The organism is Desulfosoma sp., assembly GCA_037481875.1.
Lineage (GTDB): Bacteria > Desulfobacterota > Syntrophobacteria > Syntrophobacterales > DSM-9756 > Desulfosoma.
In genome coordinates this window covers 1-55134 of the sequence record JBBFKY010000003.1, presented here as the reverse complement: position 1 = coordinate 55134, position 55134 = coordinate 1, and the positions used below count along the sequence as shown (strand labels likewise).

Annotated in this window: 48 protein-coding genes and 4 tRNA genes; 32 read left to right on the top strand and 20 right to left on the bottom strand. The window is 54.3% G+C overall.

From position 1 onward, the window contains the following. From WHS46_05255 to WHS46_05215, 9 genes are all read left to right on the top strand, one after another. Nucleotides 1–621 (top strand): hypothetical protein (locus WHS46_05255; protein ID MEJ5348075.1); only part of this gene is annotated, 621 nt, incomplete at its 5' end. 189 nt (nt 622–810) lie between these two features. Next, on the top strand, nt 811–1935 hold the full coding sequence (dprA, locus tag WHS46_05250) for a DNA-processing protein DprA (protein MEJ5348074.1): 1125 nt from the start codon (nt 811–813) through the stop codon (nt 1933–1935). Nucleotides 1936–2020: 85 nt separating this feature from the next. Beyond that, complete coding sequence (gene topA, locus WHS46_05245; GenBank protein ID MEJ5348073.1) at nt 2021–4363, top strand: type I DNA topoisomerase; 2343 nt, start codon at nt 2021–2023, stop codon at nt 4361–4363. A gap of 20 nt (nt 4364–4383) precedes the next feature. Further along, the gene (locus WHS46_05240) at nt 4384–5175 is read left to right on the top strand and encodes a prepilin peptidase (protein ID MEJ5348072.1); all 792 of its coding nucleotides are present in this window, start codon (nt 4384–4386) and stop codon (nt 5173–5175) included. A gap of 70 nt (nt 5176–5245) precedes the next feature. Next, nucleotides 5246–6046, top strand: a complete 801-nt coding sequence (locus WHS46_05235; GenBank protein ID MEJ5348071.1) for an RsmE family RNA methyltransferase — start codon at nt 5246–5248, stop codon at nt 6044–6046. Then, nucleotides 6043–7092, top strand: coding sequence for a hypothetical protein (locus tag WHS46_05230; GenBank protein MEJ5348070.1), 1050 nt, complete (start codon nt 6043–6045; stop codon nt 7090–7092). Before WHS46_05235 ends, WHS46_05230 begins: the two co-directional genes overlap by 4 nt. 48 nt (nt 7093–7140) lie before the next feature. Further along, a tRNA-Phe gene (locus tag WHS46_05225) sits at nt 7141–7216 on the top strand. An 88-nt stretch (nt 7217–7304) separates the two neighbouring features. Next, nucleotides 7305–7919: a hypothetical protein gene (locus tag WHS46_05220; GenBank protein ID MEJ5348069.1), complete on the top strand. Its 615-nt coding sequence runs from the start codon at nt 7305–7307 to the stop codon at nt 7917–7919. Nucleotides 7920–7945: 26 nt separating this feature from the next. Continuing rightward, nucleotides 7946–8893, top strand: coding sequence for a hypothetical protein (locus WHS46_05215; GenBank protein MEJ5348068.1), 948 nt, complete (start codon nt 7946–7948; stop codon nt 8891–8893). Here the strand turns inward: WHS46_05215 and WHS46_05210 are convergent. Next, the gene (locus WHS46_05210) at nt 8845–9792 is read right to left on the bottom strand and encodes a D-alanine--D-alanine ligase (protein MEJ5348067.1); all 948 of its coding nucleotides are present in this window, start codon (nt 9790–9792) and stop codon (nt 8845–8847) included. The two genes, WHS46_05215 and WHS46_05210, sit on opposite strands and share 49 nt — an antisense overlap. Nucleotides 9793–9870: 78 nt before the next feature. Next, nucleotides 9871–10452, bottom strand: a complete 582-nt coding sequence (locus tag WHS46_05205; protein ID MEJ5348066.1) for an HD domain-containing protein — start codon at nt 10450–10452, stop codon at nt 9871–9873. Nucleotides 10453–10979: 527 nt separating this feature from the next. Between WHS46_05205 and dnaA the strand changes: the two genes are divergently transcribed. Beyond that, nucleotides 10980–12371: a chromosomal replication initiator protein DnaA gene (gene dnaA / locus WHS46_05200; GenBank protein MEJ5348065.1), complete on the top strand. Its 1392-nt coding sequence runs from the start codon at nt 10980–10982 to the stop codon at nt 12369–12371. Nucleotides 12372–12881: 510 nt separating this feature from the next. Here the strand turns inward: dnaA and WHS46_05195 are convergent. The 6 genes from WHS46_05195 to WHS46_05170 all read right to left on the bottom strand — a co-directional run bounded on the left by WHS46_05195 (nt 12882) and on the right by WHS46_05170 (nt 17032). After that, nucleotides 12882–13511, bottom strand: coding sequence for an ABC-type transport auxiliary lipoprotein family protein (locus WHS46_05195; GenBank protein MEJ5348064.1), 630 nt, complete (start codon nt 13509–13511; stop codon nt 12882–12884). After that, entirely contained in the window at nt 13508–14509 is a 1002-nt protein-coding gene (locus WHS46_05190) for an MlaD family protein (protein ID MEJ5348063.1), read from the bottom strand. The genes WHS46_05195 and WHS46_05190 overlap by 4 nt, the downstream gene beginning before the upstream one ends. 11 nt (nt 14510–14520) lie before the next feature. After that, a complete protein-coding gene (locus tag WHS46_05185) occupies nt 14521–15324 on the bottom strand; it encodes an ATP-binding cassette domain-containing protein (GenBank protein MEJ5348062.1) in 804 nt (267 codons plus the stop codon). A gap of 14 nt (nt 15325–15338) precedes the next feature. Next, nucleotides 15339–16409 (bottom strand): MlaE family lipid ABC transporter permease subunit, encoded by a 1071-nt coding sequence (locus tag WHS46_05180; protein ID MEJ5348061.1) that lies wholly within the window; start codon nt 16407–16409, stop codon nt 15339–15341. Between the two features lie 85 nt (nt 16410–16494). Beyond that, nucleotides 16495–16782: an integration host factor subunit alpha gene (locus tag WHS46_05175; GenBank protein ID MEJ5348060.1), complete on the bottom strand. Its 288-nt coding sequence runs from the start codon at nt 16780–16782 to the stop codon at nt 16495–16497. Between the two features lie 173 nt (nt 16783–16955). After that, nucleotides 16956–17032: transfer RNA gene (locus tag WHS46_05170), tRNA-Met, on the bottom strand. Nucleotides 17033–17252: 220 nt separating this feature from the next. Between WHS46_05170 and queD the strand changes: the two genes are divergently transcribed. Further along, on the top strand, nt 17253–17627 hold the full coding sequence (gene queD / locus WHS46_05165; protein ID MEJ5348059.1) for a 6-carboxytetrahydropterin synthase QueD: 375 nt from the start codon (nt 17253–17255) through the stop codon (nt 17625–17627). A 28-nt stretch (nt 17628–17655) separates the two neighbouring features. After that, on the top strand, nt 17656–18840 hold the full coding sequence (locus tag WHS46_05160; GenBank protein ID MEJ5348058.1) for a DUF2333 family protein: 1185 nt from the start codon (nt 17656–17658) through the stop codon (nt 18838–18840). A gap of 143 nt (nt 18841–18983) precedes the next feature. On the opposite strand, the gene WHS46_05155 is transcribed toward WHS46_05160, so the two are convergent. The 7 genes from WHS46_05155 to kdsB form a co-directional block, all read right to left on the bottom strand. Beyond that, a complete protein-coding gene (locus tag WHS46_05155) occupies nt 18984–20810 on the bottom strand; it encodes a M48 family metalloprotease (protein MEJ5348057.1) in 1827 nt (608 codons plus the stop codon). Continuing rightward, complete coding sequence (locus WHS46_05150) at nt 20810–21715, bottom strand: hypothetical protein (protein MEJ5348056.1); 906 nt, start codon at nt 21713–21715, stop codon at nt 20810–20812. The genes WHS46_05155 and WHS46_05150 overlap by 1 nt, the downstream gene beginning before the upstream one ends. A 9-nt stretch (nt 21716–21724) precedes the next feature. Next, nucleotides 21725–22780, bottom strand: a complete 1056-nt coding sequence (locus WHS46_05145; protein ID MEJ5348055.1) for a KpsF/GutQ family sugar-phosphate isomerase — start codon at nt 22778–22780, stop codon at nt 21725–21727. Further along, nucleotides 22773–24203, bottom strand: a complete 1431-nt coding sequence (gene purF / locus WHS46_05140) for an amidophosphoribosyltransferase (GenBank protein MEJ5348054.1) — start codon at nt 24201–24203, stop codon at nt 22773–22775. The genes WHS46_05145 and purF overlap by 8 nt, the downstream gene beginning before the upstream one ends. 42 nt (nt 24204–24245) lie before the next feature. Then, nucleotides 24246–27476, bottom strand: a complete 3231-nt coding sequence (gene carB / locus WHS46_05135) for a carbamoyl-phosphate synthase large subunit (GenBank protein ID MEJ5348053.1) — start codon at nt 27474–27476, stop codon at nt 24246–24248. A gap of 30 nt (nt 27477–27506) precedes the next feature. Then, entirely contained in the window at nt 27507–28685 is a 1179-nt protein-coding gene (carA, locus tag WHS46_05130; protein ID MEJ5348052.1) for a glutamine-hydrolyzing carbamoyl-phosphate synthase small subunit, read from the bottom strand. Between the two features lie 439 nt (nt 28686–29124). After that, a complete protein-coding gene (kdsB, locus tag WHS46_05125; GenBank protein MEJ5348051.1) occupies nt 29125–29883 on the bottom strand; it encodes a 3-deoxy-manno-octulosonate cytidylyltransferase in 759 nt (252 codons plus the stop codon). 157 nt (nt 29884–30040) lie between these two features. Between kdsB and prmA the strand changes: the two genes are divergently transcribed. The 6 genes from prmA (at nt 30041) to WHS46_05095 (ending at nt 36377) form a co-directional block, all read left to right on the top strand. Beyond that, nucleotides 30041–30928 (top strand): 50S ribosomal protein L11 methyltransferase, encoded by an 888-nt coding sequence (gene prmA / locus WHS46_05120; GenBank protein MEJ5348050.1) that lies wholly within the window; start codon nt 30041–30043, stop codon nt 30926–30928. A gap of 30 nt (nt 30929–30958) precedes the next feature. Then, on the top strand, nt 30959–32200 hold the full coding sequence (icd, locus tag WHS46_05115; GenBank protein ID MEJ5348049.1) for an isocitrate dehydrogenase (NADP(+)): 1242 nt from the start codon (nt 30959–30961) through the stop codon (nt 32198–32200). Between the two features lie 419 nt (nt 32201–32619). Next, nucleotides 32620–33435 (top strand): ComF family protein, encoded by an 816-nt coding sequence (locus WHS46_05110; GenBank protein ID MEJ5348048.1) that lies wholly within the window; start codon nt 32620–32622, stop codon nt 33433–33435. Beyond that, nucleotides 33432–33923, top strand: coding sequence for a putative molybdenum carrier protein (locus WHS46_05105; protein ID MEJ5348047.1), 492 nt, complete (start codon nt 33432–33434; stop codon nt 33921–33923). The genes WHS46_05110 and WHS46_05105 overlap by 4 nt, the downstream gene beginning before the upstream one ends. Before the next feature lie 372 nt (nt 33924–34295). After that, nucleotides 34296–35063 carry an alpha/beta fold hydrolase gene (locus WHS46_05100; protein ID MEJ5348046.1) on the top strand — a complete coding sequence of 256 codons (768 nt, stop codon included), beginning with the start codon at nt 34296–34298 and terminating at the stop codon, nt 35061–35063. 105 nt (nt 35064–35168) lie between these two features. Further along, nucleotides 35169–36377: a citrate synthase gene (locus WHS46_05095; GenBank protein MEJ5348045.1), complete on the top strand. Its 1209-nt coding sequence runs from the start codon at nt 35169–35171 to the stop codon at nt 36375–36377. A 556-nt stretch (nt 36378–36933) separates the two neighbouring features. Here WHS46_05095 and WHS46_05090 read toward each other — a convergent pair. The 4 genes from WHS46_05090 to cysQ all read right to left on the bottom strand — a co-directional run bounded on the left by WHS46_05090 (nt 36934) and on the right by cysQ (nt 40873). Then, complete coding sequence (locus WHS46_05090) at nt 36934–37914, bottom strand: transporter (protein MEJ5348044.1); 981 nt, start codon at nt 37912–37914, stop codon at nt 36934–36936. 31 nt (nt 37915–37945) lie between these two features. Further along, nucleotides 37946–38254 (bottom strand): hypothetical protein, encoded by a 309-nt coding sequence (locus tag WHS46_05085; GenBank protein MEJ5348043.1) that lies wholly within the window; start codon nt 38252–38254, stop codon nt 37946–37948. Nucleotides 38255–38279: 25 nt separating this feature from the next. Beyond that, the gene (locus tag WHS46_05080; protein MEJ5348042.1) at nt 38280–39641 is read right to left on the bottom strand and encodes a TrpB-like pyridoxal phosphate-dependent enzyme; all 1362 of its coding nucleotides are present in this window, start codon (nt 39639–39641) and stop codon (nt 38280–38282) included. A gap of 404 nt (nt 39642–40045) precedes the next feature. Further along, the gene (cysQ, locus tag WHS46_05075; GenBank protein ID MEJ5348041.1) at nt 40046–40873 is read right to left on the bottom strand and encodes a 3'(2'),5'-bisphosphate nucleotidase CysQ; all 828 of its coding nucleotides are present in this window, start codon (nt 40871–40873) and stop codon (nt 40046–40048) included. 178 nt (nt 40874–41051) lie between these two features. Here cysQ and rpsB point away from each other — a divergent pair, with 178 nt between their 5' ends. The 14 genes from rpsB (at nt 41052) to WHS46_05005 (ending at nt 53426) form a co-directional block, all read left to right on the top strand. Continuing rightward, a complete protein-coding gene (rpsB, locus tag WHS46_05070; GenBank protein ID MEJ5348040.1) occupies nt 41052–41885 on the top strand; it encodes a 30S ribosomal protein S2 in 834 nt (277 codons plus the stop codon). A gap of 107 nt (nt 41886–41992) precedes the next feature. Further along, on the top strand, nt 41993–42586 hold the full coding sequence (gene tsf, locus WHS46_05065; GenBank protein MEJ5348039.1) for a translation elongation factor Ts: 594 nt from the start codon (nt 41993–41995) through the stop codon (nt 42584–42586). Between the two features lies 1 nt (nt 42587). Then, nucleotides 42588–43331: a UMP kinase gene (gene pyrH / locus WHS46_05060; GenBank protein ID MEJ5348038.1), complete on the top strand. Its 744-nt coding sequence runs from the start codon at nt 42588–42590 to the stop codon at nt 43329–43331. Further along, the gene (gene frr / locus WHS46_05055; GenBank protein MEJ5348037.1) at nt 43321–43878 is read left to right on the top strand and encodes a ribosome recycling factor; all 558 of its coding nucleotides are present in this window, start codon (nt 43321–43323) and stop codon (nt 43876–43878) included. The genes pyrH and frr overlap by 11 nt, the downstream gene beginning before the upstream one ends. Nucleotides 43879–43887: 9 nt before the next feature. Further along, on the top strand, nt 43888–44670 hold the full coding sequence (locus WHS46_05050; GenBank protein MEJ5348036.1) for an isoprenyl transferase: 783 nt from the start codon (nt 43888–43890) through the stop codon (nt 44668–44670). A gap of 201 nt (nt 44671–44871) precedes the next feature. Next, on the top strand, nt 44872–45699 hold the full coding sequence (locus WHS46_05045) for a phosphatidate cytidylyltransferase (protein MEJ5348035.1): 828 nt from the start codon (nt 44872–44874) through the stop codon (nt 45697–45699). A gap of 8 nt (nt 45700–45707) precedes the next feature. After that, a complete protein-coding gene (locus tag WHS46_05040; protein MEJ5348034.1) occupies nt 45708–46913 on the top strand; it encodes a 1-deoxy-D-xylulose-5-phosphate reductoisomerase in 1206 nt (401 codons plus the stop codon). Between the two features lie 120 nt (nt 46914–47033). Further along, on the top strand, nt 47034–48122 hold the full coding sequence (gene rseP, locus WHS46_05035; protein ID MEJ5348033.1) for an RIP metalloprotease RseP: 1089 nt from the start codon (nt 47034–47036) through the stop codon (nt 48120–48122). Nucleotides 48123–48758: 636 nt separating this feature from the next. Next, nucleotides 48759–49454, top strand: a complete 696-nt coding sequence (gene tsaB, locus WHS46_05030; GenBank protein ID MEJ5348032.1) for a tRNA (adenosine(37)-N6)-threonylcarbamoyltransferase complex dimerization subunit type 1 TsaB — start codon at nt 48759–48761, stop codon at nt 49452–49454. Between the two features lie 37 nt (nt 49455–49491). Next, nucleotides 49492–50190 (top strand): hypothetical protein, encoded by a 699-nt coding sequence (locus WHS46_05025; GenBank protein MEJ5348031.1) that lies wholly within the window; start codon nt 49492–49494, stop codon nt 50188–50190. Nucleotides 50191–50196: 6 nt separating this feature from the next. Beyond that, nucleotides 50197–51531 carry a ribosome biogenesis GTPase Der gene (gene der / locus WHS46_05020; protein MEJ5348030.1) on the top strand — a complete coding sequence of 445 codons (1335 nt, stop codon included), beginning with the start codon at nt 50197–50199 and terminating at the stop codon, nt 51529–51531. Beyond that, nucleotides 51528–52865, top strand: coding sequence for an ABC transporter substrate-binding protein (locus WHS46_05015; GenBank protein ID MEJ5348029.1), 1338 nt, complete (start codon nt 51528–51530; stop codon nt 52863–52865). Before der ends, WHS46_05015 begins: the two co-directional genes overlap by 4 nt. Before the next feature lie 64 nt (nt 52866–52929). After that, nucleotides 52930–53005 (top strand) — tRNA-Lys (locus tag WHS46_05010). Nucleotides 53006–53348: 343 nt separating this feature from the next. Beyond that, nucleotides 53349–53426, top strand: a tRNA-Glu gene (locus WHS46_05005). 100 nt (nt 53427–53526) lie between these two features. Here the strand turns inward: WHS46_05005 and WHS46_05000 are convergent. Continuing rightward, entirely contained in the window at nt 53527–54132 is a 606-nt protein-coding gene (locus tag WHS46_05000) for a transposase (protein MEJ5348028.1), read from the bottom strand. Nucleotides 54133–55134: the final 1002 nt, after the last annotated feature.

The window sequence follows — 55134 nt, the reverse complement described above, 5'->3', positions numbered from 1 at the left end:
AACCGGGTTGACAAGGTTCGTGAAGAGTTGACCTTACGATTGGATGAGACGAATCGGCGGATTGATGAGACCAACAACCGGGTTGACAAGGTTCGTGAAGAGTTGACCTTTCGATTGGACGAAACGAATCGACGGATTGATGAGAGTAACAACCGGGTTGATAAGGTTCGTGAAGATCTGACCTTACGATTGGATGAGACAAATCGGCGGATTGATGAGACCAATAACCGGGTTGACAAGGTTCGTGAAGAGGTCACGGTGCGGCTGGATCAATTGAGTGTTCGCCTGGATGAAACCAACAAGCGTATCGATGATACCGGCCAACGACTGGACGAGACAAACCGGCACATTGATACAGTTCGCCATGATCTCAGTGTTCGTATGGATCATATGAGCATGCGCTTGGATGCTATGAACGACCGAATCGATAAGGTTCGTGAAGAGCTTTCCCGACGCTTTGAAGAATGGATGCTTGGATTGGCCCAAAATCTCAACACCGTTATCAACCGTATCGACCGATTGTCCACCTCCGCTGTAGGTCGTGACGAGTACCGACTTTTGGAAGAGCGTCTCGTTGTTGTGGAACGAGACGTGGAGCTTCTCAAACGCAAGGTAGCCTAAAACATTTAATGCGCATGTTTCAAAGTTCCTCGCTGCAAAAAAAATCGCACTCAGAATTCCTCTACAACTTCTTAGGCGACCGATTCAGGGCGAGACTACAGGGTTCATCAACAAGAATGGGGGGTTTGACAAAAGAGCTGGGGTGCACTATGGAGCAATCCTCACGAAAAGGACTGAGGTACCTCTGCCGTGCGAACCGAGCTGGACAGTAATACACGAGCGTGGCTCTCGCTTAAACTGACCCCGGCATTGGGAAATATTTCCGTCTTAAAGCTTCTGGAGCGCTTTGGATCTCCCGAGGCGGCCTGTGCGGCGGGATGGGAAGATCTGCGTTCCCTGATTGGGCTGCGGGAGGAGGCTAAAGCATCCCTTCTTTCCGGACGCACCATCCGTGCCGTAGAAGAGGAATGGCAAGCTCTGAGAGCCCGTGGCTGGGGCCTCATCTGCCTGGGCGACCCGGATTATCCCGAAAACCTCAAGAACATTCCCGATCCCCCAGCCATCCTTTACGCCACAAGATCTCCGGAACCTCGGGACCTGGTGGCCATCGCCGTTGTCGGATCCCGATCCGCGTCACCCATGGGACTCGTCTTCACAGAAAGGTTATGTGCGGATTTGGCAAGGCGGGGTGTAACGGTGGTCAGCGGTTTTGCTTTAGGAATTGACAGTGCGGCACATCGAGGGGCCATCAAGGGAGGAGGGCGTACGTTGGCCGTCTTGGGTTGTGGATTGGATGTGATTTATCCGAGACCCAATGCAGACCTTCGAGATCAGGTCATGACTCATGGGGCTTTCTTGACGGAGTTTCCTCTTGGCACACCGCCCTTGGCAGGCCATTTTCCCCAAAGGAACCGAATCATTAGTGGGTTGGCTCTCGGGGTCGTGGTTGTGGAGGCGACGGCAAAAAGTGGGTCGCTCATTACGGCACGGTTTGCCTTGGAGCAAGGTCGAGAAGTGTTTGCTGTTCCCGGGATAGCACGAAACCTTCGAAGCCTGGGGCCTCATCTTTTGCTGCGCCAAGGAGCGATCCTCGTGGAAAGCGCTGACGATATATTGGAACAAATCCAACCCATGATTCGACCCAGCACATCTGAGGTCCTGACCGAGGAGGCACCCTTGAGCTCGAGTTCTACAGAATTGTCCGATGCCGAAGCGTCTCTTTTGAAACGCTTGGGGGCTGAACCCAAGCATGTGGACCAGATCTGCCGTGAAAGCGGCCTGAATGCCTCCATCGTCACGGCGACCCTTCTTGCCTTAGAAATCAAAGGGCTTGTGCGCCAGATGCCGGGCAAGTATTTTATGCGGCTTTCTTGAAAAAGGCAGCTCAATGGATGAATTTACTTCAGAACTTCATCGAAAATGCCGAATGAAGAAATGATCGAGAATCAACGAGGGAAGCATGGCTCAATCGCTGCTGATTGTAGAAAGTCCCACGAAAGCTAAAACACTCAACCGGTACCTGGGAAGGGATTTCATCGTGAAAGCCTCGGTGGGCCACGTTAAGGATTTGCCCAAGACCAAACTGGGCATTGACGTGGAAAATCACTTCAAACCCGAGTACCAAGTTCTGCGCACCAAGAAAAAGGTACTCAAGGAACTGAGCGAAGCGGCCGCCAAGGCTCAAGCCGTTTACCTGGGACCGGACCCGGACCGGGAAGGGGAAGCCATCGCCTGGCACATTGCCGAAGAACTCAAGCTCAACGGGAAACCTCTCTATCGAGTGCTCTTCTACGAATTGACCCCAAAGGCCATTCGGGAAGCTTTGCAGAATCCGGGACACCTCAACCAAAACCTCTACGATGCCCAGCAAGCACGCCGTATCCTGGATCGCCTTGTGGGCTATCTCATCTCCCCCCTCCTGTGGGAAAAAGTAAAACGAGGTCTCAGTGCGGGAAGGGTCCAGTCGGTGGCTCTGAGGCTGATCTGCGAACGGGAACGGGAAATTCAGCAGTTTGTTCCCAAGGAATACTGGAGCATAACGGCCCAGCTCTTTTCAAAGCCACAAGGAGATGTGCCGGACAAGACGGATCTTTTTGAAGCCAAGCTTTGGCGTATCGGATCCCAAAAATGTGAGCTGAAAAACCAAGAGCAGACGGAGGCGGTGCTTAAGGCCCTGAAAGGAAAGATCTTTCGGGTGCTCAAGGTTGAAAAGAAACAACGCCGAAAAAACGCCCCCCCTCCATTCATCACCAGCACCTTGCAGCAGGATGCGGCGCGAAAGTTGCGCTTTCCGGCTAAAAAGACCATGCGGGTGGCTCAAAGACTGTACGAAGGCGTAGAAATCGGAGATGAGGGTTCCGTGGGACTCATCACCTATATGCGCACGGATTCCACGCGCCTTTCCGAAGACGCCGTCAAGGCGGCTCGAGACTACATCGCCGATCGTTTCGGATCCGCTTACCTGCCTTCCAAGCCTGTTCTTTATAAGACGAAAGCTGGAGCTCAGGATGCGCATGAAGCTATCCGTCCCACGGATGTGACACGAACCCCGGAATCCCTGGAACGGTTTCTGTCACGAGATGAACTGGCTTTGTACGGATTGATCTGGAAGCGTTTTGTGGCCTGTCAAATGAGCCCGGCGCAGATCGCTCAAACAACTGTGACCATTGAAGCTGTCGCGAAAGATGCGACCTTGAAAGGTTCAGAGGCTTCGGAAGCCCTGGAAAAGAAAACAGGGCCTGTGCACTTGTTCCGTGCTTCCGGATCGGTCGTGGATTTTCCCGGCTTTATGGTGCTCTACACGGAGAGCGAAGAAGAAGAATCCGAAGAGAAAAACGGGACCGGTCAAGGACATCTTCCGGCACTTGTAGAGGGACAACCTTTGGAGCTCCACAAACTTGTGCCTAAGCAGCACTTCACCGAGCCGCCTCCTCGTTATTCTGAAGCGAGCCTCATCAAGGAACTGGAAGAGCGTGGCATCGGTCGCCCCAGCACGTACGCCACCATTGTCAGCACCATCGTGGACCGCGAATACGTTCAGGAAAACCGAAGGCAGCTGGCTCCTACGGAACTGGGTCTGCTCATCAACGATCTTCTCACAGCCCATTTTCCCGAAATCGTGGATGTGGAATTTACGGCCAGAATGGAGCAGAGCCTGGACGAAGTGGAAAAGGGCACATGTCCCTACCTCAAGGTCCTGGAAGAGTTTTATGAACGTTTTCGCACCACACTCACCGAAGCTGAGAAAAACATGCTCAACCTGAAAGTGGCAGGTCTTCCCACGGGAATGACGTGTCCGCAGTGCGGAGGGCCTTTGCATATTCGCTTCAGTCGAAACGGCCCCTTCCTTTCCTGCAGCCGTTACCCTCAATGCCGATTCACGTCCAACTACCGCAGGGACGAGAAGGGTCAGATTCAGCTCCTGGAACGTGAGGAAAGCTCCGGGGAAATCTGTGACAAGTGCGGTAGTCCCATGGTGTTGAAAAAAGGCCGGTTTGGAGAATTTCTTGCCTGCAGTGCTTACCCTCAGTGCAAGTCTACAAGACCGGTGAGTCTGGGAGTCCCATGTCCTCGAGAAGACTGTGATGGACAGATTGTGGAACGTTTCAGTAAGACTGGAAGGAAATTCTACGGATGCACGCGGTATCCGGAATGCCATGTGGTACTGCACTATCGTCCCATAGCCGGCACCTGTCCTCAGTGTGGTTCTCCGGCACTGTTGGAAAAGGTTAGTAAAAAGGGTGATAAATCCATGGTATGCGCTCGCACCGGCTGCACTTACAAAGCCCCTGTGGAAACCTAGGAGACGAAAGGAAGCGGTTTATGGATTCGGCACCTTTGGTTTCCTGGATCGGCCGTGTCGCAGTGTTCTTCATCGGATGCTGCCTGGGAAGTTTCTATAATGTGATCATCTACCGTTGGCCCAAGGGTGAGTCCATCGTGTCCCCGCCGTCTCGATGCCCAGCCTGCGGCACCCTGATCCGCTGGTACGACAATATTCCTGTGGTCAGCTTCGTCCTGCTTCGAGGCCGATGCCGTCAATGTCGCAAAAGCATCTCCTGGCGTTATCCCGCCGTGGAGCTGCTCACGGGTCTCATGGCCGCCGGCCTGTTCCGCATGTTCGGTTGGAGTGCACCGTTTTTCGTGTTTTTCGTTTTTGGAAGTCTTTTAGTGCTCATCGCCTTCATCGACCTGGATACCTTCCTCATACCCGACATGTTGTCTCTTGGAGGTCTAGCCCTCGGGCTGACGGCAGCGGCCGTTTTTCCGCACATGAGCTGGGTCGATGCCTGGATCGGCGCTCTGCTGGGTGGTGGTTTCTTTTTCGCCGTCGCCTGGGGTTATCAACGGCTTCGGAACCAGGACGGTTTGGGAGGCGGAGATATTAAGCTCCTGGCCATGATCGGAGCCTTTATTGGGTGGAAGGGAGTGTTGTTTACGGTGTTTGTATCGTCAGTGATCGGTGCGGCCGTGGGACTTGCGGTTATGGCCCGGTCCCGACAAGGGTTGGTCACACGCCTTCCTTTCGGCCCCTTTCTGTCTCTGGGTGCCATGAGCTATGTGTTCTGGGGAGAACGATTCACGAGATGGTACTTTGAAAGTTTGGCTCTTTAACAATGGAAGGACGACAAGAAGACTTCAGCCTCAAGGATTTCGGATACCTTGAAAGGCATGTGTGGATGTCATGACGCGCCGTCGTTTCTTTTGCGAATCCTTGAATGCTTGCGGGTCAAAAGCCGTCCTGGATTCGGAAGTGTCTCATCACCTGTGGCGGGTGCTTCGGTATCGGCAGAAGGACATGGTGGAACTCTGTGACGGAAAAGGACGAACGGCAAAAGCACGTATTCTCGGGTACCAACAAGGCCGAGTGGAGCTGGACATTCTCCATGTGGCCCAGGAAAGGATGGGTAGGGTCTTCACGGTGCTCCTCATCCCCTGGGTACGATCGGAACGCATGGATCTCGTGGTGCGCCAAGCCGTGGAACTGGATGTCTGCGAACTGTGGTTTTTTGAGGCAGTGCGCAGCCAGTACACCGTCAAGGGGGATCAAAAGGAAAAAAGGCTTTGGCGGTACCAAAAGATTGCTCGAGACGCACTGTGTCAGTGCGGCGGAGCCTGGTTACCCGCCATGCGCTTTGAAGAATCCGTAAAGGATGTCTTGGTTCATCTGAGCGATATGGAATCAGAGGGGAGCAACGAATTGAGGCTACTTGCCTGCGAGACGGAACCTCGAGAAACCCTTTGGGCCCTTCGAGAACAGCACCCGGTGGTTTCACGCATTGTGGCGGCGGTGGGACCTGAAGGAGGCTGGACGGATCAAGAACGTCATGCGTTTCAAACTCATGGTTTTGTGCCCGTAAGTCTGGGCAAGAATGTCTTACGTTTTGAAACCGCCTGTACGGTTCTGCTTGCCGCCGTGGAGGTTCTTTGGAAACAGGCGTTTCATGAACAGACCCAGTGTATGGCAAGGATGGAGACGCCATGAAATGCACAAAATGTGGTTATATCGGGTTTGACCATGTGAGCACCTGCGCCAAATGCGGCAAGGATCTGGATGAGGCGCGCCATGAACTCAATCTATGGGACTTTGCGCCAGCTATCCCTTCTTTCCTTGTGGAAACCATTCTTTCCATGTGCCGAAAGGCAGAGACGTTAAGATCGACGGCCGCCATGGAGGCTTCAGCCCGGGGAGTGGAAGGGAATGTGGATCTTTTGGGTGAGATCGATCTGAAAGTGGATTTGGACGAAAAACCCGAGGAAATCACCTTGGAATTTTTGGACGAGGGCGAAGAACCTCTGGTTGTGCCGGAGCCGCTCTCGGAAAAACCTGCACCGGCTTCCAGCATGCAAGTGACGCCGACAGATGGGATTTCCTTTGAAGAAAAGCCTTTGAGCCTGGAAGAAGAACCGCAGGGGTTGGACCTCAAAATCGAAGGGTTCGATGATCCGGCTCAAGAGCCCGGAATGTTCGATTTGTCTGATGTCGAAGATGTAGCCGAGTACGTAGAGCCTCTGGATGAGGAGGGTCTAAGCGATGAGGCGTTGGAACGGTTACGTCGCGAACTGGAAACGGTCGACGGACTGATCCAGGGCGTGGAATCGGGGTCCGAGGGCGAGGCGGTGCTAGAAGTTGATTTTTCGCAATTGGAAGCCGCGGAGCCTGTGGTGCAGAGGCTGCCTGCGGAGGATGGCACTGCCACCGAAGAGGAGCTTGTGGCCGTCGTGGAATCGGCGGAAGTAGATACCGAAGATGATACGGAAGAAGATGTGTTCATCCTCATGGAAGAGCGCGACGGTGGCCTTGCCGTCCAGGAATTCAGTCTAGAGGAAGGGACGTCCAAAGAAGAAAAATCTGCAGGGAATTTCGAAGAAGACCTTGCTTTGGACCTAGAAGCTTTGGAGAAAGAACTCGAACCGAAAGCGGCTTCTCGAGAGACACCGGAGCCAGGGCAGCCGGCCGAAGACGGTTTGGTTTTGGAGTTGGAAGACGGCTTTTATATCGAGCCGGATGAGGAAGAAGAGGAATCATAAAGTGCTTGACAAGGGTGAGAACGATCCTGTAAGTTCGCGCACGGTTTTGGCGAGGTAGCTCAGTCGGTAGAGCAGTGGACTGAAAATCCTCGTGTCCCCAGTTCGATTCTGGGCCTCGCCACCACAAGCCCTCATTCATTCCGGGGTTACCGCCCCAACCATAAAAAAGCCCGCCACCAGCGGGCTTTCCTCTTTTAAGCAGGGACTTGCCTATGGAAATATATGTTGAAAGAGTCGAATATCGAAGTCAGGAAGAGTTACTGGAGCGATTACGGCGTGTGACTTTGCTCAAACGGCCTGATGTGTATGTGTATCGGGACGCAGCCATCAGTCTGGAGGAGATTCCCACAGAAAAGCTTTACCCGGCCCAGCGCTATGTTCTTGTGCAGGAATTGCAAAAGGTCCGTCACCTGAAATGGGAACTGGAAAAATTCGGTTTCGACCTGTTTCATCTTAACGGCTATCTGAAAATATGGCTGAAAGGTGAAGAAGAGGCCATTGATTTATTGCCGCCAGTGGTGGAAGAATCGGTGGAACGCAACGGCCGAACCGTGAACCTTATCAATGACGGCATGCACCGCCTCTATTTGGCCTATATGGAATGGGTTGTCCCTCAGGTGGTTATGGTGCGGGGTGTGCCCGGGGATCTTCCCTACTATGCCTTTCCTCTGCCGGAGAAATGGCACGGTGTGCAGATGGTCAAAGATCTTCCTCCAGGATTCATCAAGAAATGGCACCGCATTCGGGACCACCATTCCCTGTACCGCAATTTCAATTCAGCCTTTGACAATGTGGGAGCCCCTCGAGGCTATTTCACCCACACCTAGATCCAACCCCAAAGGAATAGGCAGACATGAAGACCATGCGGGAAGTTTTGAAGCAGGGTATTCGAAAGGGCCTCTCGGGATTTCTATGGATGGCCAAAATCGTTGTGCCCGTTTCCTACGGCACGGCGCTTCTGGCCTGGACCGGCGTCCTGGACACCATCACCGTGTTGCTTAAGCCCCTCATGCATCATTTGGGCCTTCCGGCCATCGGGGCCGTGCCTTTGATTGTCGGCGGGCTGACCAGTGTCTACGGCGGCATTGCTTCCATGTCGGTTCTGCCTTTCACCACGGGGGAAATGATCCTTTTGGCCAATTTCATTCTCATATGCCACAACATGATTCAAGAAACCATTATTCAGGCGCAATCGGGGATTCGAGCCTGGAAAGCCGTCCTGGTAAGGGTTTCGGCGGCTGTGGCTACGGTCTATGTTCTCCAATTTTTTATCGGCACCAACCCTCAGGATGTGCCCGGAGTGGCATTCCCCAGTTCGGTTTCTCAGACCTTTGTCGACATGAACCTGGCTTGGGCCTTGGCGACGGCAAAGCTGTGCTTGAAGATTTTCGGCATCATCATGGGAATCATGATTGTGCTGGAAGTGGCCAAGGCACGTCATTGGATTCATTGGATCGTCAAGGCGCTCAGCCCTTTGCTGAGGGTGATGGGCCTTTCTCAGCGTGTTGGGGTCTTATGGATGACTGCAGTGGTTTTCGGGTTGGCCTACGGAGGTGCAGTCATCGTGGAAGAAGCCAAGAATGCCTCACTGACCCCTAGAGATTTGGAAATGCTTCATTTGTCCGTGGGTGTCAATCACTCCATGGTGGAAGATCCCATGCTGTTTTTACCTTTGGGGTTGCCCGCTTTTTGGTTGTGGGTGCCTCGACTTGTCACGGCCATCTGTATCACCTGGTGCTTGTCTTTGGGCGCTTATCTTTTGTCTTCCAGAGCCAGGGCTATGAGTCGGTCCAACAGTTGAGAAAAGGAGAGACCGGCAACGGCGGCGGCTTGAGGGAAGAGGCTTGTTTGTGTCATGCCCGGAATCGTGTTGGTTTCCAAAACGTAGATTTGGCTTGATTGGGTGTCCACAATCATGTCGGTTCGGCTGTAGCCTCGGCAGCACAAAGCGCGATGGGCCGCGAGGGCGAGTTCCTGCCCTTTTTGCGTGAGTTCGGGGGAAAGGCGTGCCGGACAGATTTCCTTGGTGGCTCCAGGAGTGTACTTGGCTTCATAGTCGAAAAATTCATAAGCATCGCTCGGTATGATTTCCACAAGGGGAAGCGCCTGGAGATCGTCATTCCCCAAAACCCCGCCTGTCACTTCGATTCCGGCGATATACTTTTCCACCAGGCACCGTCGATCATAAGCCCAGGCTTTTTCCAAGGCTTGAGGCAAATCCTTTTCCCGGCGCACAATGCTCAGCCCGATGCTTGAGCCCTCATGTTCCGGCTTGATCACCATGGGCAGGCCTAATTGTTCGACAATTTTTTGAAACGGCGTAGGGTTGGTTCGATCGACGACGAGATAGGGGGCAACCGGAATACCGGCCTGTTGGTATAGCTGTTTGCTCACGATCTTGTTCATGGCCACGGCACTTCCTAAAACACCGCTTCCCTGGTAGGGAATACCCAGCGATTCCAAAAACCCCTGAATGGTGCCGTCTTCGCCGAGACGACCGTGCAGGATGATTAAAGCCACATCGATTTGAGAGGCGTCCTGAACCAGGCGGGGAAGATCATCGCGCGGATCGTAGCGAAAGATTTCGTACTTGTCCTTATCCAAAGCGTTAAACACCTGCTGCGCACTTTTGAGGGACACTTCCCTTTCCGCCGATACCCCCCCGGCTAACAGCGCAACCCTCAGCTTGGTCCCTGCCATTTTTCGCCTCCTTCCTGCTGCCGTTGCATTCTAAGCGGCTTTCTCTTTGGATCGCCGAAAAGCGGTTCCGCCCGTGACTCACCCGGACGAAAGGGAGCAGCTTTGAAGCCAGGGAATCTTCAAAGCTTCACCGGCCAAATGTTCGGGTTCAAGTGAGGTGTGAGCAAAAAGCCGTCGTTCCAGAATCTTGTAGAGTCGGTGGCGGTGTTCCAGCAGAGCTTTTCTTTCCGGAGTTTTGCCGTAGCGGGTCACAAGATCGGAAAATCTTTCGTCAAGAGCCACGATGTTCAGATGCTTGACGCGCTTGTCGGCATAATTCACCAGGAGGGATTCGGAAAAAGGAGCCTCAAGCATGCCTTCGTCCAAATAAACATGGTCGCGCACAATGGGAGCCACCAGACTCAGGCCCATTTCTTCCAGCATGGAGGCACCCAATTGGGCGTGATTTTCGCCGGTTTTTAATGAAATGTCCTTGGCGATGTCATGGAGCAGTCCGCCGGCGCAGACCAAATCCAGATTGAGCCGATGACCGTCGGCGTTAAGGTGCTGAGCCAAAGCTACGGCACATCGAGCCACTTGAAGGCTGTGACCCACAATGTGATCGGGCAGATTCACCCTTCGCAAAAGCTCCAAGCATTCAATCATTGTTGGAATTTTCAACGAGACCCCCTTTCCATGGACCGAATCGAACGCAGCCTACCATAACCTCCAAAAGATTCAAGACGTGCGGGCACCAACATCGTCAGAAGGTGAAAATCTAAGAAATTGTGCGAAAAGAGAAGAACGGTAAAGTTCCCTCAAAGGGGTGGGTGACACCTTCCAAAGGGTTCGTTTCCAAGAAAATGATATCGCAATGGAAAAGCGTGCATGAGTAAAGAATCGGCGAATCGCAAAGTTGCGTGAAGTGTCTCCGTAACATCTGTGCATTGCAAAAAGTTTTTGATTGAAACGGACACCCGGGGCCGAGGCCAAGTTCGTGAAGACGGACTTTGACCGGCATCCTGAAAAACGATAAACACGACCCGCGGCAAAGCACAAAGCTTAATGGGCTGATCGCGAGGTTTCTGCAACGATCCCGGATAGTTCCATTCGCGAAGAATCCTTCCTCGTTCCCCCTCTGAGTGCGCGGGATTTCCCCCCTTGGTTTTGTTGGCGAGGAAGTGTGCCTTTGTGGAGGAGCGTGGGAGATGAGTCGTTTCAGGGAGGCTGAAGTCATGCAGCATGAATGGAATGCCGTCTGTGAAAAGCTTCAGCAGGGCCTTTCCAGGGGACAGTACGACTTCTATGTGGCCACCCTTTCCTTTATCAGCTTTGACGGACACCGCCTTACCCTTGGATGTCAAAACAAGTTCCATGCCGATTGGGTGCGCGGCCATTTGGCTCGTCGCATTTTAGAAGCGGCCCGAGAGCGTTTTCCTCAATTGAAGGAATGCCGGTTTGAAATCCTTACGCAGAGGGCTCAGGAGGAAGCCAAAGACGAGGAGGAATTCATTCGGGAACGTCCTTCGGGACAGCTTACCTTTTTAGATATTGGACAGCCGACACGGTCCCCGTTCAATCCCAGGTTCACCTTTGATCAATTTGTGGTCGGTCAATCCAATCACTTTGCTTATGCCACCTGCATGGCCATGACGGCGCAAAGAGGCTTTCATCACCAGTCCGTGTATCTCATGGCTGATCCAGGTTTGGGAAAAAGCCATCTTACCCATGCCGTCGGGAACTTCCTGGCCCACCAAGCCCCCAATGTGCGTGTGCGGTATGTGACGGCGGAACAGTTCACCAACGAGATGGTAGCCGCCCTCAAAAGGGATCGAATTGAAGAATTCAAGAGAATCTACCGGGATGAATGCGACATTCTTCTCTTGGAAAAGGTGGAATTTTTTAGCGGCAAGCGCAAGATACAGGACGAACTGATCTACACGCTGGATGAAATCTTGGACCGAGGACGCCGAATCATCTGCACAGGAAAAACCTCTCCAAAGGACATCCCTAAGCTCAATCGTGAACTGCGATCCCGCCTGGGAGGGCTTCTGGTGGCACCCATTGATCGGCCGGACTTTCACACCCGGAAGGAAATCATTCTTCGCAAAGCGGCCTGCGACAATGTGCAGCTTCCCATGGAGGTGGTGGAATTCCTGGCGGATCGAGTGACCTCCGACGTGCGTCAGCTGGAAAGTTGTCTTGTGGGCCTGATAGCCAAGAGCAGTATTCTTGGCATTCCCATCTCCTTGAATTTGGCTCGAGACGTGACGCAAACCATTCTGGAATATCTACCCACCTTGGATGTGTCCCATGTGACCAGTGCCGTGTGCAAAAGCTTCGGTCTTCAGGAACAAGACCTTCGGGCCAAGGGGCGCAGCCGGCGCATCTCGGAAGCCCGTCAGCTGGCCATGTACTTGTGCCGCCAGTACACGAAGGAATCCCTGAACACCATTGCGCAGGCCTTTGGTCGCAGCCACAGCACGGTGATCTACGCCATCAAAAAAGTGGAGCAAGAACTGAATCGCAAGAACAGCGCGTTGAGAAAGCACCTGGAACATGTTTCTCGAAGAATTGAAACCCGGTGCCTCGACGAGTAAAAAAGCCTGCGCAGGCGGACCGATTGTCCCCCTGTCGCACCACCTTCTGTAGGATCGCACCGGTTCCCCTTGTCCCAGCACATTTTGTGGGGGCGGACACGCAGGTCCGCCTTTACAGGGTTCAATTGATGTGGGCCTGGTCCTTCACTTTAAACGCGAGACCTGGCATTGTTCTGATAATAGTCTGTAGGGGGCGGACCCATGTGACCGCCCCCGGGACCACGCCATGAGTCCAGCCGATGGCCAAAGTCGCGAAAGGTCGAACCGATCGCCACTTTTCGCGGCGAATTCTGTAGGGGTGGACCGATGTGACCGCCCCTACGATCTAGGATCTATGGTCCACAGTCCATTTTCATGAAAATTCCTAGGCCAGACGGATCCGTATGAAACGCAGTTCCTTATGAAAACAGCTTCGCGTTTTCCCAATGGGGGAATATGCAGGCATTCTTGAAAGGCTCATAGGAGCAAAGCCCGCACCCTTATGCTGGGGTGACGCCTCTTCTCGGCGGTTTACGAAACTTTGTTCAGGGAAGCTTGACAAAGATCGTTCATCAGTTCCTGAATCCATCGTGCCACCGCCCGGCTCATGGTTTCGGTGAGTTCTTCCGGTGAGGCGTCTTTGAAGGCGGGTTCGGTGACACGATAGCTTTTTTGAAAGACGATTATTTGGGGTTTTGCTTCCCGCCATAGGATGATTCGCACATCCAGCACCGCTTGCGTCTTTTCTTGATCCACGTGAAAAGCAAATTCACGGATACGGCCTGCCAGCTGCAGTTCCGGCACAGATCCCGGACTTCCAGGCACATTAACCACGGAAAAGATCTGGGCCTGAAGAGCCGCTTCCGTGACCGCCTGAGCGAGCATTTCTCCGGGATTGGTGATCCAACGGTGCCGGGATGAAACCTGCACAGTATGGGAAGAGGTCATGAGCACCAAGGCGTTGCGATCGTAAGGAGCCGGGCCGTCCAAGGGCCATATACGCAGAGGTTCCTTCTTCGGGCTATTGCAGACTTGGAGCGATTTGAGCGGGACCTGGATTTGGTAGTACATAGGAGGAGCCGAAGTGGGAAACAGGGCGGAGCATCCTCCAGCCGTTATAGCCATAAGGCACGCCATAGCGAAGAAAACCTTCATTTTCATCGTTTTTGCCTCTCCAAGGGATCTTGGGATCGTCCAGGAAAGAAGATCTTTTGGGGCTCTTCATGCAAGGCACGCACGGTGGCGGTCAATTGATCCAAAAGGTTTTTGAGGGCATAGAGGTTTTGGTTCAGCAGGACCAGGCTTTCCTGGGTTTGACCTTTCCATCGGGTCATGGTTTCGTGGGTTTCTTGGGACATGGCCGCCAGGGTTTGAGCGGTTTCCTTGGCTGAGGCTAACCCCTCTTCAAGATTCTTAATACTTTTACGAAAATCCTGAGATCCGGTGACCTTTTCCAGGTAGGAGGCTGTCTTGGAAAAGTTTTCCACGCCATGACGCAGATCGTTTTTGAGAGATTCCAAGTCGTTGCGGTTCCAGGTGGTTTCCAGGTTTTCGCCCAAGCGAGCGAGAGCTTCCGTCCCTAGTCGAAGGTTCTTGAGGGTTGCGGAAAGATCTTCTCCTTCGACCACACCGGCGACGGAAGCCCCAAGCTTTTTCCATTGTTCCGTGAGACCTTCTAAGTCTATGGCCGAAATTTTTGCATAAAGGCTTTCCAAGGCCATTTTCAGTTCCTCGATTTCGGAAGGATAGGAACGGATCACGGGGTACGGAGGTTGAAAATCCACCTTGGGCGTAAGATCAGCGGTATTTGGGGGCGCGGTGTCAATTTCCAGAAACCTCAATCCTGTGATGCCTTGTTCACGTAATCGAATGGCTAGAGTGTCGTCGATGGGAAAATCCGAACGAAGATGCATGACCACTTCAATGAGACGCCCATCGGGCCCAAGTCCTATGGACACCACACGACCCACAGCGATTCCTCGGTAATTGACGATGGCATCCTTTTGAAGGCCTTTGACCGACTCGTCAAAATAAGTCACGTAGGCTTGCGTGCTTTCCAAAAGATGGGAAGCGCCAAGCCAGATAACGGCGACGATACCCAAAAGGCCGCAAGAGAGCACAAAAAGGCCGATACGAAAAGGGCTTAAAGGACGACCCACAGCAATCCTCCTCAGCGAGGCACATCCGTATCCAAGCCGGCCGAACGCAGCCAAGCCGGTTCGCGGTGAAAGAAAGCGCGAACTCTTGGATCCGTGTTTTCCTTTTTCAATTGTTCCGGAGTTCCGACGGCGATGACGCCTCGAGCTGATTTGTCCAGCATGATGCACCGAGTGGAAATGGTTTCTATACTGGCAAGTTCGTGGGTAATGACCAGCATGGTTATCCCAAGAGCACGGTTGCATTCCAGAAGCAGTTCGTCCAATTCGGCGGCGGTGATAGGATCCAGGCCTGCGGAAGGTTCGTCACAAAAAAGAATCTCCGGGTCCAACGCCATGGCTCGCGCCAAAGCCGCCCGCTTGCGCATGCCGCCGCTCAGTTCAGACGGCATAAAATGAGCGAAGTCTTCCAGACCCACGAGTTCCAATTTGAACCTCACGATTTCTTCAATAAGTCGTCGGGGCAGTTGAGTGAATTCTTCAAGCGGCATCGCCACGTTGTCCGCAATGGAAAGGGATCCCAGCAGCGCGCCGTATTGAAAAAGAACGCCGATATGGCGACGAACCGTATGCAGCACCGTATCCCGGTCCTCGCCCGTGATACAATGGCCTCGAATCCATGCGGATCCTCGAATCGGACGAAGAAGCCCGATCAGGGCCTTGAGGAGCGTGCTCTTGCCGCAACCGCTGCCGCCCAAAACAGTGACGATTTCGCCGGCATGGACGGAAAAAGTCACATCTTCCAAGATCACACGGTCCCCGTAGCCCAGAGTCAGTCCGTCGGTGCGGATCAAAACATCATCCGTGCCATTCTCCATCGTCGAAGAGCCTTCTAGATGTCAAACACATGAAAAAGCACGGTAAAGACCGCATCGGCCAAAATGATCATGAAAATGGATGTGACCACGGCCGATGTGGTCATACGGCCCACGCTGTCCGCCGATTTTTCGGTCTGCAAACCGCGAAGACATCCCACCAGGGCCACCAAAACCGCAAAGACCAAACTCTTGGCAAGACCCGACAGCACATCGGCCGCTGTGAGAATCTGCCCCACTTCCAACAGGAAACTTGCCGGGGTCAGGTCCAACCCGAGCATTCCCACCACCAGGCCGCCAAAGATTCCTGAGGCGTTGGCAAAGACGGTGAGCAAAGGCCCCGAGACGGCCAAGGCGGTCACCTTGGGCATAATGAGGAACTCTGTGACGTTGAAACCCATGACCGTGAGGGCGTCCACTTCCTCATTGACTTTCATGGTGCCGATTTCCGCCGCGAAAGCTGCGGCGGACCGACCTGCGAGGATAATGGCTGTCATGAGAGGGCCTAGTTCTCGAGTCAGGGCCAAGCTGACCAGGTCCGCCACAAAGATGTTGGCGCCGAATTGCCTGAGTTGCACCGCGGCTTGAAAAGCCATGATAAGGCCCATGAGAAAGCTTACCAGGAACACAATGGGCATGGCTTCCGACCCGGATCGTTGCACATAGTAGAAAACTTCTCGAAGGCGAAAGCGCCTGGGGTCAAAACAACAATGGACAAATGCAACGGTGACGTTTCCCACAAAAGAGACCATGAGGCGCAGCTCGTCCCATGTTTCAAGGACGGTTTCCCCCAGCCGGGTCACGAATCCTTTAGAAATTCTCGGAACAGGTGCCTTTTCAGACTTGGCACGATCCAAGCCGCCAAAGGCAAAAAAAGCCTGAAACGATTCGGGAACAGCTCTCAGTTCAAACCCTATGGAAGCTCGAGCACAGCGGTCCCGTGCAGTCTTTAACAGCACCAAACCGGAACTGTCCACGGCGTTCACCTGGGACAGATCCACCACCAGATGCCTCATGGATGGCTGCGTCAAAAGGTTTTGTAGGGTTATCCAGTGCTCGGTGACGGTCTTCAGGGTGAGGGGACCCACGGGAGCCCATACGCTAGAACCGGGCTCCCCGACGTCCGTCTGTGTTTGAGAGGTCCTCATGGAAGGACGATGCCACTCATGAAATTCACCTACCGTGGTTGATGCGATCCCGCAGCACCCCGGAACATTTGAAAGTCACCACACGGCGCGGAGGCAGCTGAATGGGTTCCCCGGTTTGCGGATTCCGCCCTCGGCGCTGGTTCTTTTGCTTCACACTGAATTTGCCGAATCCACTGATAAGCACATCTTCGCCGTCTTCGAGGGTTTGCTTGATGATTTCAAAGAGGGTTTCCACAATTTGAGCGGATTCCGCTTTGGTGAAAACGTTTTCGGCAAAGAGGTTGTCGACGATCTGTGCTTTGGTCAAGGTCATTTTCTGTCCTTTCCTTCTCCGTGATTCATGAGCGCTCAGGGTTTTCTGAGTGCACGTGGACCAAAGACCCGATCTCTTCTTGCGTTCTCGTTCCTTTATAAGATCATCCATCGGATTTCAATACAAAAAATGGGACCGACTTCATCCAGGCGGTCCCATTTTTTTCCAGGGAATGGTGGCGGTGCAGGGCTTCGAACCCCGGACACTGCGGATATGAGCCGCATGCTCTGACCGACTGAGCTACACCGCCATTTTCCGGCCCTTTCTAAAGAATTCGTCGATGCCTGTCAATAGTCAAAAAGGACGCCGAGACCAACCATCCCACGAAGCCCTTACGCCTGTTCTGGCGATTGACAAACCTTGGGGTCTTGAGTTTAATGGCTAAGATCTTGAAGGGAAATCGAATTTGACAGAGCCGGGCGAAAGGTGTGCGAAGCGGCTTGCAAAGAATCGGGAGGTGCAAAGGGTTCATGTATGAGGTGAAAGTGAGAGCGGATTTTGCCGCAGCGCATAACCTGCGCAATTTTCGAGGGCGTTGCGAGAACCTTCACGGCCACAACTGGAAAGTGGAGGTGACGGTCCGTGGAGACCGCTTGGATGAAAGCGGTGTGCTTATGGATTTCGGCGAGGTGAAAGAAGCACTCAGAAAGGCTTTGGATCAGTTGGACCATCAGTACCTCAATGATCTTCCTTATTTTCAGGACAAGAACCCCTCCTCGGAACTAATCGCCAGGTTTTTGTTCGAGACCCTTTCGCCCGTCGTGGACGGGCCGCACCGGCGAGTGCACAGTGTGTCCGCATGGGAGTCCAAGGATTCATGTGCCACATACTACGGGGAACGCTAATCGCCCTTTGGAAGAAAAGGAGCAGACCATGAGCCGATGCGTGCGCAAGTCTTCTGCCTCCTTGTCCTGTGTCGGGACACGAGGACTCGGATGTCTTTTTTTTGGATTTTTCTTGCTGAGCGCCCTCGTTTTTTTCACCGAAAGTTCTTGGGCCTTGCAAAAACACACCTTGGAAGGGACTGGTTCGACACCGTCGCAAGCCATGACCGATGCCAAGGCTCCAACCAGTCCTTCTCAGGCTCCTATGGCCGAAACACCTGCTTCCCAGGCACCATCTGCGGGTCCTGTCCCGGAAACGAAACCGGCACCGGCTCAACCCGGTGTTCCCCGAGTTCCGACTGTTCAGCCGCAAGCCAAAGAAGCGGCTCACGCCCCAAAAGTGGAGCTTCATGCTCCGGCTTTGCCCGGTCATGCCGAAGAGGAAAAACATGAAGAGCACGGAGTGGTACTTCCCCAAATTTCGCCCACACCCGGCGTGACTTTCGTGGAAACCATGATCAAGCTTATGGAATACGAACTGAAAGGGCGTTTTCTGGGATGGCGCCCCAATGACTTGATCCTGGGACGTTTCACCGACAACATCAACAACTACCAATTGGGTGTCCTGGAAGCCATGCGGTTTACGACACTGCGCCTCAAAGACAGCCTCACCCGCATGGGCGAAGCCGACACCTATGATCGAGACTTGGAAGACGCCCTTAACCTTTTCATGAACAAAGCCACACTCTTTTGGTTTCCTTCAGCGGAAACTTCCTACGGCGAGGCCGTGGACCACCTGAAAAAATTCTTGGAAAAGCTTAAAACCGGTCGACGCAACTTTTATTATCGGACGGATAATTTGCTGTCGCTCCTGAAAACCTATGGGGATCTCTTAGGCAATGTGAACAAAAGCCTCATTATCGACCGGTATCCCGATGGGCGCACTGTGAGCTGGTTTGATGTGGATGACTATTTTTACTATGCCAAAGGGGTTGCCCATGTGATGTACGAAATCCTCAAGGTGTGCCGAGTAGGTTTCTACGAGCAGCTGGTAACCATTGACGCCGTGGATATCATGGATGAAATCCTCCATGAACTTCATCGGGCGGAACAAATGGATCCATGGATAGTCCTGAACGCGGATCTGGACGGTTTTTTCGCCAACCATCGGGCGAATCTTAACGCTCCCTTGTCCGAAGTCGCGCACCTTATTGCGATTGTGAGCCGATTCTAGCAGGGTTCAGGGCCACCCTCATTATTTCTTCGTATCCCAAAGAACCCCATAGAGGCGGACCCACGTGTCCGCCCCTAAACCGATAATCTTTTTCCGTATTCCCTCATGGCCCGCCATCCTCAGCGCCATGAACGCTCAATAGGTCACGGCGAGTTCTTTTCCAAAGCTTCCCGAAACTTTTTTTCCTGGCTCAGAAAATAAGGCAAATTTTCCGGTTTCTGTCTAATGGCTTTTCGAATGGCTGCCAAAGCCTCTTCATAGCGCCCGTTGACGTAATAGGCTTCGGCCAAAGTGTCCAACACCGAAGGGTCCGGATGCTGCGCGGCGGCTTTCAAGGCCAATTCCAGAGCCCTTTGGGGATGGCGCAAGGGTGGAGGGGCTGTGGCGTACAGCCATGCCAAATTGTTTTGAAGGCCGGGGTGAGAAGGAGCCAGCTTGAGACCCTTTTCCAGAATCAGTTGAGCTTCGTGGTACCGCTGACGTTGGATGAGGATGCCGCTGTAAGCCATGTAAAGTTCCGGCTTTTTTTCATCCAGTTGGAGTTGGGATTCTAGAATATGAAGCTGAATTTCCTGACGCCAAGCCTGTGCCTTGTTGGAATCGCGAAACTGCAACGCTCCATGGATCAGGAAGGCCAGAGCTAGAAAGAAAATGGCGGCGGAACGCAGCAGCTTACGGTCATGGGCTGCAATCAGTTCCGGATTCTTGGCGGCTGCCAGCAGCATAAGCATCCGTTGACGAATGCTGTAATGATGCCAGCTGGGAACGTCTTCGATATGGCCGCTGTGGAGGGCGATTTTTTGAAGGGATGAAACCAAAGGATACGGATCCCCAAGGGTTTTCAAGGCAAACAGATCGGCCTGGCGTTCACAGTTGCGCATGAAATAGCCGAACAGATACCGAAAATAGACCACAAGCAGGGCCAAGACCGGAATACTGTAGACCACACTGAAAAGGTTTCGATGAAAAGTCTCGGTGGAAAGCGCCCAGTGAAGAGCCCATTTTTCTCGAAGGATCATGAGAAGCACAATGTCATGAAAGGCGTAGGAGACGACGGCGTAGGCGAGAAACAAGCTCAGATAGAAAAGGGCGTGAAATCTTTTCACATGACCCATTTCATGGGCCACAACGGCTTGAAGTTCCCGTTCGTTGAGCAGGTTCAAAAGGCTTCGCGTCACGAGGATGTATCGAAATCGGGGTAAAATGCCGAGCACCGCCGCGGAAAGATGATCTCCTCCGTACAAAGGCCAGAGAAGAAAATCACCCAGCCGAAAATTCCGGGATCGACAAAAGGCTTCCAGACGATCTCGTAGAGGAGACGCAGGTATGGGTTGGCAGCGCCAAAACTTTACGATGACAGGTGGAGCGAGGCACAGGAACAGCGTAAAAACACTCCCGAAGAGGACGATATGCCCCGGTTCCGAACGAAGAAAGCCCGGAAGGGGCACCCACTGGAGCGTATCCAGCATAAGAGCGATAAAGAACCATGGAAACAAAAGAGCCGTATAGAAGCCGAAGTGACCTCGTATATAAAGCCACCGGCCGGACATGGAACCGGTAAGACGACGATACAGAGGATGCGCCCAAAACCAGATGGCGGCCAAATGCAGGAAATACACGGCCAGGCCTACCAGACCGGAAAGGGTGGAAGAACGGGTGAAGCCTGGAATCCATTGAAAAAAGTCTTTGATGTTGAACACAAAAACATGAACGGCAAGAAACCCCAAAGCCAAAATGGTCAAGTGACTTTGGAGCTTATGAAAGCGAGCCGAAACCCATTCCGGGGATGCCCCTCTCTTTAAGCTCGCATGCAGACGGCTGAAAAGCCATGCGCACAGGAGAAAAAACATGCCAAAGACGGCAAAGATCATAGATAGGGTTTTCACAGGTGGACGAAGGGTTTCGTTGCCCGGTTCGTGAATGGAAAAGAGAGCGAGGGCGACAATGAAGGTAAGAATTTGGCCGTACATCAATCCCCTGCATGCTTAAGAAATCCGGAGAGTCGTCGCTGACGATCTTCGGAAAGGCTCGGACCCTCATGAAGGAACCCCAGGTGATGCAGCGCCCAAGGCACAGTGCGCCGCATGTCCGGTTCCATAACGTCCAATAATTCCAAAAGCCCTTTCATCAGGGCTATGTACCCATGGGTGTCCTGCAGGCGAGGGCTCAGGGTCTTACGGTTCAGAAGGTTTTTCCAGAGCCGCGGTACCACGTTGGCTGTGACGGACACCAGACCTGTGGTACTGGGATATTCTAAAAAGGGACGTTCTTCCCCGTCCATAAGGCCGAAGTCCTGGCGTTTCACCACAGCCCTGGCGTAATTAAACATCCGCTGAAGGGATCCGTGATGAATGAGACCTCGGATTCGAGGGTTTGCGGCCAGAAGTTTCAACACACTGGTGCGCAGGTTCACGTGCCTTCCCCAGGTCTTCAGAGGCCGTACATGATGGGGATCGTTTTCCAAAACAAAGGATCCATGAGAAAGGACGCCCAATTGTTGGTAAAGGGCCGGAAGACCTCGATTGCCGTGGTAGACCAAAGGCGTGTCCAGCCAAAGCAGGCGAGCAAAGCGGGTATCTTTTTCCAGTCTCTGTTCCAACTGATGAACATTGTCGAAAGTTTCCGCTCGGTCTCGACCCGTGATGCGGATTGCAACCGGCTGATAATCGGGAAGTCGAGCGACCACTTCAGGGATAGATTCCAGGTCCTCGGGTTGCAGATGCGCCCTGCCTTCGGGCAAGATCCAAAAAGGAGGATCGATCACCCAGCCGTCCACAAACGGGGCTGTCGCCCCGATGAAACCCCGCCAATCCATAGCATCCAGATCCTCGGGAATATAAAGGCGGCACCAGAGACCCCTTAAAAGACTATTCATCTTCAGTTCCTAAAGCGAAAAGCGGACTTGCCCTTTTCCCAAAAGGTCATGCAGGTGCAAAATACCGACGATTCTGTGGGCGGCATCGATCACGGGAAGAACCGTGACCAAATGTTTCTCCATGATCTCGATGGCTTCTCCCACTTTCCGGTCCGGTTCAACAGTCTTGGGATTGATCGTCATGACCTGATCAACCCGCAAATCCGTAATCAGAGAATAACGTTCCAAGGCTCTACGAAGATCACCGTCTGTGACGATCCCCATGAGTTTCTGGTCCGGGCTTACCACCAGGGTAGCCCCCAGGCCCTTTTGCGACATCACGCGAACGGCTTCCACCAGAGGGCAATCCGGGGAAACCATGGGAATGGCCTCCCCACGGCGCATAACTTCCATCACGTGACTTTGGAGTCGTTGCCCCAACTGCCCTCCAGGATGATAGCGACGAAAATCCACCACCGTAAAATCCCGCTTTTTGATCAAAGCCACCGCCAGAGCGTCCCCCATGGCCAGCATGGCCGTGGAACTGGCCGTGGGAGCCAACCCGAACGGGCAGGCTTCTCGAGGCACTCCCGTAAAGATGGCCAAATCACTGTGACGAGCCAGGGTGGATTGCAGATTTCCCGTAAAAGCCACGATCTTGGTGCCGATGGCCCGCAGACTCGGCAGAATGAAGTTAATTTCGTCGGTCTCGCCGCTGTTGGATAGAGCCAGCACAATGTCTTCGGAACGGACCATGCCCAAATCCCCATGCATGGCCTCTACGGGGTGCAAAAAAAGGGCCGGGGTACCGGTGCTGCTCAAAGTGGCCACGATCTTTCGACCCACGATGCCCGATTTGCCGACGCCGGTCACGATCACACGCCCGGAAGAGTTGTAGATCCATTCCACGGCTTGCGCGAAGGTTTCATCCACATGTTCCATGAGGGTCAAAAGCCCTTGAGCCTCAATGTGCAAAACCTCTTTGGCGATTCGCACCAGATCTCGAGCACTCAAGGCTCTTGGGGCATCCCTCAAGGTCTTGGTTTCAGAAGCCGATAACACTGTGCGGGATGATCTTCTACTCAAAGCAGTCCTTTCGCACCTCTTCCTGAAATGCCACGGGATAATTTCCTGTGAAACACGCCAGACAGTATGGGTGATCGTCTAGGGAGGCTCCTGCCCCTTTGAGAAGCCCTTCGAGGGAAAGGTAGGCCAGGGAATCCAAGCCAATGAAGGTTCGAATATCTTCAAGGCTGTGTTGCGCGGCGATCAGCTCTCCTTTGGTGGAGAAATCAATACCGTACGGGCATGGGTGTCGATGCGGAGGGCAACTGACCACCATGTGCACCTCGCGGGCTCCGGCTTCTCGAAGAGTCTTGATCCGGGTACGCGTGGTGGTGCCTCGAATGATGGAATCTTCAACGATAATGACCCGTTTGCCTTTAAGGATTTCGCGGACCGGGTTGAGTTTGACACGGACGCCGAAATCGCGCATGGTCTGGGAAGGTTGAATAAAGGTGCGGCCCACGTAATGGTTGCGAATGACCCCCATTTCCAAAGGAATTCCGGATTCCTCGGAGTATCCCAAAGCCGCGTAGGTGCCTGAGTCGGGAAACGGCATGACGAAATCCGCTTCGATACGGTTTTCCTGGGCCATGAGATGTCCCAGCCGTTTGCGGCAGGTGTAGACGTTTTGGCCGAAAATGGTGCTGTCGGGTCGTGCGAAATAGATGAATTCAAAGATGCAGTAGGCGCTTCGAGCCGCTGGAAAGGGTTTGAAGGATCGCAGACCGTTTCGATCAATAATAACGATTTCTCCAGGTTCCACATCACGAATGTAGGTGGCTTCAATGAGGTCCAAGGCGCAGGTTTCCGAAGACAACACATAGCTTCCGTTCAACTGTCCCAAACACAAAGGCCGAAACCCTCGAGGATCCCGCGCTCCGATCAGAGTGTTTCGCGTGCACAGCACCAAGGAGTAAGCCCCTAGCACTTTGGCCAATGCCTGGGATAAGGCTTCTTCCAATCCGTCTTGAAGCTTTCGAGCCATCAGATGGACAATCACTTCCGTATCCATGGTGGACTGAAAGATAGTCCCTTCCCGTTCCAATTCACGCCGAAGTTGCGCTGCGTTGACCAGGTTCCCGTTATGCGCGATACCGTAATATTCATTTTTATGCAGGACCACAAAAGGTTGTGCGTTGGCCAGCCGAGAAGATCCCGTGGTGGAATAGCGCACATGGCCGATGGCCAGGTGACCCTTGAGGCTTTTGAGGGTGTCTTCTTTAAAAACTTCGGACACCAAGCCCATATGTTTGGATTCGTAAATGTGACAGCCATCGGATGAGGTGATTCCGGCGCTTTCCTGACCTCGGTGCTGCAAAGCGTACAGGCCGAAGTAGGTCAACTTGGCCGCTTCCTCATGGCCGAACACACCGAAAACGCCGCATTCTTCACGGCGGCTAGGGTCATAGGGCCTTCTGAGTAAATGCATTCTTTCCGCGTTCATGTGTTTTTGTCCTTGGGGTTCCCGTGACGCCCGCATGATCTTTCATGCACCGTTGGCCTTCATGGCTTCCAGGTAATCCTGAAGGGATTGCACGTTCCAGTCACCCTGACGCAATGCGGCAACCGCCTGTGCCATAGCCTTGGCTCCTGCCAGGGTCGTCGCGTAGGGAAGGTTGTAAAAAATAGTGGCACGTCGAATATGGTACGCATCGGAATAAGTTTTGGGGCCGAAACTTGTATTGATCACAAGGTGCACCTCTTTGTTCTTGATATAGTCCAGCACATGAGGACGCCCTTCAGTAAGCTTATGCACTTTCTTGGCGGGGACGCCGTGTGCCGTGAGAAAGGCCTGCGTGCCCGAGGTGGCGATCAGCGAAAAGCCCATGTCGTGAAAGCTGCGAGCGATGGGCAGGAAGGCCTCTTTGTCCTTATCGTGGACACTGACAAAAACGGTTCCGGAAAGAGGAAGGGTGTAGCCGGCCGCCATCTGAGCCTTGGCAAAAGCCAGCCCGAAGTTGCTGTCGATTCCCATGACTTCTCCCGTGGATTTCATCTCGGGGCCTAAAAGGATATCTACCCCGGGAAACCGAGAAAAGGGGAAAACGGATTCTTTTACCGACACATGACGCGGCTCTCTTTCTCGGTCAAAGCCTAAGTCCCGGAGTTTATGCCCTAGCATGACCTTGGTGGCGATCTTGGCCAAAGGCACACCGGTGGCTTTGCTGACAAACGGCACGGTTCGCGAAGCTCGAGGGTTCACTTCCAGCACGTAAACGGTGTCATGCTGTACCGCGAATTGCACATTCATCAGCCCGATCACTCCGAGCCCGTGGGCCAGAAGTCGAGTCTGACGCTTGACTTCTTCCTGAAGTTCTCGAGAGAGGTTCACGGGGGGCAGCACACAGGCGCTGTCTCCCGAGTGAATACCGGCCGCTTCGATATGTTCCATGATCCCGCCGATTAGGGTAATGTCGCCGTCACAGACGGCATCCACATCCAATTCCACAGCATCTTCCAAAAACCTGTCGATCAGTATGGGATGTCCCGGAGACACCGCCGCCGCCACTTCCACAAAACGGCGTAAAGAGGCTTCATTGTAAACGATTTCCATAGCTCGTCCGCCCAGCACATAGGAAGGCCGAACCACCACGGGGTAACCGATGCGCCGAGCCGCCTCCACCGCCTCATGGACCGTGAGCGCCGTCGCATTGTCCGGCTGTTTTAAACCCAGGCTGTGAAGCAGGTGTTGAAAGCGCTTGCGATCTTCCGCAAGATCAATGGCGTTCGGTGATGTTCCAATAATGGGGGCTCCGGCCTTTTCCAAAGGCACCGCCAAGTTGAGAGGGGTTTGACCGCCGAACTGGACGATGAGACCGTGAGGCTTTTCCGTTTCCACAATGTGCAGCACATCTTCTCGAGTCAGAGGTTCAAAATAGAGCTTGTCCGACGTGTCATAGTCCGTGGAAACGGTTTCCGGGTTGGAATTGACCATGATGGATTCCATTCCCAATTCCTTGACCGCAAAGGCGGCATGCACGCAACAGTAGTCGAATTCAATGCCTTGACCGATACGGTTGGGGCCGCCTCCGAGAATCATGACCTTTCGGTGCGGCGAAGGTCGTGATTCGTCTTCTTCCTCGTACGTAGAATAAAAATAGGGCGTGTAGGCTTCAAATTCGGCGGCACAGGTATCCACAAGCTTGTAAACGGGGCGGACCCCAAGGTTATGGCGCTGCTTCCAGACGGTTTCTTCATCCGTTCCCAGCAATTCCGCGATTCGGCAATCGGAAAAGCCCCAGCTCTTGACCAGCCGCAGACCTTCCGCATCGGCCGTGAGGTTTTCCGACCTGAGAACACCTTCCATGTCCACGATCTCTCGAATGTGTTCCAGAAACCAAGGGTCGATGGCCGTCAGTGCGGACACTTCATCCACGGAAAAACCCAGGTGAAAGGCTTCCGCAATTTGAAAAAGCCTCTGGGAATTGGGACGTCTGAGCAACTGACGCAACGCGTCGCCACGTTGCGAATCGTTTTCAGCCGACGGCTTTCCAAAGCCGTATCGGCCGATTTCCAAGGATCGTACGGCCTTTTGCAAAGCTTCCTTGAACGTTCGTCCAATGGCCATGGTTTCTCCCACGGATTTCATGGACGTGGTGAGAATGTCTTCGGTTTCTGGAAATTTTTCAAAGGTGAACCGAGGAATTTTCACCACCACATAGTCGATGGTGGGTTCAAAGGAAGCTCTGGTTTCTCGAGTGATATCGTTGGCCAATTCGTCCAGGGAATAGCCTACGGCAAGTTTGGCGGCGATCTTGGCAATGGGAAACCCCGTGGCTTTGGAAGCCAAAGCGGAAGATCGGGACACTCGAGGGTTCATTTCAATGACCACCATGTCCCCGTCTTTGGGATTGATGGCGAATTGAACATTGGATCCCCCGGTTTCCACACCGATTTCTCGAAGAATGGCAACGGCCGCATCGCGCATCTTTTGGTATTCGCGGTCGGTAAGGGTTTGAGCCGGAGCCACCGTGATGGAATCCCCCGTGTGGACGCCCATGGGGTCCATGTTTTCTATGGAACAGATCACCACCACGTTGTCCATGGGATCGCGCATGACTTCCAGCTCAAATTCCTTCCATCCGAGCACCGATTCTTCCAGCATCACCTGGTGAATGAGGCTGGCATCCAGGCCCGCTCGAGCCAGTTCCATGAGTTCTTCTCGGTTGTATGCGACGCCGCCTCCGGTTCCCCCCAAAGTAAAAGCCGGTCGCACGATGACGGGAAAACCGACCATATCGGCGATTTCCAGCACATCCTTTTCCGAATAAGCAATGCCGCTACGGGGAACACGCAACCCGATGCGGGTCATGGCATCCCGAAAAAGTTGGCGGTCTTCGGCTTTTTTGATCACATCCACACGAGCACCGAGCATTTCCACACCAAAACGTTCCAAAACACCCATTTCCGCCACACGTACCGCGGTGTTGAGTGCCGTCTGACCCCCCAGGGTAGGCAGCAGAGCGTCGGGACGTTCTTTGGCGATGATCTTGGCTACGGCTTCCGGCGTGATGGGTTCAATGTAGGTGCGGTCCGCCATATCGGGATCGGTCATGATGGTGGCGGGATTACTGTTGACCAACACCACCTGGTAGCCCTCTTCACGCAAGGCCTTGCAGGCCTGGGTGCCTGAATAATCGAATTCGCAGGCTTGGCTGATGATGATGGGGCCTGATCCTATGATGAGAACCTTATGAATGTCGGTCCTTTTGGGCATGGCTGAGAAGCTCCGTCACACGGGCTGGGTTTAGGAACGGGAACGTTGAGCATTCTTGGACGAGGGAACCCCTTTGTAGCGGCGCATGAGCTCCACGAAGCGGTCAAAGAGATAGGTGGCGTCATGGGGACCGGGTGCGGCTTCCGGATGATACTGAACGCTGTAAGCGGGGATTTCCAGATGTTCCATGCCTTCCAGAGTGTTGTCGTTCAGATTGATGTGAGTGGGGCGCACAGGCACATGTTTCATGGATTCCAAATCCACACAGAAACCGTGGTTTTGGCTTGTCACTTCCACTCGACCCGTACGCAGGTCTTTGACCGGCTGATTAGCACCGCGATGGCCGAATTTGAGCTTGTAGGTGCGCCCTCCCAGAGCCAACCCCAGAAGCTGATGGCCCAGACAGATACCGAAGATGGGTTTGTGTCCGAGAAGCCTTCGAACGGTTTCGATACCATAAGTCACGGCCGCGGGGTCTCCAGGCCCGTTGGAAAGAAAAATACCGTCAGGATCGATGGCCAGAATTTCCTCGGCAGGGGTTGATGCCGGAAAAACCAGCACCTGGCAACCGCACCGTTCGAGATTTCTCAAGATATTGTATTTGACACCGAAATCCAGCGCCGCCACTCGAAGTCCAGGATGATGGTCATTCCAGGCGGTGTCGGGTTGAGGGCCTTTTTCCCAGCGATAGGGTGCGCAGCAGCTCACCTTGTGCACCATGTCCACGCCTACGAGACCGGGGAACGCCCGCACCTCATCCAGGAGTTCACGAACATTGTCTGTATCTGTGGCGATAATACCGCGCAAGGCTCCCACCACACGAATATGGCGGGTGAGTCGGCGTGTGTCGATACCTTCCAGGCCCAGAACCCCCTGGGATTCCAGGAATTCGGCCAGGGATCGTCGGCTTCGCCAGTTGCTGGGAAAATCTTGGTATTCCTTCACCAGAAAAGCTTCCACCTGAATGCGGGCCGATTCCATGTCCTCGTCATTGATGCCGTACGTGCCGGTCAAGGGGTAGGTCATGGTGACGATCTGGCCCTTGTAAGAAGGATCGGTGAGGACTTCCTGGTAACCGGTCATGGCCGTGTTGAAAACCACCTCGCCGAGGACCCTTTTTTGATGTGCGCAAGCAAACACCCGGCCTCGAAAAACGGTACCGTCTTCCAAAACGAGAAGGGCTGAAGGTCTTCGCCATGGTTTGGTCATGGATTTTTTCTCTTTCTGTTTTGCAAAACTAAGAGGCCGGATAGGTCTCCCCAAGCTGAGCGGCTTTTCGAGCCTGCTGTGAAGCCCGAGACATGGCTGTCACATTTCATAACGCAATAGCGCAAGAAACGGCGCATCTTATCCAAATCGAGTCATTCTATCGAGAAAATTTCCTCTGACAAGGCATACATTCGGGACAAACGGGCGGCTGGACACTCGATGCCGAATCTTCGTCTTCAAAGGGCAACAAAACCCTGCAGAAGCGGACCGATGTGTCCGCCCCACGCCACCGCGGACACGTTTTCGGGGTGCACACGCCGCCGTGTCTTTCCAGGATTCGGCCCCATGCAACAGCACCGCAGGCCATGCTTTCCGGTCCGCTTCCTATGCGGGCGGGATGCCCGTGCTTCCAGGAGACAATCCATTCTCGGACAAGTTCCTATACATGTTGCCGCCACAGGGTTTCGAGCCGAAGCAAATCGTTCGGTGTATCGATGCCGCATGAGTCCTTGGGCGAAAGGCCCACGTGAATGGTATACCCATGTTCCAAAGCCCGCAGTTGTTCCAGCTTTTCTGTCATTTCCAAAGGGGTAGGGGGCAAGGCGGCGAAAATTCGCAGAAAGTCGGCTCGATAGACATAAAAACCCAGGTGCTTGTGAAATCGAACGGGCGCCGCTCCGGCATCGCGTCGATGAGGCAGAGGGGCTCGAGAAAAATAAAGGGCTCGACCGTTTCGATCCATCACCACCTTGACCACATTGGGATCCTGATAGGCTTGCGGGTCTTCACTGGCATAGGCTAACGTGGCCATGGAAGCCTCGGGGTTTTCCAGGGCTGTGCGCACCAGAGTTTCCACCATGGATGCCTCTACTTCAGGTTCGTCCCCTTGCACATTGACGATCCAATCGGTAGGTGGAAGAGCGAGCTTTTGAGACGCCTCGGCCAGCCGATCCGTTCCGCTGGGATGGTCCGATCGCGTCGGTACGGCTTCCACTCCAAGGGAACGCACCAGGCTCAGAATGCGCTCATCGTCTGAAGCTACCGCAATACGGTCCAGAACCGAGCACTGCATGAGCCCTTCCACCACCCACTGAATCATGGGCTTACCCAGGATAAGGGCCAGGGGTTTTCCGGGAAATCGACTGGATGCGTAACGAGCCGGAACGATCGCCGTGACGGCCATGAAACCCTCCCACATTCGTATCTCTTTTGCTATGCTGGCTTTCGAAATTTCTTGACAGCCTCACGGAACCAATAGACGCCGTCTTTGAAACGCCCCGTGTTTTCCATGAGGCCGTGCGGCTTGCACCCTTAACACTGAAGAGCTCTTGAGAAAAGGAGGGAATGTTTTTTTCATGGAGGTCAATGGGCGCAAGGGATGGTGGACGGCGGATGTGCCGTGCCGAGACTCCGCGTGCGACGATCTGGCGGCGGTCTTGGCGGAAACGTTTGGAGTCGGTGTCCAGGTGCATGACAATGCCGTCAGGCTTTATCTTTCCGTTGAAAAAGCGGCTTCAAACTGGAAGGACACTCTTGAAAAAACGGTGAAAAAATTTCATGAATCCTTAGACTTGCCCGCAACCGATTCGATCGTCTATGGATTTTGCGAAGACACGGACTGGAACGCTCGATGGAAGGAAGGCTTTAAACCGCTTCGAGTGGGGAAACGTCTGGTGATCGCTCCCACCTGGGAATGCTACGTAGCGCTACCGAACGACCTGGTGTTGACCTTGGATCCCGGCATGGCTTTCGGCACCGGACATCATGAAACCACGCGCCTTTGTCTGGAATGGTTGGAAGAAGTCATCGCTGCGTGGCGAGGATCAATCCCCCCATCACTTCTGGACGTGGGAACAGGTTCCGGGATTTTGGCTATGGCTGGAGCGCTTCTGGGATTTCAGCCGGTGGTTGGAGTGGACAACGATCCGGAAGCCGTGCAAATCGCCGAGGAAAACCGGGCTTTAAATCCACGAGCCTCTTCAGTGCAATTCATGACCGGGACGGCCGAACAAGTTCCAGGCCGTTTTGCCGTGGTGGTGGCCAACATTCAGGCGGGACCCTTAGCCGACATGGCGGAAACCCTTGCCCGTAGGGTGGCTTCCGGCGGACAGCTCGGCCTTTGTGGTCTTCTGGAAGATCAAGCCCCAGAAGTGACAGCGCGCTACGAGGCTGTGGGTTTTTGCGTGCAAAGGCAATGGCAGGCGGGACCATGGGTTTTGGTGTCCTTGCGATCCGGCTTGTAAGGATTCGGCACGAACAGAGAAAGGATGCAAATGGGACAAACGACGACCAATGGGGGACAATGGATCACTATCGATGACCAAGGGCACCTGATTGTGCCCTCTCGGCCTGTTATCGGATACATTGAAGGAGACGGCACGGGCCCGGAGATTTGGGCGGCAGCGCAGCGCGTGTTGGATGAAGCGGTGAGAGCGGCGTACCGAGGGTCTCGCGAAATCGTCTGGAAAGAGTTATTGGCCGGAGAAAAGGCTTTCGCCCAAACCGGACAATGGCTTCCGGAACAGACCATCGAAGATATTCGTCGGTGTGTCGTGGCCATCAAAGGGCCTCTCACCACACCGGTCGGGGGAGGCCTGCGCAGCCTCAATGTGACCCTTCGGCAGGTTCTGGATCTTTATGCTTGTGTTCGACCCGTGCGATGGGTTCGTGGCGTTCCCTCTCCCGTGAAATACCCGGAACGTGTGCACATGGTGGTTTTTAGAGAAAACACGGAAGATGTTTACGCGGGTATTGAATGGCCGGCCGGAAGTCGGGAAGCGGAAAAACTGCGCGCCTTTTTGTGTGAAGAAATGGGGGTGTGCGTGCGGGAGCAGGCGGGGCTTGGCGTCAAACCCATCTCTCGATTCGGCACGGAACGACTGGTGCGTCGAGCCATCCGTTATGCTTTGCAGCATGGCTTACCCTCGGTGACTTTGGTCCACAAGGGAAACATCATGAAATATACCGAAGGGGCTTTTCGACAGTGGGGCTATGAATTGGCGGCCCGAGAATTTGCCAATGAGACGATCACGGAAGACGAGCTTTTCAATCGATGGGACGGTCGCCGACCTTCGGGAAAAATCGTTATCAAGGACCGTATCGCCGATGCCATGTTCCAGCAGGCTCTGCTTCGCCCCGAAGAGTATCATGTGCTGGCTACGCCCAATCTGAACGGCGACTACCTCTCGGATGCTCTGGCGGCTCAGGTGGGTGGTCTGGGAATGGCTCCTGGAGCCAACATCGGGGATCAGTGTGCCTTGTTTGAAGCGACCCATGGGACAGCTCCCAAATATGCGGGTTTGGACAAGGTGAATCCCGGTTCCCTGATTTTGTCCGGAGCCATGATGCTGGATCATTTGGGTTGGAACGAAGCTGCGCGCTTGGTGGAACAGGCCCTGGAACGCACGGTGTCTGAGAAAATTGTCACCTATGATTTGGCGCGTTTGATGGATGGAGCCCTGGAAGTGAAGTGTTCCCAATTTGCGGATGCCGTCATAGAGCGCTTGGGGTCATGAGGTCGCAGGCAAACAGCCGGCCTGGGATGGGTTTGAGGACGCACGCGTCGATGGGCCCCTACAGAGGTTTGTTGATTGGGGCGTGGTTTTTTGTCGATGAGGGCTTGATCTATTGTTGACGGCGCACTGTGCGTTCTAGGTCTGGGCCTAGCCTTCCGCGACTTTAAAATCAAGGGTGGGTTTTCGTTGTTGGATCGAGGTCTTGGCCATGCCGGGCCGGTCCTTGTAGGGGCGGACCGATGTGTCCGCCCCCAAAGCCCCGACCTGGAATGGGTTTGAGGGCACACCCATCGGTGCGCCTTGACAAGGGTTTGTTGTCTTGCGATGGATTTTCTTCATGGCCTAGCGTCGGGCTATTCTTAGGCTGTCGGATCGGATCAGGGCACACACTTAGGCGGCTTCAATCGTCAAGGGTTCCCATGAATCTTCGCCTTATGGGTTCGCTTGGAAATTTTCGCCATGGCCTCCAGGCGCTGGGGTCCATTTTTCAATGGTGTGCCGATGTGGTATTTCCACCCCGCTGTGCGGCCTGCGGTAAGATTTCTGAAGACACGCACCCATTCTGGTGCCGCTCCTGCCTGCATCAGGTGACTTTTCTTGCATCTCCTCTATGCCCGCTCTGCGGTCTACCTTACACGCCGTCGGCAGAGATGCCGGATCACCTGTGCGGGGAATGCCTGCAAGGTCATTATCGATTTGATGCAGCCCGGTCCGTGGCACTTTACGAAGGTCCTGTGCGTCGCGGCATCCTTCAGCTCAAGTTCGGTGCGCGGCTCCATTGGGCCCCGGCTCTGGGGCGTCTTCTGGCTCAGCACGCTCCCACACGGGCCCTGTTGGATCAATGTGATCTGATTCTTCCAGTTCCCATGCATCTGCGGCGTGTGCAGCGCCGCGGCTTCAATCAGGCGGCTCTTTTGGCCAGGTTCGCCGCACGCGTGTGTTCCCGCCCAATAAAGGTGAACCTTCTTTGGCGAACGCGATGCACAAGACCGCAGACGCGTCTTTCTCGTCAAGACCGACTGCGCAATGTGCGCGGCGCGTTTAGGGTCGTTGATGAAAAGGCGGTTTGTGGTCGGAAAGTGGTGATTGTGGACGATGTCTTCACCACGGGGACCACGCTCAGCGAATGCGCCGACGCGCTCAAGGATGCTGAAGCCGCCTGGGTTGGTGCCGTGACGGTGGGTCGCGTGGTCCGAGGGCGGAGCAGAGCAGGTCAACAACAAGAACGTTTATGAATTGGCAAGAAGACGCTGTTTTTGAAAAAATCATTTCCGGCGGACAAACGGGAGTGGACCGCGGCGCCTTGGACGCGGCCCTTTCTCTCGGGAAACCCTGCGGCGGCTGGTGTCCGAAGGGACGTCGAGCCGAAGACGGGCGCATTCCTGATCAATACCCTCTTCAAGAACACGTATCCAGCGCTTACCAGGCTCGGACGGAAGCCAATGTTTTGGATTCGGACGGGACTCTGGTCTTTTGTCGAGGCAAACCTACCGGAGGCACAGCCTTGACCATTCGCCTTGCCTCTCGCCACAAGAAACCATGCCTTGTGGTGTCCCTGGACGGCACCACCGACACCGAGGAAATGATACGCCACATTCGTCATTGGGGAAAAACCCATGGCATTCGAGTGCTCAATGTAGCCGGCCCGCGTGAAAGCGAAAAACCTGGAATCCAGTCGGCTGTCACCGCCGTCATGCGCAGGTTGTTAAGAGCTTGTCCATGAAAGAATTTTTCGTAGGAGCGTGCCCGAGAACCGGCAAGACCATGGCACATCCAACGGCATACTAAGGCAGAGAGGAGGCGCCGCCTTGCGCCTTCAAGCCTGTAACTGTGTCTTTTCTTGGGGAAAAGGACTTCCGGCCCTCTGTGTGTGCAGGCGGGACGCCCGCGCGCCCAAGAAAAGAAGGGGTGAGACACGTAGAGGCACGGTGAGCTGGGCCCCTACGTATCGGCCTGGAATGACTCATGCTGAGTTCTCGCACAGGCCGCCAGGTCCGAGTTTGGATCGTCAGCGGGTCATTTAGACAATGGATAAACCTTCATCGTCTTAGAGGCTTCAGGGCAGGTCCGCCGTCAACCACACAAAGGAGCAAGCATGCGCGTGGAATCCCTGACTTTTGAAAACCTTCATGGTCAAAAACTTTCCGGTCGCTTGGACACCCCTTCTGAGGCAACTCCTGAAGCCCTTGTGCTTTTCGCCCATTGCTTCACATGTTCCAAAAATCTTACGGCCGTGGTGCACATCTCCCGGGCTCTGACCAACGCCGGGTATGCCGTGTTTCGTTTTGATTTCACAGGGCTTGGAGAAAGCGAAGGGGATTTCGCCAAAAGCAGTTTCGTTTCTCATGTCGATGATGTGGAAGCGGCAGCCCATTATCTTGCGCAACAGGGGTTGGCGCCCGGTGTCCTTGTGGGTCATTCGCTGGGTGGAACCGCCGTTTTGCACGCAGCACCTTCGGTTCATTCGTGCCGCGCGGTGGCGGTCATCGGAGCTCCTTTCAATCCTACCCATGTCTCTCGACTCCTTCACCCTCATCGAAAAACCCTGCAGCGTGACGGCGCTGTGGAAATTGTTCTCGGTGGAAAGACGGTTCGAATAGGCCGAGGGTTCCTGGAAGAAATTCCCGATGAGGAAATCGAACGGCGTTTGGCCGGTATTCGGCAACCTCTCCTTGTCTTGCACGCTCCAGAAGACACGGTGGTTTCTGTGGAAAACGGGGAACGGCTTTTTCGTGCGGCACGGCACCCAAAGAGTTTTGTCGCTTTGTCCGGAGCGGATCATCTGCTTTCGGACAAAAAGGATGCCCAATACGTGGGGGAAGTCCTTGCCGTATGGGCAAAACGTTTTATTTTGACGTCATAAACCTGAATGGAGACATGGCGGCGAAAAGCACGGCTACCGACACAAAAGGCCGTGGCCCATTCCGAAGACAAGAACCCTTGCATCGAAGTTCACAGGAGGATTCCCATGGCCGAAAGGACTGTGCGCACCAAAAACATCGGGCTGCGCGGCATCGCCGTGGCCGACACCAAGATCAGTTACATCGACGGTGAACGTGGTGTGCTGATCTATCGAGGGTACCGCATCGAAGATCTGGCGGAAAACTCCACCTTTCCCGAAACGGCTTTTTTGCTTTTCTATGAAACCCTGCCTACGCCGGAACAATTGGCCGGGTTTGAAAACGATCTGCGGTCGGCGCGCGATCTTCCCCCCTTCATTCTGGAAAGCATGAAACAATGGCCCAAAAACGCTCATCCCATGGACGCTCTTCAAGCCTCCGTACCTCTCCTGGCCATGGCGGATCCGGATCTCTTTGACGAAAGCCGCCAAGCCAATCTTAGAAAAGCGGTCCGCCTTACGGCACGAATTCCGGCCGTGGTGGCGGCTTGGCACCGTATTCGTCAGGGACTGGAAGTGGTGCCGCCCGATGACACCTTGAGCCACGCAGGCAATTTCCTGTGGCAGACCTTCGGTGTCAAGCCGGATGAGGAAACAGCCCGTGTCATGGACATTTGCCTGATCCTGCATGCCGACCACACGTTTAATGCCTCCACCTTTGCCTGTCGAGAAGTGGTCTCCACACGGGCTCATATGTACGCCGGGGTGGCTGCGGGTGTGGGGGCTCTTTCCGGAGAGTTGCATGGAGGCGCCAATGCTCGAGTTATGGAAATGTTGCAGAAGATCGTCCAAGATAATGTTAGCGACATTCATGGCTGGGTGCGGGATCGCCTGGATCGCAAGGAAAGAATCATGGGCATGGGCCACGCCGTCTACAAGACCATGGATCCTCGAGCCAAAATCCTGAAGCGATTGGCTTTTCAATTGGGAGAAAAAACGGGACAGCGCCTCTGGCCTGAACTCACGGAAGCCATTGAAAAGGCGGCCATGGCGGAATTAAGTGCTCGAGGGAAAACGGAAATTCAGCCCAACGTGGATTTTTACAGTGCCTCCGTCTACCACATCCTGGGCTTTCCTGGGGATCTCATGACATGCATTTTTGCAGCATCACGTATCGCGGGTTGGTGTGCTCACATTATCGAAGAAAAGTACGGGGACGCTCAAGGAAAACCCGCCCTGTACCGGCCTCAGGCCGAATATATAGGCGACTATTGCGGCAAGCTGGATTGCGAATACATACCTCCGGAAAAACGCCAGGCCGCAGCCTCGCAGAGCTAAAAGCCGGGCATGATCGACAGGGATGTGACATCCGTTTGAAAGAAGACCTTTTCCGACTGACTGGGCTGGGGCCATCGTTTCAGTTTCTAAGGGTCCGGAAGTTGGAATCGGCGGGCCTGCCTCTCGCGACAGGCCGTTGGGTCTGTAAGGCCATAGCGATGGATGTGCCTCTAGTGGAGGAATGGGGTGTCCGCATATGGGGCGCCCAGGTGGGTCCGCCTTTCCAGGGTTTTGTGCTGGATCGGACATATGGGCGTTCCCAAAAGATCGCCATGCCTGAATGCTTTAGGGGGCCGATCTGTTTATTTGAAAGGGCGGACCGATGAGTCCGCCCCGAAGGTCCGCCATGCCTAAATGTTTTTGAAGCGGCCACGTGGGTCCGCCCCTACAGGGTTTTTCCCAACAGCGTACGTAGGTTCGCCTTTCGAGGGTCGTGGTTGCGGCGGATGTCGGCTCAACCGGAAAGGAGACGTGGAGCACCCTGAGGCGACGGCCCTCAAGGGAATGGCGGCACACCTTTCCGGGCCGTCTTGCGCACGCCTCCTTCAAAAGCTTTTTAAAAATGATGGACGATACGGAAATTGAGCCTTTCCCCTTCGGGTCGATTCTCCGCAGCCGTTTCAAAATACAGGTTAAAGAAAAAATGTGTGTCTTTGGAAAAATGCAGCACAAACCCTGGTCCTAAAGCAAAAACTTGTTCTTTGCGGCCCTTCAGGTCCCTACCGTCCACCTGAGTGTCCGTGATTTGTTTAAGGTAATAGCCGTTAAGGCCCAGGCGCATCTTTTGAGCAAGGATCTCGTAGGCGGAAGCGAAATTCAGGTGCACGGCCTGCCCAGCCTGCGTATCGTCGGCGTCGCCAAAGGCTCGATTCGGATCGGTGTTTTTGGCGTTCCACAAATAATGAATCCTGGTGCTGACCGTCCAGCGCGGCGTTAGAAACAAGGTGCCGGCCCAGTAGGGATTGAAACTAAAGAAATTACTTCCCGGATTGATTTCCCGGTTGGCATCGTATTTTCCCGTGGGAAAAATCATTTGAAATTCAACACGATGCATAAATCGTGGTCCTGCCTGGCCCATAATGGGATCCCATTGCAGAAAAGGGCCGATAAGCAGGTCTCCAAAGCCCGAGCTGTTGGCCTGGGGTAGTGGAGCGCTGATGGCATAATCCAGGTCGGGGGACACGTAGGGAAGAATGACATCGACACCCCATTTGCCGCCTAAAAGAATGGGCTGATTGCTCTGATAGATGAACTGTGTGAGGCTGATCCACACACTCAAGTCTTCATTAACCATGCTGGGAAACAGGCGATCGCCGTTCTTGTCGCGAAAGGTCTCAGACCTCCAATATTGCAGGTATTGCGTGAAATAAAAGCCAGGGCCGGCAGGAGGGCCGCCGTCCAGAAAACTGGTGAAACCCAGGTTGACGGGAGGAAGATCGTAAGCAAAAGAGGAAGCGGGTGCCATAGTGCCGATCCAGCACATGAAACAGATCGACACGGTTAGTGCCTTTTTGGTCAGAAAGTGTTTTCTGCGCATACAAGGCTCCTCTTCGGGGTTCAGATGCCTTTCATGACGGGGCCTCACGAGGCCCCGAACCGCCGGCGTTGCACCTTTGCTTGGCGGATTCAATGGCTTCCATGAGGCTCTCCACGCGGCTCTTGGGTGGTCCTCCAAAAACCGCTTCGTAGGTTTCTTCTCCAACAAGTTTTTTCAAAATCATTTCCACTGGAAGCCGATGGTTCCAGCACACAAGGGCTCTGGAACAAGGCCTTTTCAAGGATTCCTGTCGGCAGTACTCAAAGGTGACTTGGTGCCCCAGCTTGGGGCACCGGGTTTCCAACGCGTCCATTCGTGCCAGGATGTCCTGAGCGTTCATCGAAAGGATCCTGTCTTTTTGCAGATCACGGTTTGGGAAAAGCCTCGGTGGATGCCAAAGCTCTCCGAATCTCTTCTTCCGGAAGTTCGTAGCGCGTGAGTTTCCCCGAGAGGAAAGCATCGTAGGCGGCCATGTCCACGTATCCGTGGCCGCTCCAGTTAAAAAGGATGACCTTTTCTTTGCCTTCTTCCTTGGCGCGCAAAGCTTCCTGCACCACGGCGGCGATGGCATGATTGGTTTCCGGAGCCGGTATGAACCCTTCGGCGCGAGCCCACTGCACACCTGCGGTGAAGGTTTCCAGTTGGTCAAAGGCTCGCGCTTCAATAAGTTTTTCTTCCAACAGATGGCTCACGATAGGAGCCATGCCGTGATACCGCAGCCCTCCGGCATGAATTGGAGCCGGCACAAAATCGTGTCCCAGCGTGTGCATGGCCAGAAGGGGGGTTGTCATGGCGGTATCACCGAAATCGTATCGGAAGGGGCCTTTGGTGAGGGTCGGGCAACTGGTGGGTTCGGCGGCCACGATGGTCACGTTCTTGCCGTGAATTTTATCCCGTACAAAAGGCAGGCACAGTCCTGCAAAGTTGCTGCCGCCGCCGGCGCATCCCATAACAACGTCGGGATACACACCGAGTTTTTCCAGTTGCTTTTGGGCCTCCAAACCAATGATGGTCTGATGCAGAAGCACATGGTTCAGCACGCTGCCCAAAGAGTAACGAGCTTCGGGGTCTCCCACGGCATCTTCGATCGCTTCACTGATGGCGATGCCGAGGCTTCCTGGAGAATCGGGGTTTTGGGCTAAAATTTTTCGCCCGGCTTGAGTGCGGTCACTGGGGCTGGGAATGCATTCGGCACCCCAGGTTTCCATCATGCTACGCCGATACGGTTTCTGATTGTAGCTCACCTTGACCATGAACACACGGCATTGCAACCCGAACATCTGGCATGCCATGCTCAGAGCACTGCCCCATTGGCCGGCTCCGGTTTCCGTGGACAGTCTTTTGATACCAAAAACTTTGTTGTAATAGGCTTGGGCCACAGCCGTGTTGGGCTTGTGGGAACCGGGCGGGCTCACTCCTTCGTTCTTGTAGTAGATTTTGGCCGGCGTTCCCAAAGCCTTTTCCAAACCTCGAGCGCGGTACAGAGGCGTGGGACGCCACAGAGCGTACTTTTCCAGAACCGGTTCCGGAATGGGAATCCAACGCTCCGTGGATACTTCCTGTTCAATGAGGTTCATGGGAAAAACGGGTGCCAAATCTTCCGGCTTGATAGGCTGTCCCGTGGCGGGATGCAACGGCGGGCGAAGGGGTGTGGGGAGATCCGCCTGAATGTTGTACCATTGCCGAGGCATCTCACTTTCATCCAAAAACACCTTGATCTGTTCCATAGCGCCTCCTTGATGAGAGTTTTCTGAAAACACCGGCAACAAAAAAGGCCATGAGGTTCACCCCACGGCCGTTTTGCTGCACAAAAAGAGCCATGGGGAGAGAGCCTCACCCACGGCTCGCGATCTTAGGCAACGTCAAAGATCTTCGGTGGGCAGGCTCACGTCCAGGCCTGCCACCACCATGACCATACGCGCATTATGGCTCGTCCTGCTTGCATATATCCCTCGTTTCCCTCCGCACAGCCCTTGCACGAAAGCGGGACCGTTACCGAAACGCGTCAAAAGCCTGCTAGCATGGTTTCGTCACCTTTGTCAAGCCGAGATTCCACGGATTTGTTAAACGGCATTCAGGCGTCGGCGTGTTCTGGCGAACCGAAATCGACAGCCCTTCTCCCTTTCACGATTCACGATTGGTGATTCCCAATCGGGCAGGCGGCGCGTGCGGCGGCCAAAATGCCGACGGTTTCCATCCAGGCAAGGCTTGGCCCTACCAAAAAATACCCATTGATCAAAGCGGGTTTGTTGTATCGCAGAGGCTTTCCCTGAGGATCCACCACCACACCACCGGCGGCTTCCACCACGGCATGACCGGCGGCTGTATCCCATTCCCAGGTGGGTCCGAACCGAGGATAACAATGGGCTTCACCGGCGGCCACAGCGCAAAACTTTAAGGCGCTTCCGCGCGACAGCCTTTCATGAGGCGGTAGGTGCCGAAAGAAAACTTCCATTTCCGGTGTGGGGTGGGAACGGGTGGCCACCACCACCAGAGGCTGGGCCGCCTCGGGTTCCTTAAGCACCACCTTTCGAGTGAATCCTTCATGTTTTTCCAGGCATCCGTTCAACACGTCGCCCAGAAGCAAGCGTTGCTGATCGGGTACCAGAACCAATCCCAGCACCGGCCGCCCGTTTTCGATCAAAGCCACATTGATGGTAAATTCTCCGTTTCTTCGAATGAATTCCTTGGTCCCGTCCAGAGGGTCCACGAGCCAAAACCTAGTCCAGTGTTTTCGTTCCTCATAGGGAATCTCAGCCCCCTCTTCAGAAAGCACCGGAATTGTCGGGTCGATTCGGCGTAACCCTTCAACGAGAATCGCATGGGATCTTTGGTCCGCAAGGGTCAAAGGGGTGCGGTCTTCTTTAGTGGTCACGGCAAATTCAGAATGATACACGTCCAGGACGGCATCCCCGGCGGAGCGCACCAGATCTTCCAGGTCCGAAAGCCACGCATGCATGAGGCAAGCCCCTTTCTTGAAAGGATAAAGGATTTTGGTTGCGCCATCAAAAATGCTTGTGATAAAGAACCTCGGTTCAGCTCAGCCCACACACCCCGTCCCTTTTGGTGCCCGGACTCTTGTGGTCCGGGGTTTTTACGCGGGGTGGAGGCCAAACCAAAAGGAGAGGAGATAACGTATGTCCACCATTTCTATGAAGCAACTCTTGGAAGCCGGTGTCCATTTCGGGCACCAGACCCGACGTTGGAACCCCAAGATGAAACCTTACATCTTTGGGGCTCGAAACGGCATCTACATTATCGACCTGCAACGTACGGTCAAGCTTTTCCGCACGGCCTACCAATTCGTGGTCGATGTCACTTCGGCGGGCGAAAATGTGCTCTTTGTGGGCACCAAGCGGCAGGCGCAGGACACCATTCGAGAAGAGGCGGAACGCTGTGGCATGTTCTACGTCAATCATCGATGGCTTGGCGGCATGCTCACCAATTTCAAGACCATCAAGTTGAGAATCGACCGCCTCAAAGAATTGGACGCCATGTTTGAGGACGGCAGCGTGAACCGCTTTCCCAAAAAGGAAGTTCTGAAGCTGGCTCGAGAACGTGAAAAACTGGAACGTAACCTGGGTGGTATCAAAAGCATGACTCGGTTACCCGGCGCCGTCTATGTGGTGGATCCTCAAAAAGAACGCATCGCGGTTCAGGAAGCCAATCGTTTGGGGATTCCCGTGGTGGCCATCATTGATACCAACTGTGATCCGGACGTGATCGACTATCCCATTCCGGGAAACGACGATGCCATTCGTTCCATCAAGCTGATCACGGGTCGCATCGCCGATGCGTGTGTGGAGGGTCGAGCCCGTTACGAAGAATCCCGCCAGGCCATGGGTGACAAGGACATGGAACGACTGGAAGAGGTGCCGGCGGGCATGCTGCTTCAGGAAGAAGAAGGCGGTCCGGAAGTGGAAATCATCAATCCCATTTCGGCCATGCACGACGAAGACGATCTCGATTAACAGCTTGTTTTTGTCCACGTGAAATGTGCCTGGACACGTCAAGGGTTCATGGCGGCGGCGAAGATTGAGTTCGTTGCTCGGAAGGAAAGACTGAGGAGGAAGATTCCGTGGAAATTACATCCAGTATGGTGCGGGAACTGAGGGAAAAGACCAATGCCGGCATGATGGACTGCAAAAAGGCTCTGCAGGAAACCGGTGGAGATATGGAAAAGGCTGTGGATTTGCTTCGCAAAAAAGGCCTGGCGGTGGCCATGAAACGAGCAGGCCGGGAAGCCACGGAAGGGGCGGTCCATGCCTACATTCATGCCGGAGGCAAAATCGGAGTGCTGGTGGAAGTGAACTGCGAGACGGATTTTGCGGCCCGCAGTGAAGATTTTCAGACCTTTATCAAGGATCTGGCCATGCATATTGCGGCCACGAATCCTCTGGGGATTCAGCGGGAAGATGTGCCTCAGGACGTGGTGGAACGGGAACGGGCCATTTTCATGGAACAGGCAAAGGAATCGGGAAAACCCGCGAACATCGTGGAAAAGATGGTGGAAGGCAAGATGCGCAAGTTCTATGAAGAAAACGTTCTCATGGAACAGGCCTTTGTAAAGGATCCGGACAAGACCATCGCCGATTATCTTAACGAACTTATCGCCAAAACAGGCGAACGGATTTTGATTCGTCGTTTTGTGCGCTACCAGCTAGGGGCCTAAGATGACGGCCGACGCTGCGCGTCCCATTTACCGTCGGGTGCTGCTGAAACTGAGCGGCGAAGCTCTCATGGGTGACAACGCCTACGGCATCGACCCCAGGTTGATGGAAGAATTTGCCCAAGAGATCGTGCAGGTCCATCGGTTGGGAGTGGAAATGGCTTTGGTGATCGGCGGGGGAAACATCTTTCGAGGTGTCTCGGCCGCATCCCAGGGCATGGACCGAGCTACAGCCGACTATGTGGGTATGCTTGCCACCGTGATGAACGCTCTGGCCCTGCAGCAGGCTTTGGAAAAGCAAGGTGTGGCCACGCGGGTGCAGTCGGCTATTGACATGAAGGAAGTGGCGGAACCCTTCATTCGGCGCCGGGCCATTCGCCACCTGGAAAAGGGGCGAATCGTCATTTTTGCGGCGGGCACCGGCCTGCCTTTCTTTACGACGGACACGGCGGCGGCGTTGCGGGCTGTGGAAATCGGAGCCTCGGTGCTTCTCAAGGCCACGAAGGTGGACGGGGTCTACGATGCCGACCCCGTCAAGGTCCCCAACGCCCGCAAATTTGATCGTGTGACCTTTGATGAAGTCCTGCAAAAGGATCTGAAGGTCATGGACGCTACGGCTATTTCCATGGCTCGAGACAACAATCTTCCCGTGATTGTCTTTAACCTGAGAAAGAGCGGCAACATTTTGAAGGTTGTCACAGGGGAGCCCGTGGGAACCCTGGTGGAGGGAGGCTCGAATGCTCAGTGAAGTCTTTGAAGATGCCAAAGACCGCATGCAGAAAGCCGTTGGGACCCTGGAAAAGGAATTCAAAAGGCTTCGAACGGGGAGAGCGTCGGTGTCCTTGGTGGACGGCATTCGCGTGGAATATTACGGCACACCGACTCCGCTGAACCAGTTGGCCACCCTGACGGTTCCGGAACCTCGAACCATCATGATTCAACCGTGGGATCAAAGCTGTCTCGGTGAAGTGGAAAAGGCCATCATGAAATCCGAACTGGGCTTGACTCCCATGAACGACGGCAAGGTGATCCGTATCCATGTGCCGCCCTTGACCGAAGAACGGCGCCGGGATTTGGTCAAGCTGGTTCGAAAGATGGCGGAAGAAGCCAAGGTCGCCGTGCGCAACATTCGGCGCGACGCCAATGAAATGATCAAAGACTTGAAAAAGGAAAAAGAGATCTCCGAGGACGAACAGTTCAAGGGCCAGGAAGAAGTCCAGAAAATTACGGACGATTTCATCAAAAAGATCGATGAACTGAGCGCCGCCAAGGAAAAAGAAATCCTCGAGATCTAAGAAAATGTCATGGAAGGACTCGATCCCGAACGATTGCCTCGGCATGTGGCCATCATCATGGACGGCAACGGCCGATGGGCCAAAAAGAGATGGCTCAACCGAGTGGCGGGCCACGAGGCGGGAGCGGAATCCGTTCGGGCTGTCATTGAAACTGCTCGAAAAATCGGTATTCCCTACCTGACCCTTTATGCCTTTTCCAAGGAAAACTGGCAAAGGCCCCAGGCGGAAATTCAGGCTCTGTGGCAATTATTTCGCCGGTTTCTGAAATCGGAACGACCCCGCATGATTGAAAACGAAATTCGTGTGCGTCATGTGGGCGATTCCGACGGAATTCCCGAAGACGTCTACGCCGAATTTCAGGCCCTCATTCGCGATACGGCCCATTTTGACAAACTTACCGTGAACCTGGCTCTGAACTACGGAGGCCGGCATGAAATCGCTCGAGCTGCGCGCCTTTTTGCCGAGGATGTGCGGGAGGGACGACGCCAACCGGAAGAGATGAGCCCCGAGCTTTTCGGGGCGTATCTTTTGACGGCGGACACACCGGATCCGGATCTGGTTATTCGCACCAGCGGTGAGTGTCGCGTCAGCAACTTTCTTCTCTGGCAGATCGCCTATGCGGAGCTTTACATTACGGACACTTTATGGCCGGATTTTCGAGAACAGGAATTTGTGGCGGCCCTTCGAGAATACCAAAGGCGTGAACGGCGTTTCGGCAAAACAAGTGAACAATTGAGTGAAGAAGGTTGTCCACGGACCGAACCATGTGCCCAAGCCGATTGTCTTGTGTAGAGGCGGCCCCATGAATCCGCCCTCAATCGGGCCTTTGCCCTTACGAGGCTGCCCGAAAATGAGATAAGGCGCGTTTTTCCCGGGGTCTCGAGCGTTTGGGCTCGCTCATTTCATGACGGTCTGCGGGATGCCTTCGCTGCCAAGGACACATCCCTTTGAGGACAAGATGCCAGCCATCTTATACTGGAGAAAAGACCCCCAATGACCACCTCAACATGGAGTTCCCACGCCAAACGATGGGTCACGGGCCTGGGCTTGGCTATTCCTCTGGTGGCCTTGTTGGCTTATGGGCCTCTATGGCTTTGGGCCGTGGTGGTGACCGCCGCAGCCTTGGTGGGTCTTTGGGAATACGAAACCATGATCCAGTCTCCAGCTTTGACCCCGCGTGAACTCACGTTTTCCATGACCGTTGGCGGCGTGTTTCCCTTGGCGGCCTGGCTTTTCGGCACGGCAGGAATTTTGGTATGGGCGGTCGCTGCCGTCTTTGCCATGTGGGCGAAACAACTGGCCTTAGCCCCACTTACGCGGGAAGCCCTGCACAGAGCCCTTATCAGCCTCGGCGGCTGGTTTTATGTGGCGATGCCCTTAGGTTTTGTCATGCTTTTAGGGGCCTTGCCCAATGGTCGATCCTGGATGTTTTTTGTGCTTTTTGTCATCGTTTTTGGTGATGTGGGAGCTTATTATACAGGCAAGACCATCGGGCGTCGAAAGCTCTACGAAGCGGTCAGCCCCAAGAAAACGGTGGAAGGGGCTGTGGGTGGACTTATCGCTTCAGCGGTGATGGGCACGGGGTTTGGTCTTCTGTTTCTTCGAGACACAGGAGCAAGCGTACCGGCGCTTTTCATGGTCTCGATTGTGACGGAACTGGTGGCGCAGGCTGGGGATCTTATGGAATCCCTGCTTAAACGCATGGCCGGCTGTAAAGATTCCAGCGCCCTTTTGCCGGGACACGGCGGATTGCTGGATCGCTTGGACAGCTTGCTTTTTGCGTTTCCCACCGTGTGGATGTACGCGCAAGGGTTGGCTTGAAGTTTTCCATGGTTCGACGACGTAAAAGGTTAAGCATTCTCGGCAGTACGGGATCCATTGGTGTCAACACCATAGAAGTGGTGTGCGGGTTTCCCGATCGCTTTGAAATTGTGGGCCTTGCGGCCGGCCGCAACGTGGAACGTCTTCGGGATCAAATTCTCCAGGTCAAACCTCGGTGTGTGGCCGTGCAGGACCAGGACGCGGCTGAAGCTCTAGAAAAACTTCTTCCATCCCGTTCGGGGTCCTTGGAAATTTTTTGGGGTGAGCAAGGCTACTGCCGTTTGGCGTCTCTGGACGATGTGGACATGGTGGTTTCGGCCATTGTGGGAGCTGCCGGGCTTCTGCCCACCGTGGCTGCCGTAGCTTCGGGAAAAGATGTGGCTTTGGCCAACAAGGAAACTTTGGTCATCGCCGGCGAAGTGGTAACTCGAATGGTGCAGTCCAGCGGAAGCCGACTGATTCCCGTGGACAGTGAACACAGCGCCATCTTTCAAGCGCTTCAAGGGCATTCCCGGACCGCGGTTCAAAGGCTGCTCCTTACGGCTTCAGGGGGACCGTTTTTCGGAAAGAGTTTGCAAGATCTGAAGTCGGTGACACCGCAGGCGGCATTGCGGCATCCCAATTGGTCTATGGGTCCCAAGATCAGCATCGATTCCGCCACTCTCATGAATAAGGGTTTGGAAGTCATCGAAGCCCATTGGCTCTTTGGTGTGCCTGTGGACGCTGTGGTGGTGCATATTCATCCGGAAAGTATCGTTCATTCCATGGTGGAGTACGTGGACGGATCGGTCATCGCACAGTTGGGCATGCCCGACATGAAAATTCCCATCGCCTACGCGCTGTCGTACCCGGAACGCTTACCGGTAAAAGCCCCGAGGCTGGATCTCTTTGCCTTGGGCTCTCTCACTTTTTATCCCCCGGATATGGAAGCTTTTCCTTGTTTGAATCTTGCCTATCAAGCGGCTCGAACAGGCGGTACCATGCCCGCGGTGCTCAATGCCGCCAATGAAACCGCTGTCGAAGCTTTCCTTTCGGGACAGCTGGGATTTACGGACATTCCAGGGCTGATCGCTCGGGTCATGGACGCCCACACCGTCATGCCGGCCGATTCGGTGCAGCGGATTCAGGAAGCCGATCGATGGGCACGTGACACGGCACGATCGTTTTTGAACGGAACTCCAAAAGTTCAGAAAGCGTCGGCGGAAATGCGTTGAGCTTTTACGGTGTCGGCAGGCCCCGACCCGCGGCCATAGCGTCCTTAGCGCCTTAGACTTTGCAAGGGAAAAACGTGGATTCGACGGGACGCGATTGAAGAATTCAAGGAGGAATTTGTTGTGGTGACAACCATCGTCTCAACGGTCATCGTGTTGGGAGTTCTCATCTTCATTCACGAATTGGGACATTTTCTGGCCGCTCGTAAACTCGGCGTCACCGTGCTTCGGTTTTCTTTGGGTTTCGGCCCTCGAATGATTGGGATTCAGCGCGGAGAAACCGACTATTGCCTGTCCATGGTGCCTTTGGGCGGCTATGTGAAGATGCTTGGAGAAGATCCCGAAGATGTGGTTTCGGACCTCGAAAGAGCGCGCAGTTTTTCCCATCAATCCGTTAGAAAAAGGTTGGCCATCGTCTTGGCGGGCCCGTTCGCCAACGTCATGCTGGGCATTGTCCTCTTTACGGTGGTGTTCGCCGTTTACGGGCTTCCTCACCTGATTCCGGAAGTGGGCACCGTAACGGCGGATTCTCCGGCCGCTCAGGCGGGCCTTTTACCCAAAGACAGAGTGCTGGAAATCAACGGCCGTAAGCTTAAAGCTTGGGACGATCTGTCCCAAACGATTCAACGGGAAGGGCGGCAACCTTTAGAAATCGTGGTGGAACGAGAAGGACGACGGCTCACCTTTATCGTTACCCCTGAAATTCGTGAAGTGAAAAACATTTTCGGGGAAAACATTCAAAGACCTGTCATCGGCATTACGGCGTCCGGATCCTTTGAAGTGGAAAAGGTCCACCCGTTCATGGCCGTATTCTACAGCCTCAAGCAAACCTGGACCCTGACCAAGCTGTTTTTCATGACCATCGTGAAGCTCATTCAAAGGGTTTTGCCCATGGAAACCTTGGGTGGCCCCATTCTCATCGCCCAAATGGCAGGTCAGCAGGCTCAGGAAGGCCTGATGAATTTCCTGCACTTTATGGGGCTGATCAGCATCAATTTGGCGGTGCTGAATTTGTTGCCCATTCCCGTGCTCGACGGAGGGCACGTGTTTTTCCTGACCTTGGAAGCCGTAAGACGAAAACCTTTGAGCCTGCGCCAGTTGGAAATGGCCCAAAAAGTGGGCATGGCGGTGCTGATCGCTCTCATGGTGTTCGTTTTTTACAATGACATCATGCGCCTGATTCCTACAGGGCGAGGTGCACCCGCTCCCTAGCCGCGCCAAATTGAAAGCCTGGGCCTCGCTGGAAATCGATCTTCGCCCTAGGAGCGCGGGTCTCCTGACGCGCCACGATGGAGCGCCAAGGCTCGCGCTGCGGGGAAAAGGCTCCGTTCCATGGGCGAAGGCGCGAGGTGCCGCCGTGGTCCTATGCAGTCCCGGGGCAAAGAACCGATTGATGTGTGTCGAGGAGAGGCGGCGGCTCGTGCGAACCTTTGGGACTGTGTTCGACAATGAATTCGTCCCTGAGAGCCCGGGTGTCCTGGCTGCGTCAATAGGGATTGGAAGACCTGAGTTCCCAGGAAAGGGCACGGTTTGAGGGTTGTCAGGGTAAGGCGGCGGCTCGTGCGAACCTTTGGGGTTAACGGTGTGCATGTTGGACCGGTGAGAAAAATGGGACGAACACATGGGTCCGCCCGACAGATGGCGCCCGCGGGCAGGATCTTTTGAAATTGGTAGGAAAGGTGTGGACCGACTGTTGCCAGGCCCCGACAGATGGAGTCTGCAGGTGGGATGTTTTTGAGCCGGGGAGACGGGTTGGTTGGTGATGGATGGCCCCTTGGGGACCCTGGGGACGGATGATGAGCCTGTGATAAAGAGCCGTTGCAGGCTTTTGTGGTTCTAAGGTTGAAGATGAAGATCCTTGCTGTGGATACATCGACGGCGTCCGGTAGTGTGGCGTTGCTGGAGGGTGATGGGCTGGTGGCCGAATGGACCCTCCTTTCGGGGCGCACCCATAACCGACGCCTTTTGCTCGGCGTGGATCGTCTTCTTGCCGATGCCGACTGGGTTCTGGAAGATGTGGATGCTTTTGCCGTGACTGTGGGGCCGGGAAGCTTCACAGGAATAAGGATCGGCATGAGCACCATGAAAGCTATGGCCTGGGCATTAGAAAAACCCCTTGTCGGAGTGCCGTCCCTGGAAGCTTTGGCGGAACCTTTGGCTTGGGCTTCATGCCCTGTGTGTGCCCTGATCGATGCACGAAAAAACGAAGTCTACGCGGCTCTGTATCGAAGCGATGCCGATGGTGTGTTGCAGCAAGATAAACCCCCGTCGGTTCTTAGTCCCGAAAAGGCTGCGGCATGGATCCAGGAAAAAACCTGGTGCTGTGGAGACGGCTGGCTTTTGTATCGGGATGTTTTTGAGCGTGTCTCCAAGGGCTTGGCCCTGGATGCGGGCCCGGGATTTCATACCATTCGCGCCGGGTTCGTTGGCCGATGCGCCCAGCGTCGTCTTCGCATCGGGCTGGATACCGATCCCATGCATCTGATGCCGCTTTATGTGCGTCCTTCGGAAGCGGAAATCCATGCCGGCATTCAGGAATCTTAATACTCCGGCCATAAAATGGAGGGAAACAGGCAAAAACATGTGCCAGAAGGCTTCGTCTTCCTTAAACGCTGGGATTCCACGATGCTTCCACGCCTTGACCCCTCGCCGAGCGCGAGGGCTTCTTCGAAAGCTTCGGAATCCCTTGTTCCCGCTCTATTTTCTGGAACGTAATCTCGGCATGCTCAAGAGTGAAAACGGTGTTGCCGGGACCTCCACACGTCGTGCCGCTCAGTGGATGACGGTGATTTGCGAACGGATTCAATGGGTGGATGAACTGCTTCGGGCCCAAAAGTCTGTTTCCCCTGCTTTAGGTGCCTCTGCATCCCGAAGCCGTCTGGACAATGGTCCAGACCGATCCCGCATTGAAACCTATTGCAACCATTGCGGGTTATGTTGCGAAATTTGCAGCGGATTTCCTGATTTTCCCGATCCTGAAAACCCGCCGCATATCTGGCAGTTCGTTTTTGGTCAGGGTTTGGGATACGGACATCGGTTCTGTCCGTTTCTTATGCATGATCGTCGAGGTGGCCACAGCTTTTGCGCCATTCATCGGTATCGGCCGAACCCGTGCCGTATTTTTGAGGAAGACGAGTGCCAGACTGTCAAAAACGAACTCAAACGCGAATTGGCACGCACACACGGCCGACCGCCTCGCTCCAGCGTCAAGATCGGGCGCTTGATAGGACGTGTTCTGAAAAACGGTCGAACCTATCGTTTGTTGCCGCATGAGGAGTGAGGGCTTATGGCCGTCGTGGCCATTGTAGGACGTCCCAACGTAGGAAAATCTACGCTGTTTAACCGCCTGTGTCGAAAACGGCAGGCTCTCGTGGATGACCTGCCGGGAGTGACTCGGGATCGGTTGTCCGCCCCTGTAGAATATGCGGGTCGAAGATTCCTTCTGATGGATACCGGAGGATTTACGGATCCCGATACCGGCACCTTTGCCGAAGCCATGCGTCGCCAGGTGTTTTTGGCTCTTGAAGAAGCCGATGCCGTCATTTTTCTTGCCGATGCGCGAACAGGCCTGCATCCCGATGACCGAGCCTTGGTGGATCTTCTGCGAAAATCATCAAAGCCCGTGTTTTATGCGGTCAATAAGGTGGACGGCCGGGAACAGGAACCGCATGTTGCGGAATTCTATGCGCTCGGCGTGGAAAAAATCTATCCCTTAAGCGCCGCCCATGGGCTGGGGGTTTCCGACCTCATGGACGATGTGACCGCGTGCCTTCCGCCCGCTTGGGAAGACGATGCGCAGGATGAAAATCCGGAAATTCGAGTGGCCGTCGTGGGTCGTCCCAATACGGGAAAGTCCACTTTGGTCAATGCGTTGCTAGGGGAAGAACGGGTTATTGTCAGTCCCGTGCCGGGAACGACCCGTGATGCCGTGGACACACCACTGGAAACCCAGGGCCGAAGGTTTCTTCTGATCGACACGGCGGGGATTCGTCGTAAAGGACGCACACGCGAAAAGCTGGAAAAGCTCAGTGTCGTAAAGGCCTTAGAAAGTATCGATCGATGTCACGTGGTGGTGCTCATGGTGGATGCCGTCGAAGGAGTGACGGACCAGGATCTCCATGTGGGAGGCTATGTGCAGGAAAGGGGACGAGGATGCTTGATCGCCCTCAATAAATGGGATGCGGCACCCAAGGATCCCAAGTGGATACGAAGGTTTCTGGAAGATGTGAGGGATCGGTTTCGGTTTCTTCCCTTCGCGCCCATTTTGACCCTGAGCGCCCTGGAAAAGAAAAGAGTCTCCCGCGTGTTGCCCCTGGTGACGGAAATCTTTGATCAGTTCAACAAAAGGGTAACCACGGGGATGGTCAATCGCGTCCTGTCCGGTATCACCGCCAAGCATGAACCTCCGACGGTCTCAGGCCGACGGCTCAAATTCTTCTACGCTACCCAGGCGTCCACCAGACCCCCTACGTTCGTTATCTTTTGTAACGAACCGGAAAAGATTCACTTTTCCTACGAAAGATATCTCACCAACCAGTTTCGGGAAGCGTTCGGCATGGATAAGACTCCCGTGCGTTTGATTTTTCGGGAACGCTCCCGTCGAAACGACGAGAGCCGATGACGGATTTTAGCTGGAACGATTGGGAAAAAAGTCGCCGCCGGCGACGAAGGCGTCGTTTTCTTGCCGTGATGGTGCTGGCGGCTGTGGGTTTATGGTGGGCTTTGGATAGGGACCGAAAGCCCGTTCAAGACGAAGCCTCTTTCGTAAAAGAAGTGGTTCGGAATGGGGCGGCTGAACAGGACGCCTCGACACCTCCGGGGGATACTGAAAGAGAGGAAACAAACGAGCCGGCGCAGGAGAATGCGGGTGATGTCAGGAAGCTTCATGAAGTGGTGGCTGTGCTGCCTCTTTCCGGACCCTTTGCGGCGGAAGGCAAAGCCTTGCAACGCGGCATGAAAACCGCCGGTGCGACGGCTCCCGACGATGAAAGGATCACTGTTCGGTTCGTGGATGGTTGGCTTTCGGAACATGCCGTTCGAGAAGCGCTTGTGAAGGCTTTAGAGCGTGCATCGGTAGGAGCGATCCTGGTATCTCTTCCTCTTTCCAAGTGGCAGGCCGTTTTAGGGCCGGCGACCAAAAAGGAAACGCTTATCCTTTCCCTGGCGCAAGGGGACGAAGCTTTTCCAACGGGTTCCCCGGTTCTTTCTTTCTTCGGCTTGGAAGAAGATGCCGCTAGAAACAGTGTGCGGCTTCTTGCATCGAAACCTTCTGCTTCTTCCAATTCCGTGCTCCTTTTGACGGATGGAAGCTCTTATGCCAAGCGCTGGGCGGAATCCTTTACGGCAGAAGCGGCGCGATTGAAATGGAAGCTTCGACATGAAGTGTGGGCGGACGGAGACACCGCCTCACCTTTGGATATGACGGAAAAATTTTCCACGGTTTTTTTGGTCGGAGCCCCTCACTGGGTGGCGGAAAGCGTTCGGCTTTTGGAATTGGCCGGTGCCGGCGCCCTCTATGTGGTGCCTTTTACGTTGGCGAGACCGACCCTTCTGGAATCTCTGGGACCTCTTGTGGACAAGGTCCATTTTACTGTGCCCATGGGCGGTGTGGCGGAAGCGGAAACCGAGGGCGAGGCTTTCGAGGACGCATTTCGGCGTAAATTTTGGAAAAATCCTGATTGGTTGGCGCGTGTCGGCTATGATGCCGTGCGCATGATGAGCCTGATCTTTCAGCAAACGGGGGAAGAATCGGCCCAAAGCCTTTGCCGAAAGGCTTTGTCCGGGACCTTACCAAGTGTCTCCTTTCATGGGCTTACAGGGTCGTTTACGGTGGGGGCGCAGGGTCGAGTGGAACGCCGCATGGTGCTCGCTCGTTGGAAAGACGATTCTTTTGAGCCGCTTTCCCAAGGATCCCAAAGAGTTGAACATGTGCGGGGCCGCCACATTGCGCCTTGACACTCCAGGGGGTTCGTGTTAGGAAAGCGCGGTCTTCGGGCGGGCGAACCACCGGGATTTCGGGGGGCCGTTAACTCAGTCGGTAGAGTATCTGCCTTTTAAGCAGAGAGTCGCAGGTTCGAATCCTGCACGGCCCACCATCGTAGAGCATGTTTCCGAAGAATCGGCGGCTGTGTCCCGGAAGAAGCCCTAGATAGATTGCTCGAGAGTGAAGCCCTCTAGGGCTTTTTGGGAGCGTGGGTGGATCGCCTGCACGAGACAAGAGCGGAAGATTCGTGTTTTCGAAAAAAGCATCGGCTGTATGTAACTGCGCGGGCTCTGAGAGCCCCACGGCCTTTTTGGCGTTTCAGAGGTTCTTTGAGCCGGCTCAAAGGTCACCACGGCCGTTTTGGCGTTTTAGAGGTTCTTTGAAAGGAAAGCGGCGTTAAGAGATTTCGGGCTTGACAGGAAACGCCGCTGGTTGCTATAGAGCGCGAACGTTGCGTCCCCATCGTCTAGCCAGGTCCAGGACACCGGCCTTTCACGCCGGCAACGCCGGTTCAAATCCGGCTGGGGACGCCAAATAAAATCTAAAACCCCACCGCTCACCAACCCCACCCCCCAACACCCCAACGACCTAATGACACAACGACTCAATGACTTAATGACTCCCTCTTGCGAGTTAAGTCAGGGTTGCCCGGTTGGGGTTCTCCCGATCGAATGTCCACTGTGCTGGGTTGTTTGCGATGTATCGCCGGATGCGATTCAACGAATCCTCATTGCGAATGATGTGTTCGTAATAGTTGCGTTGCCAGGCGAATTGCGGAAAGATCATCTGCCTAATGGCGCGGGTTGTCACCGCCTTAAACACCCGAATGATTTGCCCCAACGTAGGGGCGTGATTCATCACGCCCCCATGGGGCGCCGTAGGGGCGTGATTCATCACGCCCCCATGGGGGGACGCCGTAGGGGCGTGATTCATCACGCCCCCATGGGGCGCAATAAATTGCGCCCCTACGGGTTGTATCCATACGATGCCGTGAACATGATTGGGCATAACCACAAATGCATCCAATTGGATACAGGGAAACCGTTCGGGCAATGTTTCCCATTCGGTAACGACCCGGCGTCCGGCTTCGTTTAACTGCATTTGCCCATTCACCACTTCGCCAAACAGGCAGGTCCGGTCCTGGGTGCATATGGTTACGAAATACGCCCCCGGCTGGGTGTAATCATACCCTTTCAGACGGATACTGCGGCGGTGGTGTTTTTGCGGATCGTATTTCACAGCCTGCGTTTCCTCAAAGATCTTTCCACGTTCCAGACCCGCATCCCCCGTGAAATCATGTTGGGGAGCAGCGCACGTCCCGCAGAGCGGCGAGGGTGAGGAATTCGAGTTTGTTAGCCTCGATACGAAAATTGGCCGACGAGGTCAACCATTCCAAATCGGGGACTGCGTCACGGGACATACAACCCAAGAAATCGGCGAGAAATCCTTTTTTGGGTAGTGTTAACCATTTTGTGTAAACTTCTGGCTTCGAGCCGTGGCCATACTGTCGAGTTTTATCGCATCCTTCCCAGAAGGTTAGACTTCAAAAGGGCTAGCGTTTTAAAGGCAATGAAGGCAAGCAGAGTGTAGCTGGACCGTTCTCCTACCAGGATCCCCATGGGGCTTGTTCTCTGTCTAAATTCCTTGATAAGCTTTTCGATGATGTTAGTCGTTCTCAGCGAAATCCATTCTTCTTCAGAAAAGTTGGAGAACGTCAGGCAAGCTTCCAGACCCTGTTCCAAACAGACGAAGCCGGACGGTAGATCTTTTTCCCATTTTGTTTTGAATTCCAGGAAAAACTCACCGGCCTTGCCTTTCGAAAAGGCGTACTAGATGGATTGCATGGGGGCAGCCGGAGCCTACTTGTGTTTCGATGCCATTTTGGCCAGGATGTTACTTGCCTCATGCATCTAGCATTGCTCCACCTTGACTCTGGCAGACTCCTCAATAAAAACCTTCTGATGAGCAAGAAACCCATCCATGATTTCCAGTGGCACCTTTGGTGGGTGCAGGCCCCGTCTTCTGAGGTAACTTCTTCAACGTCGACGCCGATTCTTTGTTGCCTGAACGCAAACACAGAACCATTCTTTTGTTCGTCTTAATCATCCCCATTCAAACAGGGACAGAAGCGCTTTCACCGGAATCAAGAGGCGCATCCCAAAGCTGACGACGTCGAATAAAAATATCCTTAATCCGTGAGATTGTGTCTGTACATAAAAGTATCATGTCGCATGTATCGTA

Coding starts and splice junctions, on each gene's coding strand:
- topA (MEJ5348073.1), top strand. CDS start 2,021: ATGGCTCAATCGCTGCTGATTGTAGAAAGTCCCACGAAAGCTAAAACA.
- WHS46_05240 (MEJ5348072.1), top strand. CDS start 4,384: ATGGATTCGGCACCTTTGGTTTCCTGGATCGGCCGTGTCGCAGTGTTC.
- WHS46_05235 (MEJ5348071.1), top strand. CDS start 5,246: ATGACGCGCCGTCGTTTCTTTTGCGAATCCTTGAATGCTTGCGGGTCA.
- WHS46_05230 (MEJ5348070.1), top strand. CDS start 6,043: ATGAAATGCACAAAATGTGGTTATATCGGGTTTGACCATGTGAGCACC.
- WHS46_05220 (MEJ5348069.1), top strand. CDS start 7,305: ATGGAAATATATGTTGAAAGAGTCGAATATCGAAGTCAGGAAGAGTTA.
- WHS46_05215 (MEJ5348068.1), top strand. CDS start 7,946: ATGAAGACCATGCGGGAAGTTTTGAAGCAGGGTATTCGAAAGGGCCTC.
- WHS46_05210 (MEJ5348067.1), bottom strand. CDS start 9,792: ATGGCAGGGACCAAGCTGAGGGTTGCGCTGTTAGCCGGGGGGGTATCG.
- dnaA (MEJ5348065.1), top strand. CDS start 10,980: ATGAGTCGTTTCAGGGAGGCTGAAGTCATGCAGCATGAATGGAATGCC.
- WHS46_05195 (MEJ5348064.1), bottom strand. CDS start 13,511: ATGAAAATGAAGGTTTTCTTCGCTATGGCGTGCCTTATGGCTATAACG.
- WHS46_05185 (MEJ5348062.1), bottom strand. CDS start 15,324: ATGGAGAATGGCACGGATGATGTTTTGATCCGCACCGACGGACTGACT.
- WHS46_05175 (MEJ5348060.1), bottom strand. CDS start 16,782: ATGACCTTGACCAAAGCACAGATCGTCGACAACCTCTTTGCCGAAAAC.
- queD (MEJ5348059.1), top strand. CDS start 17,253: ATGTATGAGGTGAAAGTGAGAGCGGATTTTGCCGCAGCGCATAACCTG.
- WHS46_05160 (MEJ5348058.1), top strand. CDS start 17,656: ATGAGCCGATGCGTGCGCAAGTCTTCTGCCTCCTTGTCCTGTGTCGGG.
- WHS46_05155 (MEJ5348057.1), bottom strand. CDS start 20,810: ATGTACGGCCAAATTCTTACCTTCATTGTCGCCCTCGCTCTCTTTTCC.
- WHS46_05150 (MEJ5348056.1), bottom strand. CDS start 21,715: ATGAATAGTCTTTTAAGGGGTCTCTGGTGCCGCCTTTATATTCCCGAG.
- purF (MEJ5348054.1), bottom strand. CDS start 24,203: ATGAACGCGGAAAGAATGCATTTACTCAGAAGGCCCTATGACCCTAGC.
- carB (MEJ5348053.1), bottom strand. CDS start 27,476: ATGCCCAAAAGGACCGACATTCATAAGGTTCTCATCATAGGATCAGGC.
- carA (MEJ5348052.1), bottom strand. CDS start 28,685: ATGACCAAACCATGGCGAAGACCTTCAGCCCTTCTCGTTTTGGAAGAC.
- kdsB (MEJ5348051.1), bottom strand. CDS start 29,883: ATGTGGGAGGGTTTCATGGCCGTCACGGCGATCGTTCCGGCTCGTTAC.
- prmA (MEJ5348050.1), top strand. CDS start 30,041: ATGGAGGTCAATGGGCGCAAGGGATGGTGGACGGCGGATGTGCCGTGC.
- icd (MEJ5348049.1), top strand. CDS start 30,959: ATGGGACAAACGACGACCAATGGGGGACAATGGATCACTATCGATGAC.
- WHS46_05110 (MEJ5348048.1), top strand. CDS start 32,620: ATGAATCTTCGCCTTATGGGTTCGCTTGGAAATTTTCGCCATGGCCTC.
- WHS46_05105 (MEJ5348047.1), top strand. CDS start 33,432: ATGAATTGGCAAGAAGACGCTGTTTTTGAAAAAATCATTTCCGGCGGA.
- WHS46_05100 (MEJ5348046.1), top strand. CDS start 34,296: ATGCGCGTGGAATCCCTGACTTTTGAAAACCTTCATGGTCAAAAACTT.
- WHS46_05095 (MEJ5348045.1), top strand. CDS start 35,169: ATGGCCGAAAGGACTGTGCGCACCAAAAACATCGGGCTGCGCGGCATC.
- WHS46_05090 (MEJ5348044.1), bottom strand. CDS start 37,914: ATGCGCAGAAAACACTTTCTGACCAAAAAGGCACTAACCGTGTCGATC.
- WHS46_05085 (MEJ5348043.1), bottom strand. CDS start 38,254: ATGAACGCTCAGGACATCCTGGCACGAATGGACGCGTTGGAAACCCGG.
- WHS46_05080 (MEJ5348042.1), bottom strand. CDS start 39,641: ATGGAACAGATCAAGGTGTTTTTGGATGAAAGTGAGATGCCTCGGCAA.
- cysQ (MEJ5348041.1), bottom strand. CDS start 40,873: ATGCATGCGTGGCTTTCGGACCTGGAAGATCTGGTGCGCTCCGCCGGG.
- rpsB (MEJ5348040.1), top strand. CDS start 41,052: ATGTCCACCATTTCTATGAAGCAACTCTTGGAAGCCGGTGTCCATTTC.
- pyrH (MEJ5348038.1), top strand. CDS start 42,588: ATGACGGCCGACGCTGCGCGTCCCATTTACCGTCGGGTGCTGCTGAAA.
- frr (MEJ5348037.1), top strand. CDS start 43,321: ATGCTCAGTGAAGTCTTTGAAGATGCCAAAGACCGCATGCAGAAAGCC.
- WHS46_05050 (MEJ5348036.1), top strand. CDS start 43,888: ATGGAAGGACTCGATCCCGAACGATTGCCTCGGCATGTGGCCATCATC.
- WHS46_05045 (MEJ5348035.1), top strand. CDS start 44,872: ATGACCACCTCAACATGGAGTTCCCACGCCAAACGATGGGTCACGGGC.
- WHS46_05040 (MEJ5348034.1), top strand. CDS start 45,708: ATGGTTCGACGACGTAAAAGGTTAAGCATTCTCGGCAGTACGGGATCC.
- tsaB (MEJ5348032.1), top strand. CDS start 48,759: ATGAAGATCCTTGCTGTGGATACATCGACGGCGTCCGGTAGTGTGGCG.
- WHS46_05025 (MEJ5348031.1), top strand. CDS start 49,492: ATGTGCCAGAAGGCTTCGTCTTCCTTAAACGCTGGGATTCCACGATGC.
- der (MEJ5348030.1), top strand. CDS start 50,197: ATGGCCGTCGTGGCCATTGTAGGACGTCCCAACGTAGGAAAATCTACG.
- WHS46_05015 (MEJ5348029.1), top strand. CDS start 51,528: ATGACGGATTTTAGCTGGAACGATTGGGAAAAAAGTCGCCGCCGGCGA.